Genomic DNA, 57,671 nt, shown 5'->3' with positions numbered 1-57,671 from the left:
CCAGTACCTTCAAGGAGCCCCTCGCCATGCACGCCATCAGCTTTATCCAGGACTTGGCCGTGATCATGCTGGTGGCAGGGGTTGTCACCATCCTGTTTCACCGCCTCAAGCAACCGGTGGTGTTGGGGTATATCGTCGCCGGGTTCATCATCGGCCCTCACACGCCACCGTTCGGCCTGATCCACGATGAAGACACCATCAAGACCCTCGCCGAGCTGGGGGTGATCTTCCTGATGTTTTGCCTGGGCCTGGAGTTCAGCCTGCGCAAACTGTTCAAGGTCGGCGCCACGGCGTTTATCGCCGCATTCCTCGAGATCATCCTGATGATCTGGATCGGCTACGAAATCGGCCGCTGGTTCGATTGGAACACCATGGACTCGCTGTTCCTCGGCGCGATCCTGGCGATCTCCTCAACCACCATCATCGTCAAGGCGCTCAACGACCTGAAGATGAAAAACCAGCGCTTTGCCCAGCTGATTTTCGGCGTGCTGATCGTAGAAGACATCCTCGGTATCGGCATCATCGCCTTGCTGTCGAGCATCGCCGTCAGCGGCACGGTCAGCTCCGGCGAGGTGTTTTCCACCGTCGGCAAACTCTCGCTGTTCATGATCGTCGCACTGGTGATCGGCATTCTGCTGGTGCCGCGCCTGCTGGCCTATGTGGCCAAGTTCGACAGTAACGAGATGCTGCTGATCACTGTGCTCGGCCTGTGTTTCGGCTTCTGCCTGCTGGTGGTGAAGCTCGAATACAGCATGGTGCTGGGGGCATTCCTGATCGGCGCGATCATGGCCGAGTCCCGTCAGTTGATTAAGATCGAACGCCTGATCGAGCCGGTTCGCGACATGTTCAGCGCGATCTTCTTTGTCGCGATTGGCTTGATGATCGACCCACAGATCCTGCTGCAATACGCCTGGCCCATCGCGGTCATCACCGTGGCGGTGGTGCTGGGCAAAATGTTGTCTTGTGGCCTGGGGGCGTTTATCGCTGGCAACGACGGCCGCACCTCACTGCGCGTAGGCATGGGGCTGTCACAGATTGGAGAGTTTTCCTTCATCATCGCCGCATTGGGGATGACCTTGCAGGTGACCAGCGACTTCCTCTACCCGGTGGCCGTGGCGGTGTCGGCGATCACCACGCTGCTCACGCCGTACCTGATTCGCGGTGCCGACCCGTTGTCGTTGAAGATTGCGGCAGTGATGCCCAAGCGCATGAGCCGGGTGTTCGGTATGTATGGCGAATGGTTGCGCAGCATCCAGCCTCAGGGCGAGGGCGCAATGCTGGCGTCGATGATTCGCAAGATCATCCTGCAAGTGGGAGTAAACCTGGCGCTGGTGGTGGCGATCTTTTTTGCCGGCAGCTTTTTTGCGGCGCGCATCGGCGGGTATCTGGAGGGCTGGATCAGTGACCCAAGCTGGCAGAAGGCATTGATCTGGGGCGGGGCGTTGCTGTTGTCGCTGCCGTTTTTGATTGCGGCGTATCGCAAGCTCAAGGCGCTGTCGATGTTGCTGGCAGAGATGAGCGTCAAGCCGGAAATGGCCGGAAGGCATACCCAGCGCGTACGACGAGTGATCGCCGAACTGATCCCCATCCTGTCGCTGCTGGTGATTTTCCTGCTGCTGGCAGCCTTGTCGGCCAGTATTTTGCCAACCAACAAGTTGCTGGTGCTGATCGCCGTTGTGGCAGCAGCGGTGGCGGCGGTGCTCTGGCGGTGGTTCATCCGCGTGCATACTCGGATGCAGGTTGCCTTGCTGGAGACCCTGGATAACCACAAAGACACGCCGGAGCACTAAGCCGAGCGGCGCATTCTTGTGGCGAGCGAGCTTGCTCGCGTTGGGCTGCGCAGCAGCCCTAAAACCGCCACATTGCAACATCTGAAAGAACGCGTCGCCCTGGTTGGGGCCGCTTCGCAGCCCAGCGCGAGCAAGCGCCCTTGCCACAGAAGCTTTGCGGAATCAGCTTTCCAGCCAGACGTCCCGCGCCCAGTGCCACACCGATTCCCAGGTTTCTTCGGTAACCAGTTCTTCTTCGCCGGACCACAGCACCACGGTGCCGTCTTCTTCGACGCAGTAGTAGTCGTCACCGTCCTGGCAGATCGGGATCATGCTGCGGTCAACACCGGCATCCCAGGCGTTGGCGGCAACGTCCGGCAGGTAGGTGTGGGACTGCGGGTCGGTAACCGTCACCGGCTCCAGGCTGCCATACACCACGTCGCTAACGGTGAGCAGGAATTCGCGGAAGACAAACGGGATGTCGATGAACAGTTGTTCTTCGATTTCCACAATTTGGTCTTCGTCAGGCAGTTCCAGAGGAACCGGGACCGGTTCGTTGGCTTCACGCAATTGTTCGATGATTTCTTCCACGGCCGGGATCCTCTTGCTAGTTGGCGCGGTTAATAGGGCGTTTTATACAGTAGCTCGCTATAAGTGCAACCGCGAAATAGAAAACCCCGGAACATGTCCGGGGTTTTTATTACCAAGTGCTCAAGCGTGCGGTTATCAGCCGTTCTGGCGGATACCGGCGACCAGCCAAGGCTGGTTGTCGCCCTGGGCGCGTTCCATGTTCCAGCTTTCGCTGAACACTTCGCCCTGGTCGAAACGCGAGGTCTTCGACACGCCGCTGAAGGTCAGGGTGGCGATGGTCTTGTCGGCGCGATCATCCACACCTTCCAGTTGTACGCGCAGGTCGTCGATGTAGGTCGACTGGAAACCGTCGCCCAGGTCGGCACGTTCGCGCTTGAGGAATTCAAGCAGTTGTGGGGTCACGAACTCGGAGATCTTGTCCATTTCGTTGGCGTCCCAGTGCTGTTGCAGGGACTGGAAGTGGCTGCGGGCCGCTTCGACGAAACGCTCTTCGTTGAACCAGGCCGGTGCATTGATTACCGGACGGGCGGCAGCAGGTGCACCCGAACCACCAAAGATCGAACCCATGGCTGGTTTTTGCTCGAATACTTCACGCTGCATCGGCGCGCCGGCTGGAGCCATGTGCTCCTGCTGCTTGCGGCGACGGGCGGCGATGAAGCGGAAGATCAGGAAGGCGATGACCGCCATGATCAGGATGTCGAAGATCTGCATGCCCTGGAAGCCGCCGCCCATGAACATGGACGCAAGCAGGCCACCGGCGGCGATACCGGCCAGAGGGCCTAACCAGCGCGAAGCACCGCCGGCCTTGGCAGCCGCGCCAGCGGCACCGGCTGCACCTGCAGTTGCCGCAGCACCGCCGGCACCGGCGGAAGGAGCCATTTGGCTGGTCTGGTGAGTCGGTGCCGAGCCCATGCTTTTGCCGCCACCGAAGCGCTTGGCGTTGGCGTCGAGGCTCATCGTCAGGCCGATGCACAACGCCATGGCGATGCTAAGAAAACGTTTCATAAAGGGAATTCCCATTTGTGGATTGCACGCGCGCCATGTTGCACAGGTGTCGTGACAGTGGCTAGCGGCATAATGTTTCGGGCTTTTACGTAAGACCAATTCCGAAGGGTCTGTAGGACTAGTTACAGATATTGGCCCGAGCGGGCGAAAAACAAGGGAGGGGCACGATTCTTCACATTGCAGGCGCCCGGCTAGCCGGGCGCCTGACAGTGAGCATGCAGTGTTTCAGATCGCTTCGAGCTTGGCGTAACCCATCATCAGCCACTTGCTGCCTTCGGCGAAATTCACCTGCACCCGCGCCTGGGCACCCGCGCCTTCGAAGTTGAGGATCACGCCTTCGCCGAACACCGAATGCCTGACCTGCTGACCAAGGCTGAACTGGGTTTCCGGAATCTCGGAGCCGGCAAACAGGGTGCTGGAATTTTGCTGCTGGCCGCCGCCGAACGGGCGGCTGACGCTGTTGGACAGGCGCACTTCCTGGATCAGTCCCTTCGGCACTTCACGCACGAAGCGCGACACCTTGTTGTAGGTCTCGCTGCCGTACAGGCGTCGGGTTTCGGCGTAGGTCATCACCAGGTTCTGCATGGCACGGGTGATGCCCACGTAAGCCAGGCGGCGCTCTTCCTCAAGGCGGCCGGGCTCTTCCAGGCTCATCTTGTGCGGGAACAGGCCTTCTTCCATGCCCACCAGGAACACATACGGGAACTCCAGGCCCTTGGCACTGTGCAAGGTCATCAGCTGGATGCTGTCTTCATGCTCATCGGCCTGGGTATCACCGGCTTCCAGCGACGCATGCCCGAGGAAGGCGGCAAGCGGCGTCAGCTCTTCATCGTCATCGGTGTTTTCGAACGCGCGGGCGGCGCTGACCAGTTCTTCAAGGTTTTCTACCCGCGCCTGGCCCTTCTCGCCTTTTTCCGCTTCGTGATAGGCGATCAGGCCCGATTGCTCAATCACGGTCTGGGTCATCAAATGCAGCGGCATTTCCGCGCATTTGGCGGCCAGGTTCTCGATCAGCTCGACGAACACACCCAAGGCACCGGCAGCGCGGCCGGTCAGGCCTTTATTGGCGATCAGCAAGCGCATGGCTTCCCACATCGACACATCGGCGTGGCGTGCGTGGTCGCGGATGGCCTCGACGGTTTTCTCGCCGATGCCACGCGCCGGAACATTGATCACCCGCTCCAGCGCCGCATCGTTGCCACGGCCTTCCAGCAAGCGCAGGTACGCCATGGCGTTCTTGATTTCCGCACGCTCGAAGAAGCGTTGGCCGCCATAGATGCGGTACGGAATACGTTCGCGCAGCAGGGCTTCTTCCAATACCCGCGATTGGGCGTTGGAGCGGTACAAGATGGCGATATCGTTACGCGCCAGCCCGGTTTTCAGCGCGCTTTCGATGGTTTCCACCACATAACGCGCTTCATCGTGCTCGTTGAACGCGGCGTACAGGTTGATCGCTTCGCCTTCGCCGCCGTCGGTCCACAGCTCTTTGCCCATGCGCCCGGTGTTATTGGCGATCAGTGCGTTGGCAGCCTTGAGGATGCCGGCGGTGGAGCGGTAATTCTGCTCCAGACGGATAGTGATCGCGTCCGGAAAGTCGTCGGAATACTGGTAGATGTTCTCGATTTTCGCGCCACGCCAGCCGTAGATCGACTGGTCGTCATCGCCCACCACCATCAGGCTGTCGCCGCCTTTGGCCAGCAAGCGCAACCAGGCGTACTGCACGGCGTTGGTGTCCTGGAACTCGTCCACCAAGATATGCCGGAAGCGCTTCTGGTAATGCGCCAGCAAGCCTGGGTTGTCGCGCCACAGGTCGAGGGCGCGCAGCAGCAGCTCGGAGAAGTCGATCACGCCGGCACGCACGCAGGCGGCCTCGTAGGCTTCATAAATGCTGCGCATGGTGGCCAGGAACAAATCGCCACTGGCCTGGATATGTTGCGGGCGCAGGCCTTCGTCTTTCTGGCCGTTGATAAACCATTGCGCCTGACGCGCGGGCCAGCGCTGTTCGTCCAGGCCCAGCTCGCGGATCACGCGCTTGACCAGGCGTTGCTGGTCATCGCTGTCGAGGATCTGGAAGGTCTGGCTCAGCCCCGCTTCCTGCCAATGCGCCCGCAACAAGCGGTGCGCCAGGCCGTGGAAGGTGCCCACCCACATGCCGGCCGGGCTGATACCCATCAACTGCTCGATGCGGTGGCGCATCTCGGCAGCCGCCTTGTTGGTGAAGGTCACCGACAGGATGGAATGCGGGGACGCGTTTTCAACCTGGATCAACCAGGCGATACGGTGCACCAGCACTCGGGTTTTACCGGAGCCAGCACCGGCCAGGACCAACTGACGGCCAACGGGGGCTGCTACGGCCTGGCGTTGGGCATCGTTGAGGGAGTTCAGCAAAAGGGAGAGATCATCGCGCATCGGCGCATTCTAGGGTGCCCGCGGGAGTGGGGCAAATCCCAATGCCGGGTGGTCACTCGAAAACGTCGGGCGTGTTTGGAGCCGGACAAACATTCTGGCGGGGCTGATGACCGGTCGGTCATAGGCCACAGCCCGCGCAGCACCTCGCTCAAGCTGTCTGGCTCCGAGTTTTGCGGCGGATTATCGCGCGGTTTTTATGACTTGGAGCAGTTTGGCCCAAGCGTTTGCTTGTGTATGCTCCGTGCACGTTTCGGGCTCACCATTATAAGAACACTGCCTATGACTCTCAGTCCTGACCTGTTCGGCCCCTCGGCGGCGCCTGCGCAGATCATTCGTAAACGTTACGCAACCGAGATGGCGGTCGAACGCACTCGCCTGCTGTACCAGGGCTCATTGCTGCCGACTTTATTGATGTTGGTGAACGGCCTGGTCTGCGCCTGGTTGCTGTGGAACCCCAAGCAATATCTGTTGGACAGCGTGTGGCTGGTCTGGCTGCTCGCCCTGGTGGCCTTGCGCGTGATCCAAGTCGCCGCGTTTGATTCGGCCATGCCCAGCCGCCAGGCCCAACCGATCTGGCGGCGCATGTTCATGCTCGGCTCGGCGGTCAGTGGCCTGACGTTAGCCACCGCCGCCATTGCGCTGGTGCCGGCGGACAGCTTCATGCAGCAGGCCTGGGTGTTCGGCCTGATCGGTGCGGCAACGCTGTCGGCCAGCGTCGCTTACGCGGTGAGCCTGCCCGCATTCCTGTCCTTTGCCGTGCCGTGTCTGGTACCGGCCATCCTCTATCTGTTTTGGAACGGCACGGCGCAGCAGCAAGGTTGGGGCGTGCTTGGTCTGATCCTGCTGGGTTCTCTGAGCCTGGTGGCGTGGCAGGTCAACCGCCTGATCCAGCGTGGCCTGCTGCGACGCTTTCAGAACCAGGCGCTGATCGAGCATTTACAGCAGGCGCAGCAGCGCAGCGAGCAGTTGAATCAGGAGCTGGTGCGCGAAGTCGAGCAGCGCCGCCAGGTCGAACAGGACCTGCGCGAGGCCCAGATCGGTCTGCAAGACCGCGTGGCGCAACGCAACCAGGAACTGGACGCCGCCAGCCTGGCCCTGAATAAAAGTGAAGCGCGCCTGGCCATGGCGCTGCAGGCCAGCGAACTGGGGCTGTGGGACTGGAACCTGCAAACCGACGAAGTCCATCACACTCAGCTCAAAGAGTTGTTCGGCCTGGAACCTGAATACGTCACAGCAATGCTCAGCCACCTCAAGCCGCGGCTGCACCCCGACGACTTGCCGCTGCTCAAGCGCGCACTGGTGGAGCATCTCAAAGGCCGTACCGAGGACTATCAGGTTGAATACCGCGTGCGCCACGGCGACGGTCACTGGGTCTGGATCGAAGACCGCGGCCGCGCCGTGGAGCGCTCGCCCAGTGGGCGGGTAACGCGCATGCTCGGCACCCGCCGCGACATCAGCGCCGGCAAGGCCCTGGAAGAACAGCAGCGGCTGGCCTCGACCGTGTTCGAGGCGGCCAGCGAAGGCATCGTGATTCTTGACCCGAACTATGCGCTGATCGCCGTCAACCAGGCTTTCAGCCGTGTCACCGGCTTTGAAATCGACGACATGCTCGGCCGCAACGTCGTGGAACTGCCCAGCAGCCGCGACGCCCGCCGTCATTTTCCGGTGATCCGCCAGGCTCTGCTCAGCCACGGTACCTGGCAGGGCGAGCTGGTCGAAACACGCAAGAATGGCGAACTGTATCCCCAATGGCTGCAACTGAACGTGGTGCGCGATGTTCGCGGAAATGTCAGCCACATTGTGGGCTTCTTCGCCGATCTGTCGGCGCGGCGTGAGTCTGAGGAGCGCATGCGCTACCTCACGCACTATGACGAGTTGACGGGCCTGGCCAACCGTTCGCTGTTCCGCGAGCGACTGCGCGAAGCCCATGCGCGTGTGCGGCAGGGCGGGCGTAGCCTGGCGTTGCTGCATATCAACCTGGACCGCTTCAAGTTGCTGAACGACAGCCTGGGCCATGAAGTCGCCGACCAGCTGTTACAGAAAATGGCGCGTCGCCTGATCAACGCGTTGCCCGAGGCTGACACCATTGCGCGCCTGTCCGGCGATGAGTTCGCCGTGCTGTTCGACGCCTACGGCAACCTGTCGAGCCTGGCGCGAGTGGCCACGCGGCTGCTGGCAAAGCTGCGGGTGCCGGTGACGGTAGACGGGCATGAGTTGGTGGTCAGCGCCTCAATGGGTGTCAGCTTGCTGCCGGACAATGCGCGGGAAATTTCCGCGTTGGTCAGTCAGTCGAACATGGCCATGCAACATGCCAAGCACTTGGGCGGCAATAACTTCCAGTTCTACACCGACAGCCTGCAAGCCAGCACGCTTGAGCGTTTGCAGCTGGAGAACCACTTGCGCAAGGCCATCGACGAACGCCAGCTCACGGTGTTCTATCAGCCGAAACTGTGCCTGGCCACGGGCAAGCTGAACGCCGCCGAGGCGCTGATTCGCTGGGAGCATCCGCAGTGGGGCATGGTGCCGCCGGGGGATTTTATTGGCCTGGCCGAAGAAACAGGCCTGATCGTGCCGCTGGGCGAGTTTGTCCTACGCCAAGCCTGTTGGCAGGCGTGTGAATGGCAGCGCCAGGGGTTGGCGCCGATTCGGGTGTCGGTGAACCTTTCCGTGCACCAGTTGCGCCAGGGCAAGTTGGTCAGCCTGGTGCGCCAGGTGCTCGAAGAAACCGGCCTTGACCCGCAATACCTCGAATTGGAGCTGACCGAGAGCCAGTTGCTCGACAGCGTCGAGCACATCATTGCCACCTTCCAGCAACTGCGCGACCTGGGCGTGAAGCTGGCCATTGACGACTTTGGCACCGGCTACTCGTCCCTCAGCTACCTCAAGCGCATTCCCGTGGATTACGTGAAGATCGATCAGACGTTCATTCGCGGCCTGGGCCAAGGCCGTGAGGACGCTGCGATTACGCGTGCAATCATCGCCATGGCCCATGGGCTGGCGCTCAAGGTGGTGGCCGAAGGCGTGGAAGATCAGCAGCAGCTGGATTTCCTGCGAGGGGAGCGCTGTGACGAGGTGCAGGGCTATCTGATCAGTCGGCCGGTGGAGGCCGAGGGGCTGGCAGATTTGTTACGCAAAAATGCAGACTTTCCTTAAAGACGGCCAGCCCGCCTGTGTGGCTACACGGCGGCTGCCCGCTGATTCAAAGGGCATCAGGGCGATTTAGTGATGCATCGGACGGGCAAAACGGCAATTCTTGTAGTATAACTACAAGCTTGCTACATCCCTGGCGCCTGCCAATAACAAGAGTCCTGCCCTTTGAACCTGTTGCAACATATCGCCCAGTCGCGCCACCTGTTACGCAAATCGGAACTCAAGGTTGCCGATCACGTGCTGCTTGACCCTGCGGCCGTGATGCACAGTTCCATGGCCGACCTGGCCCACAGCGTGGGCATCAGTGAGCCGACCATCGTGCGTTTTTGCCGCGCCATCGGTTGCTCCGGGTTTCAGGACTTGAAACTCAAGCTGGCCCAGAGCCTGGCGGCGGGTGCGAGCTTTGGGCAATTTGCGATTCATGAAGACGATTCCGTCGCCGACTACAGCCTGAAAATCTTCGACACCACCTTGCACACCCTGATGGAAGTGCGAGAAAAGCTCGACCCGGTGGAGTTGCAGAAGGCCGTGACCGCAATGTCCCAGGCCCAGCGCGTCGAATTTTACGGCTTCGGTGCGTCGGGCGCCGTTGCTGCGGACGCCCAGCACAAATTCTTCCGCCTGCTGCTCACCGCAGCGGCTTACAGCGATCCGCACATGCAGGCGATGTCGGCGGTCACGCTGAAGCCGACGGATGTGGCGATCTGCATCTCCCAGTCCGGTCGCTCCAAAGACTTGCTGATCACCGCCAACCTGGTGCGTGAAAGCGGCGCGACGCTGATCACGCTGTGCCCAAGCCAGACGCCATTGGCAGAGCTGTCGACGGTCAACCTGGCGATCGACGTGCACGAAGACACCGAAATCTATACCCCGCTGACCTCGCGCATCGCCCACCTGGTGGTGATCGACGTGCTGGCGATGGGCGTGGCCATGGCGCGCGGCCCGAGCCTGGTCAACCACCTCAAGAGCGTGAAGCGCAGCTTGCGCAGCCTGCGTCTCTCGCCAAAATCGGTCAAAGCCCTCGACGACTGATTCAGGATCGCACCCGGTCCAAATGTGGGAGCTGGCTTGCCTGCGATAGCGTCATCTCGGTTTAACTGAAAAACCGCAGTGCCTGCATCGCAGGCACGCCAGCTCCCACAGGGAATCTCCTTCAATTTCGGAATATTCATCGTCCTGTAACCCCCACGCCGCCAAACCGTCATCCGCCGCGCCCATCCTGAACTCCCCGTACTCGCATTGGGAGACTCAACATGGCCCGGCAATACGAAGACAGCAGCACCGTCAAAACCCGTCGTCAGCAAGAAGACCAGCGCCGCATGGCGTTTCGTCGCGCAATCGAAGACCGTTGCGAAGAGCGCCAATTGCTCCAGAGCATCACGGACTACCCTGAACTCCACTGGCAGGCACCCGCGGCTGCCCAGCGAAACGCTCAGCCAACGCGCTGATCTGCACCCGCTCGCTGCGGATAAAGCCCAGGAACGCATGGGCCACCGGTGACAGGCGCTTGGCCTTGGCCTGCACCAGGCACCAACTGCGGTACAGCGGCAGTTCTTCCACCGGCAGCTCCTTGAGCCCGCCGGTGGCCAGTTCCAGGTTGATCGCGTGGCGCGTCAGCAGCGCCACGCCCAACCCCGCGCTCACGCATTCACGCTGCGCCTCGGCCGAGGCCACTTCCACTGTTTGGGTGAAATGCACGCGCTTTTCCTTGAAGTACTCCTCGCAGGCCAATCGCGTGCCGGAACCCGGCTCGCGCACCAGCAGCGTGTAAGGTTCCAGGTCCTGCAGGCGCAGCGGACCTTGAAGGCTCAAGGGGTGGTCGAGCGGCGCCACGGCGACAATCGGGTTGTTCAGGAACGGCAGAAATTCCAGGCCCATGTCCTGCGGCACCATGGACATGATCACCAAGTCATCACGGTTGTCTGAAAGCCTTCGAATCACCTGGGCACGATTGACGACTGTCAGGTGCAACTGCACCTCGGGGTGCTGGCGCTTGAAGGCGGCAAACAGGTGCGGCACGAAGTATTTGGCACTGGATTCGATCGCCAGCTTCAGCTGGCCCTGCAGCGAGCCCTGCATGTCCGACAGCTGCATATCGAGGTTTTCCAGGCGCCCGAAAATATCCCGGCTGGCGCGTTGCAAGGCTTCGGCGGCCTCGGTCATGTAGAGCTTTTTGCCGACGTAATCGAACAACGGCTGGCCGATCAGCTCTTCCAGCTGACGAATTTGTAGGCTTACGGCCGGTTGTGTGAGGGACATTTCCTCGGCGGCACGGCTGTAGGAGCGCAAATCACAGACTTCGTTGAAAATCTGCAACTGGCGTAATGTCATACGCATCAATGACTTACGCATTATTTGAGTCCTCTCGCCCCAGGCCGTTCGGCCAACTATAAGTGTTTACTTATACACAACCCAATAATTATTGATTTTTGTTAATCCTCCGTTGCGCCTAGTGTGTGTCTCGCGACTGTCATGAAACATTTGGTCACGCGCCGACTCGGAGCCAACCGGTCGAAGACGCAGCAAACGGCTCAAGGGAATTTCCAAGTGATAAAAAAGATCCTGATCGCCAACCGTGGTGAGATTGCCGTACGAATCGTGCGTGCCTGCGCCGAGATGGGCATTCGCTCGGTCGCGGTGTACTCGGACGCCGACCGCCACGCGTTGCACGTCAAACGTGCCGACGAAGCCCACAGCATTGGTGCCGAACCTCTGGCCGGCTACCTGAACCCGCGCAAGCTGGTGAACCTGGCCGTGGAAACCGGCTGTGATGCGCTGCACCCCGGCTACGGTTTCCTGTCGGAAAACGCCGAACTGGCAGACATCTGCGCCGAACGCGGGATCAAATTCATCGGCCCGTCCGCTGAAGTGATTCGCCGCATGGGCGACAAGACCGAAGCGCGCCGCAGCATGATCAAGGCCGGTGTGCCGGTTACCCCAGGCACCGAAGGCAACGTTGCCGACATCGCCGAAGCCCTCACCGAAGGCGACCGCATTGGTTACCCGGTGATGCTCAAGGCCACCTCCGGTGGCGGCGGGCGTGGTATTCGTCGTTGCAACAGCCGCGAAGAACTTGAACAAGCCTTCCCTCGCGTCATTTCCGAAGCCACCAAGGCCTTCGGTTCGGCGGAAGTGTTCCTGGAAAAATGCATCGTCAATCCCAAGCACATTGAAGCGCAGATCCTCGGTGACAGCTTTGGCAACGTGGTGCACCTGTTCGAGCGTGATTGCTCGATCCAACGCCGCAACCAGAAGCTCATCGAAATCGCCCCCAGCCCGCAGCTGACCCCTGAACAGCGCGCCTACATCGGCGACCTGTCGGTGCGTGCCGCCAAGGCCGTGGGTTACGAGAACGCCGGCACCGTGGAGTTCCTGCTCGCCGAGGGCGAGGTGTACTTCATGGAGATGAACACCCGCGTGCAGGTGGAACACACCATCACCGAGGAAATCACCGGCATCGACATCGTGCGTGAGCAGATCCGCATCGCCTCGGGCCTGCCGCTGTCGGTAAAACAGGAAGACATCCAGCACCGTGGTTTCGCGTTGCAGTTCCGCATCAACGCCGAAGACCCGAAAAACAACTTCCTGCCCAGCTTCGGCAAGATCACCCGTTACTACGCGCCCGGCGGCCCCGGCGTGCGTACCGACACGGCGATCTACACCGGCTACACCATCCCGCCGTTCTACGACTCCATGTGCCTGAAGCTGGTGGTGTGGGCGTTGACCTGGGAAGAAGCCATGGACCGCGGCCTGCGTGCCCTGGACGACATGCGCCTGCAAGGCGTGAAGACCACCGCCGCTTATTACCAGGAAATCCTGCGTAACCCGGAATTCCGCAGCGGCCAGTTCAACACCAGTTTTGTGGAAAGCCATCCTGAGCTGACCAACTACTCGATCAAGCGCAAACCCGAAGAGCTGGCCCTGGCCATCGCCGCCGCCATCGCCGCCCACGCAGGCCTGTGAGGAATATTCCAATGACTAAAAAGATCTTCGTAACCGACACCATCCTGCGCGACGCCCACCAATCGTTGCTGGCGACTCGTATGCGCACTGACGACATGCTGCCGATCTGCGACAAGCTCGACAAAGTCGGCTACTGGTCGCTGGAAGTCTGGGGCGGCGCGACCTTCGACGCCTGTGTACGTTTCCTCAAAGAAGACCCGTGGGAGCGCCTGCGCAAACTGCGCGCCGCATTGCCCAACACGCGCCTGCAAATGCTGTTGCGCGGCCAGAACCTGCTGGGCTACCGCCACTACAGCGACGACGTGGTCAAAGCCTTCGTCGCCAAGGCGGCCGTGAATGGCATCGACGTGTTCCGCATCTTCGACGCCATGAACGACGTGCGTAACCTGCGCGTGGCCATCGAAGCGGTGAAAGCCGCCGGCAAGCATGCCCAAGGCACCATCGCCTACACCACCAGCCCGGTGCACACCATCGACGCGTTTGTGGCCCAGGCCAAGCAAATGGAAGCCATGGGCTGCGACTCGGTCGCCATCAAAGACATGGCCGGCCTGCTGACGCCGTACGCCACGGGCGAGTTGGTCAAGGCGCTCAAAGCCGAGCAGAGCCTGCCGATCTTTATCCACTCTCACGACACGGCGGGTTTGGCCGCGATGTGCCAACTCAAGGCCATCGAAAACGGTGCCGACCACATCGACACCGCCATCTCCAGCTTCGCCTGGGGCACCAGCCACCCAGGTACCGAGTCGATGGTTGCCGCCCTCAAAGGCAGCGAATTCGACACCGGCCTCGACCTGGAGCTGCTGCAGGAAATCGGTCTGTATTTCTACGCCGTGCGTAAGAAATACCACCAGTTCGAAAGCGAATTCACCGCCGTCGACACCCGCGTGCAAGTCAACCAGGTGCCGGGCGGGATGATTTCCAACCTGGCCAACCAGTTGAAAGAGCAGGGCGCGCTGAACCGCATGAGCGAAGTGCTGGCCGAAATCCCGCGCGTGCGTGAAGACCTCGGTTTCCCGCCGCTGGTTACCCCGACCTCGCAGATCGTCGGCACCCAGGCGTTCTTCAACGTGCTGGCCGGCGAGCGCTACAAAACCATCACCAATGAAGTGAAGCTCTACCTGCAAGGCGGCTACGGCAAGGCGCCGGGCACGGTGAATGAAAAACTGCGCCGCCAGGCCATCGGCAGCGAAGAGGTGATCGACCACCGCCCGGCTGACCTGCTCAAGCCGGAAATGACCAAGCTGCGCGGCGAAATCGGCACGTTGGCCAAGTCCGAAGAAGACGTGCTGACCTATGCGATGTTCCCGGACATCGGGCGCAAGTTCCTTGAGGAGCGTGACGCCGGCACCTTGAGCCCGGAAGTGCTGTTGCCGATTCCTGAGGCCGGCGGCGTAGCGCGCGCCGGTGGCGAAGGCGTGCCGACCGAGTTCGTGATCGACGTGCACGGTGAAAGCTACCGCGTCGACATCACCGGGGTTGGCGTCAAGGCCGAAGGCAAGCGCCACTTCTACCTGTCCATCGACGGCATGCCCGAAGAAGTGGTGTTCGAACCGCTCAACGAGTTCGTCAGCAGCGGCGGCAGCAAGCGCAAGCACGCGACCGAGCCGGGCCATGTCAGCACGGCAATGCCGGGCAATATCGTCGACGTGCTGGTCAAGGAAGGCGACGTGGTCAAGGCTGGCCAGGCCGTGCTGATTACCGAAGCCATGAAGATGGAAACCGAAGTGCAGGCCGCGATTGCCGGCAAAGTTTCTGCCGTTCATGTGGCCAAGGGCGACCGGGTCAACCCTGGCGAAATCCTGATTGAAATCGAAGGCTGAATAACAGCCTTCAAGACGACCGCTTAATCCTCGGGGGGGCAGGTGCCCCCCTTTTTTTTCGCCTGAAATAAAGCGTGGGTCAAAAGCCCATGGCCCATTGGCCCATCAACCCCTGATTGCGGCTGTTGCTGCCAACGTCAGCGGTGTAGGTCAGGCCCAACGTGTGTTGGGCCGACAGTGCAAGGTCGAGACCGGCGCGCAGGCCCAGGCTGTTGCGATCCAGGGCGGTGCCTTTGAGGGTGAAGCCGCTGTCGAAATCATCGCGTTTATCCCATGCCGAAGATTGGCGAACCGTGCTGCTGACGTCGCCATAGAGGTGCTGCCAGCGTGTACTCAAGTGGGGCGTGAGGCTCATCTGATTGCCCAGGGCATACAGGCTCGACAGGCGCAGGCCGAAGGTGCTGCCCAGGTTCTGTTGGGTTTGTGCGCCGACGTTCAGGGCTGTCACGCCACCTTTTTCCGTGAAGCTGTCGCGGTGATAGCGCTGCCAACCGAGACCGGCAAAGGGTTCGATGCTGATTGCGGCACCGCCCAGCTGATAACCCAACTCGACGAATGCGTTCTGGCTCTGAGCGCTGTACTTGCCCTTGAGTTGGTCGCGCAAGTTGAGGAAATCGACGTCGACGCTGCGTTTATTTCGCCCGTCGTGGTGGCTGTAAATCGCCCCCAGGCGCAGTGCCAGCGGGCCGTCCTGGCGCAAGGCATAGACGCCCAGGTGCCAGCTTTCCAGTTCGGCCTTGAAACGTTTGGCGTTCAGGTTGCTGCCTGACTTGGCCCCCATGACGCCGACGCGCCAGGCGGGGTTCACCGACCAGTCGGCGCCGACCATCAGGCCTTGTGTGCGCTGTTGTAAACCGGCGCTGCCGCGCTGGTCGTCGAGCTTGCCGCTGTTGCCCAGGCCGTTGAGCCACACCCGAGCGCCTTCGCGTGTCTGGCCGCTCAGCTCGCGGATCGCCGACAGCAGGTTGGCGTTCAGCTGTTTCAGGCTGTCTTGGGTGGCGGTGCCCAGGTTGGCATGCTGGCTGCCCGCCAATTGCTCAAGCACCGCGCCGACGTTGCCTGGCGCCAGGCTGCCCAGGTAACTGCCCAGGTGCTCAAGTGCATCCTGTTCCCGCTTGCCCAGCGCGCCAGACTCCAACAGTTGATCAATGGCGTAATCGAGCATGATCGCCGCCTGTTTACCGTTATGGGTGGTGGCATGCTCGACGAAGTAGAACTCATCGCCAGGCGCGGGAGGCGCGCGGTCGTGCACGGCGGGCAGGTCGCCCAGAGAGATCTCGTTAAGCCAGTCGCTGTCGTGCTCCATGTCCCTCTGCGCTTGTGCAAACGGAGCAGCAGTGACCACCAGCATGAGGGTAAGGGCTTTAGCGAACTGTTTTTGTGCAAGTGACATGTAAATCCAGCCTCATGGAATAAGAGGCCGGGAATTTAGCGAGATGACGGGGCGATAACTGTCAGGCTACCGACCCCTGATTCGCGGGAGTTGTCTTTAGTGCTGAGCGATTAAAAACTCATCTGCCATTGGCCGACCAACGCGTGATTGCGGCTGTTGCTGCCCAGCTCGCCGGTGTAGCCCAGGCCCAGGCTGTGGCGCGCCGGGGAGATGACAGCGGCGGGCCCGCTGCAGATCAACTGTGGGAGCGAGCAAGCTCGCTCCCACAGTGGTTTTGTGTTGTGGCTGAGAATCAGGCCCGGCACTCGGCCAGTGTTTTCAGTTGGCCAGAACCATGCTGGTTCGCCTCGGACAGCCACGCTTCAAACCCCGCTCCAAGGGTTGGCCATTCCGAATCCAGGATCGAATACCACGCCGTATCGCGGTTCTGTCCCTTGACCACCATGTGCTGGCGGAACACGCCTTCAAAGCTGAAGCCCAAGCGCTGCGCCGCGTATTTGGAACGGGCATTGCCGTTGTTGCACTTCCATTCCAGGCGACGGTAGCCCTGCTCGAAAGCGTGATTGGCCAGCAGGTACACCGCCTCGGTGCTTTTGGGCGAGCGTTGCATCGACGCGCCGAAGGTCACGTGGCCGATTTCGATGCGGCCCTGGGCCGGGACGATGGACATCAGGCTGAGGATGCCTTGCACCTCGCCGCTCTGGCGATCGATCACGCTGAAGAAATACGGGTCGCTGTGCTGGGCATGGTTGTTGAGCCAGGCATCAAACGCGGCGCGCTCGGGGAAGGGGCCATAAGGCAAGTAGTCCCAGAGCTTCGGATCGGCGCCCGGGCCTTCAAGGGCCCGAAACAGGCCATTGCCATGGCGCGCGGGGTCGAGTTTTTCCAGGCGGATAAAACGCCCTTCGAGCACTTGAACGGTGGGCGCGGGAACGCCTTTCCAGTCGGCGGGTGAGATAGGCATGCGGGGCTCCTTAAAGACCTTTGCGAAATTGGATAAAGCCAGGACGTTCGGCAATGCGTTCGTAGAGTTGAATCGCGGTGGCGTTGGTCTCGTGGGTCAACCAGTGGACCTTGCAGCAACCGTCAGCCTTGGCGGTGGCATAGACAAACTCGATCAGCTTGCGACCCACGCCGCTGCCGCGTTGGGCCGGCTCCACCAGCAGGTCCTGCAGGTAGCAGGAATTTTCAATGCTCCAGTTGGAGCGGTGGTAGATGAAGTTGACCATGCCCACCGCCTTGCCGTCCTGCCAGGCCAGGGCGGAATGGGTCGGCTCACTGGCATCGATCAAGCGCTGCCAGGTGCTTTGGCTGACGGCGTCGGGCAATTGGGTTTCGTAGAACCTCAAGTACGCCTGCCACAGCGGTAGCCAGGCGGCATGGTCGGCGGCGGTGACGGGGCGGATATCGATCTGGCTCATTCTGTGCCTCCTTGAGGGATAAAGCGCGCGAGCGTCTGATCGCGCACATCAATGCTGGCGGCCAAGCCCTCGCGCACGCCGTTGATATCGGCCTGGCTGCGGTTCTGGCTGAGTTTGCGTTTGCCGATCAGGCGCTCGATGGGCAGGGCGAAGCCGACGATGGTCTTGAGCATGCCGTCAATGTAGTCGGCGGGGGCATCGCTGACGCTCCAGGGCTGGGCGCGGTTGCCTTCGTGGCGGTCGGTCAGCGCCGTGACCACCGCCAGCAAGCGCTCGGCATCGGCAAATACCTCGGCTTTGCCGTACGCATGCACGGCGATGTAATTCCAGGTGGGCACCACTTTGCCGTGCTCGGCCTTGGCCGGGTAAAACGCCGGGCTGATGTAGGCGTCGGCGCCGGCAAAGATCACCAGGGCTTCGCTGCCATTTTGCAGGTCGCGCCATTGGGGGTTGGCCTTGGCCATGTGCCCGTAAAGCGTACCGTTCGGGCCTTGATCGGGGTTGAGCAGCAGCGGCAGGTGGCTGGCCTGCAGGCCCTGCTCGCCAAAGGTCACCAACTGCGCCAGGCGAGTGTGCTGGATCAGTTGCTGCAGTTCGGGCAAATCGTCGAGGGCAAAGGCGCGGGGTGTGTACATGGAAATAATCCTTGGCGAATGCCTGCATCCTAGGCAGGCTATTGGTCTGTTGTAAGAGCCAACTGGCACCAATTTCATAGGTCCAATATGTCGCCTATCACACCGCCGCTGTCATTCAACCCCGCTGGGATTGAGCTGGATCGCCGCTTGGGTTTGACGCGCCAGCTGTATGACGCCCTGCGCCAGCGCGTGTTGGACGGGCGGCTGGTCAGCGGCACGCGGTTGCCCGCCACCCGTGATCTGGCGGCGGCGTTGTCGATTTCCCGCAACAGTGTGGTGCGCGCCTATGACCAGCTGTATGCAGAGGGATTTATCGAGAGCCGCGTTGGCGACGGCACCTACGTTGCCCAGTTGCCCACGCCGAAAAAACTATCCACAAAAGTATCCACAGGGTTTTCAACAGGCTTATCCCCAGCCTTATCCACAAAATGCGCGGATTTGCCGGAAGATCTGGACCATGAAGTTATCCACAGCACCAGCCTGGCGCGGGTAAAAACCAACCATCTGTCCCAGCCTCCGTCGGGGCCGCCACGGGCATTTCGCGTGGGTGTGCCTGCCTTTGATCTGTTTCCGTTTGAGGTCTGGGCCAAGCTGAATGGGGCTTTTTGGCGCAAACCGGACCTTGAGCAGCTGTGCTACGGCGACCCGGCGGGTGACGCGCGCCTGCGTGGTCTGATTGCCGCTTATTTGCGCAGTTCCAGGGGCATGCAATGTGCGGCTGAGCAAATTGTGATCACCTGCGGCGCGCAACAGGCAATCAGCCTTTGTGCACAGTTGCTGGTAGAGCCGGGCGATGGCGTGGCGGTAGAAAATCCGGGCTACCGCGCCGCCGGTCACGCGTTTGCCCTGGCCGGTGGGCGCCTGCACGGCGTACCCGTGGACGGCGAGGGCATTGACTGCCAGGTGCTCAATACCCTGAGCGATTGTCGCGTGGCGTATGTCACCCCCTCCCACCAGTACCCGTTGGGCGTGGTCATGAGCCTGGCCCGCCGCCTTGAACTGCTGGCCTGGGCCGAGCGCACGGGCGGTTGGATCATCGAGGATGACTACGACGGCGAGTACCGTTACAGCGGCGCACCCTTGTCGCCCTTGGCCGCGCTGGATCGCAAGGGGCGGGTGCTGTACGTGGGCACATTCGGCAAAGTGGCGTTTCCCGCGTTGCGTCTGGGTTACCTGGTGTTGCCGCCGGCCCTGGTGGATGCGTTTGCGCGGCGCCGTGCGGTCGACATGCGCCACTCGGAGGTCAGTACCCAGGCGGTGATGGCGGAGTTCATGGCGGCGGGGCACTTTCAGCGGCATATCCGGCGTATGCGACGCGCTGCGCTGAGCCGGCGTGACGCGCTGTTGAGCGGCTGGCCCGGTGAGCTGCCGGGCGTGAGCAGCCTGCCCACTGTCGCGGCAGGCTTGCACCTCACGGTGCGAGTGGACAGCCTCGCCCGCGAACAGCAACTGGTGGCGCAGGCCCACGCCGTGGGGGTCGAGGTCAATGGCTTGAGCGCCTATTGGCTGCCGGACTCCAGCACACCTCCCGACCAGCGCGCCGGGTTGGTCTTGGGGTTTGCCGCCGTGCCGCCGGCGAGCATCGCGCAGGCGCTTGGACGGTTGTACCGCGCCTGGGGTTGTCAGCCGCCACCTTCAGCGCCGGGGCACCGGCAAGGCGGCAGTCTTGAAGAACAGTGATCGCGCCAGCAACGGCCCGATCTCACTGCGGTACACCGCGATATTGTCGCGGTCATCGGCCTTGGCCGGCGCTTCATACTTGCCGCCCAGACGCCGCTGCGATTGGGTCTTGAGGTGCGCGGCGGTGTAGGCCTCCTCGGGACTGACCAGGTCCTTGTAGTGAAAGTGGGCGTACCACAGCGCATTCGAGTGTTTGGCGTCGAGGATTTCGTACTCCTTCAAATAGCCCTTGTGGCGGCCGGAAAGCTTGCTGCGTGGGCCTGGCAGCGGTTTGATGATGATCTCGTTTTCACGGTACAGCAGTTCGACATGCGCGGCCGTCGGTGGGCGCTGCTTGAGCATGTCGAGCCGGGTGCGCAGGCCCTCGGCGTAGAGGCGTTTGATCGCGGCATCGAGGCTGCGGTTGATCAAGGCGGCCGACGGTGAGCCGCTTTCGGTCATATTGCTGGCGGTCAATGCCTCCTCAATGTCCTCGCCAGCCTGGGCCAGCTGCGCGGCGCGGCGGTGGAAACGCTCTTCAATCTCCACGGGCAGGCGTCTTGCCTCGCCGGCCAGGCGCTGGGTGCGCGTGATGAACTGTTCGACATCGTCGAGCAGCGCCTGAGCACTGGCGATACCGGCGGCCACGTTTCGCGACTGCGCCCGCGCAGTGGGCCGCGCCCCCGTACGCTCACGCTCAACCCATACCCCGTCCTTTTTATGAAACAGAGCAATCACCTTGCCGGTCAGTGCTTGCTTGACCTCCACCAGCGGGGTCGGTTCTCCCCGTTGTGGCGGGCGTTCTTCGCCGACCACGATGCCCTGGAAGCGGGTCTTGATCACCTTTTTCTGCGGTCTGGGTACAGGCGCGGAGGGGCCGGCAATCGCCGACTCCAGGGCCTTGCGCTCGCGCAGCAGCGTGGTCATTTGCTTGACCGCCCGTTGGGCAAATTCTTCGGTGAGCTGCTGCAAGGTCTCCAGGGCCGGGCGATGCACGTCCAGTGGAAAATCGGCCGGCAAATCGGCCAGGCTTTGATCCAGGCCAGTGAACTGGTCTACCAGGCTGTCGAGGACCTCGATCTGTTCATCCAGCGTGGCCAGATTGTCTGGCTGCAAGGCTTCGCACAGGCTCTGTACCGCCAGTTCCGCCCGGTCGACCATCTGGGCGATCACCGAACGGGCAGTGTCTTTGCTGGCCGAGGCGGCTTCATTCACGCAGAGGAAGCGTGACAGGGTGATCCGGAACGCCTTGAGGTCATCCAGCGTTATCTTGGGCAGCACCTGTTCGTGGCGCAGCAACAGTTCCACGCCTTTGACCCCCAGGGCGCGGGCCTCCTTGAACCGTGATTGCAGGTAACTGATGCGCTCGACCATGGCCTGGGTCGACGCGTCGACGGCACGGCAGTCTTCCAGGGCCATCGGAGTGTCTGGCAAGTCCTCGTTGTCCAGGTATTCAGACACGGTGTGCAGGCCGTCTCGAAAGCGGATCATCTGTTCGGCGGTGGCACTTCGCGCCAGGATCATCTGGTCTTGCAGGTAGCTGAGCATGGCTTCCTGATACGTCGGCACGGTGTCGAGGATGTTCAGCGATTTGAGCTGGGCAATCGGTACGTCCAATTCTTCCAGGCGCCTGCTGACGTGCGTCAGGTAGGTGGTGCGGGCCTCTGCGCGATCGGCCGGTGGCGCGTGATCGATGGCCTGCTGCAAACCCATCATGTCCTGGCGCCGTTGTTCGACCTGTGTGTCGAAGGCTGCCAGTTGCTCACGCAGTTCGCGGATTTTCGGCGGCCTCAGGCGCTGGCCTTTCTGTCGCCGGCTGCGCATTCCGCCGCCGCGCAGGCGCAACCGGGTGTCGACAAACCATTGGCCGAGACGGTTGCCAATCAAGGCCGGGCCTTCGCGGTTCGGGTCTTTGGGGTCGATGATCAGTACGGTGTCGTTTTCATCGAGCGTCACTTCGAACCAGCGCTGCGCCACCGGGACGTACCACGCCTGGCCCTTGGGGTAGAGGTGCAGATGAGGGCCGGGCTGGGTGATTATGTCGCCCAGCCCTGCGGGTTTGGCCAGGCTGAAACTGTCCAGTGTCGCGTCCAGGCTGCTGCGGTTACGCGTGAGGGCGCCGCGGGTGTGGAGGTTGATGTCATGGTCAGTCGGCAGGTGCGCGGTGTCGAGCGTGGGGTGCTGGATGATCGACGGTTTGGCCGGTAACGACGCTGCCGGCGGCGGGCGTTTTTCAGGCGCACGCGCCGGCGCGCGCTGCAGGCTGATGTGCAGCGCCAGGGCCATGCCCAGGGTCAGAAAAAAGTCCACGGCAGCACTCACGCCCGCCGTTTGATCGCCGCTTTGCCGGGCCTCGATAACCTGCTGCAGGTCATCCATGAGTTGCCAGATCCAGGCTGCGGCGCCCGCTGTGCGGCCCATGAACGGCAGCGCCGCATTCAGAACAATCCAGCCTGCATGCTTGAAGCTTTCCCAGCGAGCCTCGGCATTGGACACCGATTGACGGTCGGCCAGTGTCACCAGGGCGCGGGCGTTGGCGTTGTACAGCACCGCGAGGCAGTCCGCGCCCAGCGCCTGGGTGCCGAACTCAATCGGGCCGCTCATCACCATCGAACTCACCGGCTCGCTGAGCAGCGTCGGCAGGACCCAGGGTGAAGGCACGCTTCCGGGGAAGACAAACTGGGCGTAATCCTGGCGCACAGCGTCGGGCAACCAGGCCAGTACCGACTGGCGTAACGGCGTGTCCTGCTTGATGGCGTAAAGCAGGTTGGCCTGTGAGGGAAACTGCACCAAGGGTTCGTTGGACAATGGTCGATACAACAGGCAAGGGCCACTCGCAGGGTCCTGTGGCCCAATGAGAAACATGTTATCGACGCTGTCGGTGGCGCCGCTCACGCGCCACCGGGGGCGCAGTGCCAGCGGCCGGATTACCACGGTGACGCCATCCACTCGGCGGTGTTGCGCGCTGCTGGCCATGACCGCGTGCACGTAGCGATAACCCTGTTCGTCAACGTCGAACAGGCCTCGAATCTTGTACTGCAGCGCCAGCAAGGGCAGTTGCAGGCTCAGTTGTCCGGCGTACAGCTGTTGGCGCCGCAAGGCTTGCTCGGGATTGGCCAGCAGCAGTGTCTTGACCCGCTGGGGGTAGTGCTTGCCGATGTCTGCCTGGGTGACCAGTTGCTCCAGGTAGTCTGCGGTCATCCACGCGGGTGTCGGGCTGCCGTCCTGGTAACTCACAGTCTTGTTGCCCAGCGGCAGCGCGACGAGGTTTTGCAAGGCCAGCTCGACCAGGCTCAAGGTCAGGGTTTGCGTCTGGCCAGGCAGCGCGACGGTCCCCCACACGACTTGGCTGGTGACCGTTATTGTCACGCGGTCCAGATCCAGTGATGAGGCCTGCGGATGGTCCTTGATGAGCGCTGTGCGCAAGGCCGTGCGGGTGAAGTCGGTGAGGGTTGGCAGTTCGTCCATGAAGGTCTTGCCGTCGCTTTGAAGGCTCAGCGCGGCCAGGTCCATCATGTAGCGCCCGTAGGCTGATTGATCGGTTTCCGAGGCCTGCAGCAGCCAGGCCGGCAATGCCCGTCGCGTGGTGCCAATACGCGACTGATCGAGACGCGCCAGCTCGGCCCCTTGCATGCCGATAGCGCGGGCGGGCAACAGCGATTTGGGGGCCGCATCGGCCAGGTCGAGATCGCCCATTGCTTCGATTTGCAAGCTGATCAGGCTGCAGGCCTGGTGTTCGAAAAAGTTGCCGTCCGGTTCCAGCAAGCGCCAGTTCAGGGTTTTGCCGGGCAAGTCGGCGATATAGGGCAGCAGTGCCTGGCCGAAGGCCTCCAGGCTGGCAAATTTTGCATAGCCGGTATCGATCGAGTAGCTGAGGATGATGGTCTGTTCACCGTGATGCGCGATCAGTACGGCCATGGCCGTAACGCTGATGTGCTGGGCGCCGCTGGCGTCCTGCGCATCGATGTCCACCAGGTAGGCGCGTGTCGCGTACGGGTCGTGGGGCTGGCGCTTGATGAACTCGGGACAGTGGAACACCGCCCGTGCCACGGCGCAGTCGTCGGCGTTCCAGCCATGAACCTCCTGCACGTTCCACACATCGCGCAGCGACTGGGCAAATAGCTGCCAGCGTGGGCCGGTGGTGCCTGCGCTCTGGTTCCAGAAATCTATCTGTTGCTCCTGGAAGGCCACGAACAGCAGCGGCGCCAGCTCATTGATCAGTCGGCCTATCGCGTCGATCCTGACGGGCAGGTGCACGTCAGGGCCATTGCCTGAGGGGTACGCCAGGTAGTGTTCGCGATCAAGGTAAGTCACGGGCACGCGGGAGATTGCACTGCGTGTCAGGGCGCCGGTGAGGGTGTCCGTTGCCGGCTTGGCGGGGATGATGTCGCCGCCCAGTTCGAGCCATTGCGGGGCGTTGACGATGGCCAGGTCCGGGTTGATATCCAGCTCCGGATACAGCTCGCGCAGCGCCGCACGCAAGGTGGTGCAAGCCACTTCACGCAGGGACGGGCCGGTGGCCAGCTGCGCTAGTAATCCGCTGTTTTCGGTTGGAACGAGGTCTTTCATGGGCACTCCTTGGCCTTGAGAAATACGCGAGGTCGCCCGTGGGCCTCAGCGCGCAGACCCTGGCTGTAACGGTTCCTGGCTGATCTTGCGGCGACAATCGCGCTCACGTTCGGCGCGATGAGGAGGGGGCGGGCATTACTTAGTTAGCGGCGGCGGTGAGTGTGCGTTGCCGGTGGCCGACGGGCCCAGCGACCAGGCAGGTTTGCAGCGCTGCTCGGGTGGCAGGTTCTTTTGTGAGCCGCTGGGTGGCGGACAGTCAGTCTCAGGGTCACTGACTGTCCGTTGGCGGTGGGGTGTCAGGTGCCCGACTTGATCTTGGTCCAGGCCCGCGTGCGAGCGCGCTCGGCGTCGCGCCCCAGTGGTTTCAAGGTGTAGAGCGTGGCCATGGCCGCCTCGGTCGGGTACAGGTTGGGGTTGTTGCGAATCGACGGGTCCACCTGCTCGGTCGCGTCTTTGTTGGGGTTGGGGTAGCCGACAAAATCGCTGATCGGCGCGATCACCTGCGGTTGCAGCAGGTAGTTGATAAAGGTGTAGGCGTCCTGCGGGTTCTTGGCGCCTTTGGGGATGGCGAGCATGTCGAACCAGATCGGCGCACCTTCCTTGGGCAGGCGCATGTCCACGGTCACGCCGTTCTTCGCCTCTTTGGCGCGGTTGGCGGCCTGGGAGAAGCTGCCGGAATAGCCAACGGCCACACAGATATCACCGTTGGCGATATCGGCCATGTACTTGGAGGAGTGAAAGTACGTGATGTAGGGGCGGATTTTCATCAGCAGCGCTTCGGCTTTTTCATAGTCCTTGGGGTTGCTGCTGTTGGGGTCAAGGCCCAGGTGTTGCAGGGCCAGCGGCAGAATCTCCGAAGGCGAGTCCAGCAGCGCGACGCCGCACTGCTTGAGCTTGCTGATGTTTTCTTCCTTGAAGATCAGGTCCCAGCTGTCCAGTGGTGCGTTGTCACCCAGCGCGGCCTTGACCTTGGCCGGGTTGAAGCCGATGAGGATGGTGCCGTACATATAGGGCACGGCGAATTTATTGCCCGGGTCGTTGGCTTCGATCAGCTTCATCAGCTTGGGATCGAGGTGGTTCCAGTTCGGCAGCTGGCTGCGGTCCAGCGGCTGGAATACGCCGGCTTCGATCTGTTTGGCCAGAAACACGTTGGACGGCACCACCACGTCATAGCCGGAGTTGCCGGTCAGCAGCTTGGCTTCCAGCGCCTCGTTGGTGTCGAAAATGTCGTACACCAGCTTGACGTCGGAGTGCTGTGCCTTGAAGTCATCCAGCGCTTTGGGCGTGATGTAGTCGAACCAGTTGTAGACCCGCAGGGTTTTCTCTTCGGCATGCGCCGCGCCACTGATAACGGCGGCGCAGAGCACGAGTGACTTGAGCATGTTCATTGGGCTGCCCCTTCAAAACCTTCGAGAACGTTGACGGCGTTGATGCCGATTTCTTCCACCGCATAACCGCCTTCCATCACGAACAGCGTGGGTTTGCCCAGCCGGGCGATACGCGCGCCCATGGCCAGGTAATCCGGGCTGTCGAGCTTGAACTGCGAGATCGGATCGTCCTTGAAGGTGTCGACACCCAGGGACACGACGATGATGTCGGCGCCGTAGCGCGTAATTTCCTGGCAGGCCTGCTCCAGCGCGGCGCTCCAGGCGTCCCAGCCGGAGCCGGCGGGCAGTGGATAGTTGAAGTTGAAACCTTCACCCGCGCCGTCGCCCAGCTCATCGGCATAACCCAGAAAAAACGGAAACTCCGCTTCTGGATGGCCGTGGATCGAGGTGAACAGCACATCGCTGCGCTCATAGAAAATCGACTGGGTGCCGTTGCCGTGGTGGTAATCCACATCGAGAATCGCGACTTTTTTGTGGCCCTGATCGAGAAAGGCCTGGGCGGCGATGGCGGCGTTATTGAGGTAGCAATAACCGCCCATCAAGTCGCTGGCGGCGTGGTGCCCCGGCGGGCGGCACAGGGCGAAGGCGCTATGGGCGCCCTGTTGGATGGCGGCCTGGGCGGTGAGGGCGGCTTGCGCCGCGCTGTAGGCCGCTTGCCAGGTGCCGGCGGTAATCGGCGCGCCGCCGTCGAAGCTGTAGTAACCGAGCTGCCCGTGCAGGCTGGTGGGCAACACGCGGCGCAAGGTGCGGGCGGGCCAGGTGTAGGGCAGCAGGTCGCCGTCCTGGCCAAATTCGGTCCAGCGCTCCCAGGCACCTTTGAAGAAATCCAGGTAGTCACGGCTGTGAATGCGTTGCAGCGGTGCCAGGCCAAAGTCCTGTGGCGCGTTGACCGGCCCCAGTTCACGGTCCTTGACCCGTTGCAGCACGTGGTCGGCACGCGAGGGCATCTCAAAGCACGGCATCAGTTGCCCGTCCATCAGTTCGCAACGGCCGTGGTGCAGGTGGTGATCGTCCGAGTAGATCGTCAGCATTTGTTGTTCTCCGCAGGCTGTATCGGTGGATGCAGTCTTGCGGCGGACGCGGTTTATGAGAATGGCAGGAGCGGCCAAAAGGGGATGAATATGGCCAAATTGTCTGTCCGAAATTCGCCCCTCAATGGGGCGTCACGGTCGAAATTGGCTCGGCGCCACGCCGCTCCAGCGGACAAACGCATGCCTGAAACTCGCGGTTTCGCTGAAGCCCAACGCCTCGGCAATCCGATAGATCGGCCATTGGTCTTCGGCCAGCAGTTGCTTGGCGCGCTCAAAGCGCAGCTCGTCGAGCAGTTCCTGATAGCTGCAGCCCAAGTCGTGCAGATGCCGACGCAGGGTGCGCGCCGAACAGTTCATCTGCTCGGCCAGGCCTTCCAGGCCAGGTGCTGCGTTGAGTTGGGCGGTGAGCAGCTGGCGAATCCTGCCCAGCCAGGCCTGGCGCCCGGTGAACTCCAGGTTCTGTTTGCGGCAGCGCTCGGCCATGGCCTGGTGGGTAATTGCGTCAGCCAGCGGCAGCGGCCGTTCGAGCCAGTGCTTGTCGAAGGCAAAGGCGTTGGCGGTGGCCTGAAACTGCAACGGGCAAGGGAAGCGCTCGGCGTAACGCGTGCGGTAGTCCGGGGCGTCATGTTCAAAGCGTGCGGCGAGCAGCGGCAGGGGCTGGCCGAGCAGGTCGTCGCAGATCACCTTGAGCGAGGCCAGGCACAGTTCGACATTGAACATTTCCAGCGCAGGGTTTTCGCGGTAGTCGCTGGCGGTGAACCAGATGCGATCGCCATCCTCTTCAAGGCTCAGCTCGAAAAGTGTTCCCAACAGCGCTGGATAACGCAGGGCCAGGCGCAAAGCGTCACCGAAGGTGGCACTGGTGAGCAGGGCGTAACCGAGCATGCCGTAGGCTGAAACATGCATTTGGCGCCCCAGCTCCAGACCGACATCCTGGCGCAGGGCCACGGCATTGGCACACACACGCATCTCCTGATTGGTGGTGATGCGCGTGTCGGAGCGGCTCAGGTCCGCCGCGCAGATACCACTGCCGGCCAGCAGCGCCTCAAACGGCAAACCTTCGGCCTTGAAGGTGTTGAGCACCAAAGAGACGGCATTGAGGGTGGTGAGGTGGGAGTGCAGCATGGGAACTTCCAGCCAGGGGATGGCTGGAAGGGGAGCAAGTTACATGCCGGTCAGCTCAGTTCGCCGCACAGGTCCAGTTCTACCAGGCGGCGGACCTCGCTGATTTCGAGGCCGGCGCCGAGCAAGGCGTTGAGCTTGCCGAACACCGCTTCGCGGGTCATGCCGCCACCGGAAAGCACGCCCACGCCGCGCAGACGGCTGCCAGCTTCGTACACGTCCAGTTCCACGCCGCCCTCATGGCATTGGGTGATTGCGACGACGACCACACCCAGGTCCTGCGCACGCTTGAGGCTGGCGAGGAAGGCTGGGTTGTCACTCGGCCCGGTGCCGCTGCCGAAGCATTCGAGCACCAGCGCCTGAATGCCGCTGTCGATCAGCGCATCCAGCTGCCCGGCGGCGATACCCGGCACCAGCGGCAGCACGCCGACGTTGGCCAACGCTTTGGGCTGACGGTAATGCAGGGCGGCCGGGATCATTTCGGCCTGGGCGACACCCCCGTTGCGTTGCAGGGCAGCAAACGGGTGACGACCGAAACTACGGATTTTCGCGCAACGGGTCGGCGCCATCAGCGCGCCATGGAAATACAGCTGAACGCCCGGCGACAAGCCTTCGCCCAACGCGTGCAGGGCGCCACTGACGTTTTCCCAGGCGTCGCTGTCGGGCACGCCGGCGGGCAGCATGGAACCGGTGAACACCACCGGCGCCGGCAGGCCGAGCAACTGGAAGCTCATGGCCGCCGCGCTGTAAGCCAGGGTGTCGGTGCCGTGCAGGATCAGTACTGCGTCGCAGCCCTCGTCCACGGCTTCAATCACCGCGACGCGCAGGCGCTGCCAATAGGCCGGGGTCATGTTGGCGCTGTCGATCAGGGGCGCCATTTCCCGGAAGCGCCAGGCAGGCAGTGGCAGGGTGGCAAGCTGTTCGCGCATGCGCGCTTCAAAACCGGATGCCGGGGCCAGGCCGTTGGCGCTGGCTTGCATGCCGATGGTGCCGCCGGTGTAGAGCACCATGATGGTGTTAGCTGTGGTCATCGAGACTTCTCCTGAACGAAAAACGCCGCCGGGCCCAGAGCATGCCCAAGGCCGGGCGGCGTGTCATCTATCTAGGCTTGCTGCGCTCAGCGTGGCGCTTGAGCGTTCAGTTCAGCCGAGGCTTGAGCGCCAGGCTCAGGCTTCACCGGGTTCGCAGGCCAGGCCTTGCGGTCCAGGTCCAGGTCAGGGAACTGGCTGGAGTCGAACACCGGCGTCTTGATGCCTGCCGCGCGCTGGCCGTCGTAGTCGTTCAGGATGCGCATGGCGATCTTGAACAGGAACGCCAGGGCGAACAGGTTGACGAACGCCAGCAGGGTCATGGTGATGTCGGCGAAGGCGAACACGGTGCCGAGGTTCTCGATGGAACCCCAGAAAATCAGCACCAGCACCAGCGCGCGGTAGCCCATCAGCACTTTGCGGTTGTCGCCCACGATGAAGCGCAGGTTGCTCTCGCCGAGGTAGTAGTTGTACATGATCGAGGTGAACACGAACAACGCCAGGGCCACCGAAATGAACATCCGGCCCCAGTCGCCGACGACCGCCGCCAGGGAGTTCTGGGTCAGGGCAATGCCGTCGCCTTCAAAGCCCGGGGTGTAGAAACCGGAGAGCAGGATCAGCAACGCGGTGCAGGTGCAGATCACGAAGGTGTCCAGGAACACGCTGAACGCTTGCACCACACCTTGGGCGATCGGGTGTTCTACCGAGGCCACTGCCGCCACGTTAGGCGCACTGCCCAAACCGGCTTCGTTGGCGAACACGCCGCGCTTCACACCCATGATGATCGCGCTGCCCACCAGGCCACCGAAGGCCTGGTCGAGGCCGAAGGCGCTCTTGACGATGGTCGCGAGCATGGCCGGCACGTGGTCGAATTGCAGCACGATCACGTACAGGGTCACGGCGATGTAGACCAGCGTCTTGACCGGCACCAGCAGGTCGGCGATCGAGGCGATACGCTTGATCCCGCCAATGAACACCAGGCCCAGCAATACCGCCAGCGCCAGGCCTGTGTAGGTGGTGTCCAGGCCGAACGCGTTGTTCAGCGAGTGGGTCACAGCGTGGGCTTGCAGGCCGTTGAAGGCGAAACCGAAGGTCACCAGCAACAGGAACGCCATGACCATACCCAGCCAGCGCTTCTGCAGGCCGTGCTGAATGTAGTAGGCCGGGCCGCCACGGTAGGTGCCTTCAGCGTCGGTGCGCTTGTACAGCTGGCCGAGGGAGCATTCGATAAAGCTCGAGGACATGCCCACCAGCGCGGTGACCCACATCCAGAACACGGCACCGGGGCCGCCCAGCGTCACGGCGATACCGACGCCTGCGATGTTACCGGCACCCACACGGCCGGCCAGGCTGAGCATCAGCGCCTGGAACGAGCTGAGCTGGCCGGAGCTGCTCTTCAGGCTGTCTTTGAACACCGAGAACATGTGGAAAAAGTGGCGCAACTGAACGAAACGCGAGCGAATCGTGAAATAGCCGCCGAGCCCGACAATGAGCACGATCAGTACTTTCCCTGAGAGGAAGTCGTTGATGACTTCGAGCATGGAGTGTTCCTCGCTGATTTTTCTAATGGCAAAAACGCAGGACGGTGCGACGCATCGCTCGGCACCAGGCAGTGCACGACGCATCGACCCCAATCCTTTTGCGGGTGTTGTTATTCATGCGGTTTCGCGCTGTCCAGGACCTCGTTACCGACGATCTCTGACGCGAAGAGGGGCGGCACTATACCTAGGAGAGCGTGATCCGTCTGCACGGGGCGATTAAAGGTTTCAGCCAAGCTGTTGCAGGCAAGGAGGGTTTGCAGGGCGATATTGGATTTTTTATGGGCGTCATTTCACAACCTTGAGGCAAAAAAAAGGGCCTGAAGAACGAGCCTTCAGGCCCTCAAAAGGTGAGAGGTGTCTAGTCCCTCAACCTGGTGAGCAGTGCAACAACCGTCAGGCCTTCAGCGGGACCAGACGTGGGGCAATCATGTTTTCGGGGCGCAGGATGTCGTCGAGCATGGCATCGTCGAGCAAGCCTTCTTCGCGCACCAGTTCCAGCACGCCGCGGCCGCTTTCAAGGGCGATACGCGCAATGCGGGTGGCGTTTTCATAGCCGATGTACGGGTTCAGCGCGGTCACCAGGCCGATGGAGTGCTCCACCAGTTCGCGGCAACGCGCTTCGTTGGCGGTGATGCCGACGATGCAGTGTTCGCGCAGCATGTCCATGGCGCGTTGCAGCAGGCGGATCGAGTCGAAGATCTTGAAGGCGATCAGCGGCTCCATCACGTTCAACTGCAGTTGGCCGCCTTCGGCTGCCATGGTCAGGGCCAAATCGTTGCCGATTACCTGGAACGCAACCTGGTTCACGGCTTCCGGGATAACCGGGTTGACCTTGCCGGGCATGATCGAGCTGCCTGGCTGACGTGCCGGCAAGTTGATCTCGTTGATGCCGGTGCGTGGGCCGCTGGACAGCAGGCGCAGGTCGTTGCAGATCTTCGACAGCTTCACCGCGGTACGCTTGAGCATGCCGGAGAACAGCACGAAGGCGCCCATGTCAGAGGTGGCTTCGATCAAGTCGGCAGCCGGGACCACTGGCTGGCCGCTGATAACGGCCAGGCGTTGTACGGCCAGGGCCTGGTAACGCGGGTCGGCGTTGATGCCGGTGCCGATGGCGGTGCCGCCCAGGTTCACTTCGGTCAACAGCTCTGGCGCCAGGGTTTTCAGGCGGGCCAGGTCTTCACCCAGGGTGGTGGCGAAGGCACGGAATTCCTGGCCGAGGGTCATCGGCACGGCGTCTTGCAGTTGGGTGCGGCCCATTTTCAGCACGTGGCTGAATTCGACGCCTTTGGCGGCGAACGCCTGGATCAGGCTGTCGAGGCTGGCCAGCAGTGCGTCGTGGCCCAGTAGCAGACCCAGGCGGATCGCGGTCGGGTAGGCGTCGTTGGTCGACTGCGCCATGTTCACGTCGTTGTTAGGGTGCAGGTACTGATATTCGCCCTTGTTGTGGCCCATGGCCTCCAACGCGATGTTGGCGATGACTTCGTTGGCATTCATGTTGGTTGAAGTGCCGGCGCCGCCTTGAATCATGTCCACCACGAACTCTTCGTGGAAATCGCCGCGGATCAGACGGGCACAGGCTTCGCTGATGGCAGCGTGCTTGGCTTCGCTGAGCTGGCCCAACTCGCGGTTGGCGTCAGCGGCTGCTTGCTTGACCATTGCCAGGCCGACCACCAATTTCGGGTAATGCGAAATCGGAACGCCCGAGAGGCGGAAGTTGTTCACCGCTCGCAGGGTCTGGATGCCGTAATACGCTTGAGCAGGTACTTCGAGTACGCCAAGCAGGTCTTTTTCTGTGCGGAATGATGCAGCGGAGGACATGACGGAAATCATCTCGATATGGACCCGGAACTGGCCGGAACGCTGCGAATGCTAGGCTTGTGGGAGTTTTTGGGCCAATGCTGTTAAACACTGGCCTATGCACAAACGGCATAATGTCGGTGTGACCCGGTTATCATGGCGGGCGTGTGTGCCAAAATGGTGCGTACCCGTGGGAGGAAGTGATGAACCTTGAGAGCAAATGGCTGGAAGACTTCAGCGCCTTGGCGGCGACCCGCAGCTTTTCCCAGGCGGCGGAACGGCGCTTTGTCACCCAGCCGGCCTTCAGCCGGCGTATTCGCAGCCTGGAAGCCGCGCTGGGCCTGACCCTGGTCAACCGCTCGCGCACGCCCGTCGAACTGACGGCGGCGGGGCAGCTGTTTCTGGTCACCGCGCGTACGGTGGTCGAGCAGCTCGGCGAAGTGCTGCGCCATTTGCATCATTTGGAAGGCGGGCAGGGCGAGGTCATGCAAGTGGCGGCAGCGCATTCCCTGGCGCTGGGCTTCTTCCCGCGCTGGATCGCGCAACTGCGCAATGAAGGCCTGAACATTGCCACGCGGCTGGTTGCCACCAACGTCGGCGACGCGGTGCATGCGCTGCGCGAAGGCGGTTGCGATTTGATGCTGGCGTTCTACGACCCGGACGCGGCCATGCAAATGGACCCGGAAATCTTCCCGTCGCTGCACCTGGGCAACACCGAAATGCTCCCGGTGTGCGCCGCCGATGCCGACGGCAAGCCGCTGTTTGACCTGGAAGGCGAGGGCAGCGTGCCGTTACTGGCCTACAGCGCCGGAGCATTCCTGGGGCGCTCGGTAAACCTGCTGCTGCGCCAGCGCTCCCTGCGCTTTACCACCATCTACGAAACCGCCATGGCCGATAGCCTCAAAAGCATGGCGCTGGAAGGGCTGGGCATTGCCTGGGTGCCGCAACTGAGTGTGCGTGCCGAACTGGCGCGGGGCGAACTGGTGGTGTGCGGCGGGCCGCAATGGCATGTGCCGTTGGAGATTCGTTTGTATCGCTGCGCGTTGGTGCGCAAGGCCAACGTACGGTTGTTGTGGCGCAAGTTGGAAGGTGGGGCGGCGCAGTCCCCTCCAGTTGAACGCGGTTAGTGTGGGAGCTGGCTTGTCGGATCGCCGCACCGCTGCGATGCAGACGCCTCGGTACATCAGGCATATTCAGGTGATGCTGTCGCAGGCAAGCCAGCTCCCACATTGATCCAGTTTCCATGGTTTATCGGTAGTGTTTTCGCTGACCTGAAAGTCAATAAAACCGCTGGTTTGCGCCACTGGACAGATGGTCATTCCAGGGGCTGTTTATCTGGATTATTACGGTATACTGCGCGGCCTTCGGCCGGTCCAACCGGCCAAATTTCGTACAACAAGCCACGCCGGATTTCCTGCGTGGCTTGTTGTTTTTTGACGCGCCTGCGGGCGCCCAGAGAGAAGAGGCACGACGATGAGTGCATTGGTTGGCGTGATCATGGGCTCCAAGTCCGATTGGTCCACCCTTAGCCACACCGCCGATATGCTGGAAAAACTCGGCATTCCGTATGAAGTGAAAGTGGTCTCTGCCCACCGCACCCCGGATTTGCTGTTCCAGTATGCCGATGAAGCAGAATCCCGTGGCATCGAGGTGATCATCGCCGGTGCCGGCGGTGCGGCGCACCTGCCAGGCATGTGTGCGGCCAAGACCCACCTGCCGGTGCTCGGTGTGCCGGTGCAGTCGTCGATGCTCTCGGGCGTGGATTCGCTGTTGTCCATCGTGCAGATGCCCGCCGGTATCCCGGTGGCCACCCTGGCGATCGGCAAGGCCGGCGCGATCAACGCCGCTTTGCTGTCTGCCAGCATCCTGGGCGCCAAGCACCCGCAGTTTCATGCGGTGCTGAAAAAATTCCGTGCTGAGCAGACAGACAGCGTGCTGGACAATCCAGACCCACGCATCGCCTGAGGTTATTGATTGATGAAAATCGGTGTAATCGGTGGCGGCCAACTGGGCCGCATGCTGGCCTTGGCGGGAACCCCGCTGGGGATGAACTTCGCTTTCCTGGACCCGGCGCCGGACGCTTGCGCGGCGGCCCTCGGTGAACACCTGCGGGCTGACTACAGCGACCCGGATCACCTGCGCCAACTGGCCGATGAAGTCGACCTGGTGACCTTCGAATTCGAAAGCGTCCCGGCTGAAACCGTGGCCTTCCTGTCGCAGTTCGTGCCGGTGTACCCGAGCGCCGAAGCCTTGCGCATCGCTCGCGACCGCTGGTTCGAAAAGAGCATGTTCAAGGACTTGGGCATTCCGACGCCGGCCTTCGCCGACATCCAGTCCCAGGCAGACCTGGACGCTGCCGTTGCCAGCATCGGCCTGCCGGCTGTGCTGAAAACCCGCACCCTGGGTTATGACGGCAAGGGCCAGAAAGTGCTGCGTACCGCCGCCGATGTGGTTGGCACCTTCGCCGAGCTGGGCAGCGTCGCCTGCCTGCTGGAAGGCTTCGTGCCCTTCACCGGCGAAGTCTCGCTGATCGCCGTGCGTGCCCGTGATGGCGAAACCCGCTTCTACCCGTTGGTGCACAACACCCACGACAGCGGCATCCTCAAGCTGTCCGTGGCCAGCACCGATCACCCGTTGCAGGCCCTGGCCGAAGACTATTCCAGCCGTGTGCTCAAGCAGCTGGATTATGTCGGTGTGATGGCGTTCGAGTTCTTTGAAGTCGACGGTGGCCTCAAGGCCAACGAAATCGCGCCGCGTGTGCACAACTCCGGGCACTGGACCACCGAAGGCGCCGAGTGCAGCCAGTTCGAAAACCACCTGCGGGCGGTGGCGGGCTTGCCGCTGGGCTCCACGGCCAAGGTCGGCGAAAGCGCCATGCTCAACTTCATCGGCGTTGTGCCGCCGGTTGAGCGCGTGATCGCGATCGATGATTGCCATCTGCACCACTACGGCAAGGCCTTCAAGGCCGGACGCAAGGTCGGCCACGCCAACCTGCGCTGCAAGGACCGTGCGACGCTGCAAGCCCAGATCCTCAAGGTCGAAGCGCTGATCGCCGAGCAATAACCTGAGGATCGGCGGGAACCATTGGTCACCGCCGTCTCTCTGATTGCAGGATGGCAAAGCCTGACTAGGCTTTGGCATGACTCACATTCAATCAGAGGGAAATGCCATGGGTATCATCGGAACCATCTTTATCGGCTTGATCGTCGGCCTGCTGGCGCGTTTCCTCAAGCCAGGCGACGACAGCATGGGCTGGATCATGACCATCCTGCTGGGTATCGCAGGTTCTCTGGTCGCCACCTACGGTGGTCAGGCCCTGGGCATCTACCAGGCAGGTCAAGGCGCAGGCTTTATCGGTGCGCTGATCGGCGCCATCGTGCTGCTGGTGATCTACGGTCTGCTGCGTAAAAAGTAATTAAGCGACAAAGCCCTCTGCGCTGCGCAGGCGCAGAGGGCTAGAATGCTCGCCACCTGTATTTGCCGAGCCTCACCATGCGCCGTCTTCTGTTGACTCTCCTCTTGCTGGGCTCTGGCCTGGCGCACGCTGGCGAACTGCCGGAAACCGACTGGCTCGACCTGATGCCGCTGTCGGACCAGAAAGCCCTCGAAGCCATGCCCGAGATCGACCACAACTCCCCCGAAGCCCAAGGCACGTTCACCGACAAAGGTGGCCTCAAGCAAAGCAAAGGCTTGCCGGCGGTGATGTATTCGACCAAGACCGTGGCCGCCATGAATGGCAAGAACATCCGCATCGGCGGCTACCCGGTGCCGTTGGAAACCGACGCCAAGGGCCGCAGTACGCTGTTCTTTTTGGTGCCGTACCCAGGCGCTTGCATCCACGTGCCGCCTCCGCCGCCCAACCAGTTGGTGCTGGTGCGTTATCCCAAGGGGTTGAAGCTGGATGACATCTACACGCCGTTGTGGGTTACCGGCACGCTGAAGGTGGAGAAGGTCAATAACGATTTGGCGGATGCGGCGTATGCGCTGGATGCGGGGAAGGTGCGGGCAGTGAAGGAATCCGACCTCTAAGCCACAACGCAAATCAGTGTGGGAGCTGGCTTGCCTGCGATGCGGCCACCTTGGTGTGACTGATACACCGCGGTGATGCTATCGCAGGCAAGCCAGCTCCCACATTTTGCTCGTTATTTACAAGGCGAGACTTGTGATGCTCACGCCCAGTGTGTGGCGTTCACCCGGCGCCAGTGCCACCACATCATCCAGCACATTCGCCGTTTCGATGCACAGCATGCCCTGCCAGCCGTCATCGGCCATGTCGTCGAACGCCTTGGCGCGTTCGGTCCAGGGGTTCCAGATCACGGTCGAGTTCGAGCCTTGGCTGGTGAGCTGGAGGCGACGCTGCCAGTCTTTATCGACAATGCTCAACTGCGCCGGCGTGTCCAGGTAGATGCGGTCGGTCTCCGCGCTGAAGTGCAGCAGGCCCGACTGGGTCTTTTCGCTCCAGCCGTCGGCGGTGTCGATATAGGCCAGCCCGTCCAGGCCTTCGACCTGCACGTTGCGTACGTCGCTCACGGCAAAATAGGTGTGCAGCGCCTGGCTGAGGGTCACGGTGTCGCTGCCACGGTTGTGGCTGGTCAGGCGGATACGCAGTTGATCGTCCAGCAGCAGGCTCAGCTTCAGGTCGACCTGATGCGGCCAGCCGGGGAAGCCGCCCGCCGGCACCGGCAATACCAGGTCGACGCGCAATGCCTGGCCTTCAAGTTCGGTCGCGGCCATTTCCCACAGTGCCGTGCGCACAAAACCATGGGCCCCCGCGGGTTGGTCACTTTTGCGCATAGCCTTCACGCTTTGCGGGTTACGGTCGAATACGCCAAACCATGGCCAGCAGACCGGCACGCCGGTACGGATGCCTTTGCCCTGCTTAAACACCGCCTCAGGGTTCGGCCAGATCACTGGCTGCTCGCCCTGGCGCTGGTAACTGAAGATGTGCGCGCCCTGTTGGGCCACCATCACTTCGGCGCCGTTGTGGCGGACGCGCCAGCAGTCCAGCTCGTCGATTTTCACGGTTTCAACGTGGGGCGTAGGCATAGCAGTGCTCTCTCATGGCAGGCAATGGGGCAATTGACCGTCAAAACCCGGCGATGTTTAACGCGCGCGCGATGGCACCGAGCGGGTACGGCCGCTGCCGTCGATGGCGACAAACACAAATACCGCCTCGGTCACCTTGCGCCATTCGCTGGACAGCGGATCGTCGCTCCACACCTCGACCATCATCTGGATCGAACTGCGGCCGATTTCCAGGGCCTGGGTATAGAAGGACAATTGCGCGCCGACCGCCACCGGCACCAGGAACGCCATGCGATCGATCGCCACCGTGGCGACACGTCCGCCGGCCACTTTGCTGGCCATGGCGGTGCCGGCCAGGTCCATCTGCGCGACCAGCCAGCCGCCGAAGATATCGCCAAAACCGTTGGTTTCACGCGGGAGTGCGGTGATTTGCAGGGCGAGATCGCCTTGCGGGATAGGATCTTCTTGTTCGAGTTCGATCATGCCGAGGGTGCCTCTGACCCGTGACGCTTCATGGGTATTTCAAGTGGATAGCCGTCTCTGGAAAAACGTTTCAGCACCAACATACACCGCTCGATGCGTTTCTCGTAAGGCGTACTAAAGGGAAACTCTGCCAAATCGGCTGGATGGCACCCAACGACGTTTTGGCACAGCAGCCCCTCAAGACTGGGGTTCTTGCGCTTGCAGGGGCCGAGTATATCGAGACGCTGGCGCCACGACGACCTCCCGGCGCTCATTTGGTCGGCAAATCCTGGCTGTAATGCGGCTTTTTCCCGCAACTGTGCTTCTGATGGCTAATAAAGGGAAGAAACGGGGAATAACGCGCGCCTGCAAAGTGTTATTCGGTGGGCGCTGTGCTTTTTCAAGCGATTTGCTATCTTGCCAGACCCGCCGCAAGTCCCGGGCTTGCCGTCATTACTATAAGAGAAGCCTTGCCATGTCCTCCGTGCCCGCAAGCAGCGCGCAACCGTCGCGCCCGCTGACCCGCAACGACTACAAAACCCTGTCGCTGTCTGCCTTGGGCGGGGCGCTGGAATTTTACGACTTCATCATTTTCGTGTTTTTCGCCACCGTGGTCGGGAAACTGTTCTTCCCCGTCGATATGCCGGAATGGCTGCGCATGATGCAGACCTTCGGCATCTTCGCCGCCGGCTACCTGGCTCGTCCGTTGGGCGGCATCATCATGGCGCACTTTGGCGACCTGCTCGGCCGCAAGAAGATGTTCACGTTGAGCATCTTCATGATGGCCGTGCCGACCCTGATCATGGGCCTGCTGCCGACCTACGCGCAGATCGGCCTGTGGGCGCCGCTTCTGCTGCTGTTGATGCGCGTCATCCAGGGCGCGGCCATCGGCGGCGAAGTACCGGGCGCCTGGGTGTTTGTCTCTGAACACGTACCGCCGCGCCATATCGGCTATGCCTGCGGCACCCTGACCAGCGGCCTCACCGCCGGCATCCTGTTGGGGTCGCTGGTGGCCACCGCCATCAACACGCTCTACAGCCCGGAACAAGTGTCCGATTACGCCTGGCGTATCCCGTTCCTGCTGGGCGGCGTGTTTGGCCTGCTCTCGGTGTACCTGCGCCGCTGGCTGCATGAGACGCCCATCTTCGCCGAGATGCAGCAACGCAAAACCTTGGCCGCCGAGCTGCCATTGCGCGCGGTATTGCGCGACCACCGTGGCGCCATCGTGTTGTCGATGCTGTTGACCTGGTTGCTGTCGGCCGGTGTTGTCGTGGTCATCCTGATGACCCCGACCGTGCTGCAAACCGTCTACCACTTCGGCCCGACCATCGCACTGCAAGCCAACAGCCTGGCCATCGTGACCCTGAGCCTGGGCTGCATCGCTTCCGGCGCCCTGGCTGATCGTTTTGGCGCTGGCCGCGTGCTGGTCATCGGTTGCCTGTTGCTGTTGGCAACGTCGTGGACGCTGTACCACAGCCTGATCGATCACCCCAACTGGCTTTTCCCGCTGTACACCCTGACCGGCCTGTTTGTCGGGGTGATCGGCGTGGTGCCTTACGTGATGGTGAAAGCCTTCCCGCCGGTGGTGCGTTTCAGCGGGTTGTCGTTCTCCTACAACGTCGCCTACGCCGTGTTTGGTGGTTTGACGCCGCTGGCGGTGTCGCTGCTGATGAAGGAAAGCCCGATGGGCCCGGCCTACTATGTCGCCGTGCTGTGTGTGATGGGGATGCTGGTGGGTGGCTACCTGTGGAAGCGCGGGCGCTAAAACCCTGCGATGACGCTGTGGCGAGGGCATTCGCTCGCCACAGGGTTTATGGTTGGCCAACGATTACAGAGTATTTCTGAAACACCGCTTCATGCGCTTCAACCTCCTCGCAAGTCCCGGATTTACTGATCTTTCCCCTTCCTGTCAGGTTTTTCACAAATGCTGGCCTTTCATCTAATTGTCACATTGCGGACATAGAGTGTTCACACGGCCTACCGATACTTGGCCCCGATCCAACTATCCCTATCTGCTAGGAGCAAGGCATGAAACTGAAACGTTTGATGGCGGCAATGACTTTTGTCGCTGCTGGCGTTGCGACCGCTAACGCGGTAGCCGCTGGTGTTGACCCGGCAATTCCGGCTTACGCCAAGACCACCGGTGTATCGGGCAACCTGTCCAGCGTTGGTTCCGACACCCTGGCTAACCTGATGACCCTGTGGGCTGAGTCCTATAAAAAGGAATACCCGAACGTCAACATCCAGATTCAGGCTGCCGGCTCCGCCACTGCACCGCCTGCGCTGACTGAAGGCACCTCCAACCTGGGCCCGATGAGCCGCAAGATGAAGGACACCGAACTGGCGGCCTTCGAGCAGAAGTACGGCTATAAGCCAACCGCTATCCCGGTGGCCGTGGATGCCCTGGCCGTGTTCGTGCATAAGGACAACCCGATCCAGCACCTGACCATGGAACAGGTCGATGCGATCTTCTCCTCGACGCGTCTGTGCGGCGCCAAAGCTGATGTCAAAACCTGGGGCGACCTGGGCGTGACCGGCGACCTGGCCAACAAGCCAGTGCAACTGTTCGGTCGTAACTCGGTATCCGGCACCTACGGCTACTTCAAGGAAGAAGCCCTGTGCAAAGGTGACTACAAGCCTAACGTGAACGAACAACCAGGTTCGGCGTCGGTTGTGCAGTCGATCAGCTCCTCGCTGAACGGCATCGGTTACTCGGGCATCGGTTACAAAACCGCCAGCGTGAAGACCGTGGCGCTGGCCAAGAAAGGCAGCACTGACTTCATCGAAGACAGCGAAGAAAACGCCCTGAACGGCAAATACCCGCTGTCGCGCTTCCTCTACGTGTACGTCAACAAAGCCCCGAACAAGCCTCTGGCTCCGCTGGAAGCTGAGTTCGTGAAGCTGGTTCTGTCCAAACAGGGCCAGGAAGTGGTCGTCAAAGACGGCTACATCCCGCTGCCAGCCAAAGTGGCCGCCAAGGCCCTGGCTGACCTGGGTTTGAAAGAAGGCAACTAAGCCTGCAATACCTGGTGTAGACGCATGTTTTTCTGTGTGAGCGGGCTTGCCCGCGATGCTGGCGACGCGGTGTAGCGTTGAAACCGCATTGATGCCATCGCGGGCAAGCCCGCTCTCACATTAAACCGTCTACACCCCTAATTTTTTAGTCCGCTGCCAGCTCTGCTCCGCGGCGGATTTCTTGCGTCACTGCATTGTCATCTTTCTGTCATACAGGATCGCTAGGGTGTGCGCATGAATGATCTGGCCAATTCCACCATGACGACGACTTCTCCCCCCAAGCGCATTGATTTCAATACGCCTGAGCTGCAACGCAAGCGCCGCATTCGCGCGCTCAAGGATCGCCTGACCCGTTGGTACGTGTTGATCGGCGGCCTCGCCGTCCTCGGTGCCATCACCCTGATTTTCTTCTTTCTTGCCTACGTCGTTGCGCCACTGTTCCAGGGCGCCTCGCTGACCAAGGAAGATGCGCTGACGCCCGCCTGGATGCAGGACGCCGGCAAGCCGTTGATGATCTCCCTCGAAGAACAGAACCAGGTTGCCATGCGGGTTTCCGACAAGGGCCAGGCGCTGTTCTTTGATGTGGACACGGGCGCTGAACTCAAGCGTGTCGATTTACCGCTGCCGGCAGGCGCCAGCGTTGCGTCCATTGGTGAAGACCAGCCGGGCAGCCCGCTGGTGATCCTGGGTTTGTCCAATGGCCAGTCCCTGGTGTTCCGCCACACCTATAAGGTGTCCTACCCGGACGGCAAGAAAACCATCACCCCGGCGATTGAATACCCTTACGGCGAAACGCCGATCGTGCTCGACGAGCAGGGTCGCCCGCTGGAGCACGTCGCGCTTAACGCCACCGATTCCTCGCTGGTCGTTGCCGGTTCCGCAGGTTCCTACTTGAACGTGCTGAGCCTGAGCCGCGAAGAAAACATGATGACTGGCGAAGTCACCAGCGAGCAGAAGCGCATCGAGCTGCCGCAAATGACCGAGCCGGTAAAGGCGATCTTCATCGACCCACGCCAGCAGTGGTTGTACGTGATCAACGGTCGTGCCCTGGCTGACGTCTTCAGCCTGCGCGACAAGAGCCTCAATGGTCGCTACAAACTGCTCGAAGACGGCAACGCCGAGATCACCGCCAGCACTCAGCTGGTGGGCGGTATCTCGCTGATCGTGGGTAACTCCAAAGGCGGCCTGGCCCAGTGGTTCATGGCCCGCGACCCGGACGGCGAGCAACGCCTGAAGCAGATCCGTACCTTCCAGATGGGCACCGCGCCTATTGTTGAAATCACCGCTGAAGAACGTCGCAAAGGCTTCACCGCCCTCGACGCATCCGGCAAGTTCGGCGTGTTCCACAGCACCGCGCACCGCACGCTGCTGGTCGACCCGGTGGTCGATGGCCAAGGCGTGTTCGGCCTGTCGCCACGCGCCAACCGCGTCATCGTCGAAGCCGGCGGCAAGCTGCAACCGCTGCTGCTGGACAACCCGCACCCGGAAGTGTCCTGGAGCGCGTTGTGGAGCAAGGTCTGGTACGAAAACTACGACGAGCCTAAATACGTCTGGCAATCGACCGCCGCCAACACTGATTTCGAACCCAAGATGAGCCTGGCGCCGCTGACCTTCGGCACATTGAAGGCCGCGTTCTACGCCATGCTGCTGGCCGCACCACTGGCAGTGGCCGCTGCGATCTACACCGCCTACTTCATGGCCCCGAGCCTGCGCCGCAAGGTCAAGCCGGTGATCGAACTGATGGAAGCGATGCCGACGGTGATCCTCGGCTTCTTCGCCGGCCTGTTCCTGGCGCCGTATGTCGAAGGGCATTTGCCGGGGATTTTCAGCCTGCTGATGCTGTTGCCGATTGGCATTCTGGTGGCCGGCTTCGTGTTCAGCCGCTTGCCTGAGTCGATCCGCCTGCGCGTTCCCGATGGCTGGGAAAGCGCGATCCTGATCCCGGTGATCCTGTTTGTGGGCTGGCTCTCGCTGTACATGAGCCCGTACCTGGAAACCTGGTTCTTTGGCGGCGACATGCGCATGTGGATCTCCCACGACCTGGGCATCACCTACGACCAGCGCAACGCCCTGGTAGTCGGCCTGGCCATGGGTTTTGCGGTGATCCCCAACATCTACTCCATCGCCGAAGACGCCGTGTTCAGCGTGCCGCGCGGCCTGACCCTGGGCTCGTTGGCCCTGGGCGCCACGCCATGGCAGACCATGACCCGCGTCGTCATCCTGACCGCCAGCCCGGGGATTTTCTCGGCGCTGATGATCGGCATGGGCCGTGCGGTCGGTGAAACCATGATCGTGTTGATGGCCACCGGTAACACCCCGGTGATGGAGATGAACCTGTTCGAAGGCCTGCGCACCCTGGCGGCTAACGTCGCGGTGGAAATGCCCGAGTCGGAAGTCGGCGGCAGCCACTACCGCGTGCTGTTCCTCTCGGCGCTGGTGCTGCTGTTGTTCACCTTCATCATGAACACCCTCGCCGAGCTGATTCGTCAGCGTCTGCGCAAGAAATACTCGTCGCTTTAAGAAAGGTAGAAGTCTGTGAAACAGAACTCCCTGAATGGATGGTTCAAGAGCGGCGCCCCGGGCGTCTGGATCAGCGGTGGCGCGGTGTCCATCGCGGTCATCATGACTATTGGTTTGCTGGCCGTGATTGCCGTGCGTGGCCTGGGCCACTTCTGGCCGGCCGACCTGATCCAGGCCAACTACAACGTGCCGGGCCAGGAAAACCATATCGTCATCGGCGAAGTGGTGCAGAAGGAAGAAGTGCCACGCGAGCGCCTGAAAAGCGCTGGCCTGCCGGTGCCCGACCAGGGCCCGGAGTTCATGACCCGCGAGCTGATCAAGGTCGGCAACCGCGACCTGAACGGCAACGACTTCACCTGGATCGTCGGCGAGTGGCTCAAGGACCAGACCAAGCCGGCCAACCTGATGGCCATCGAGCGGCGTGAGTGGGGCAACTTCTACGGCACCCTGGTCAACGTCAAACAGGACGGCAAGGTCATCGCCGAAGGCGAAGCCGCGTGGCCGGAGCTGCAGGCCCGCGTTGACCGCGTGAACAAGCTGGCTGCGCAACTCAAGAGTCTGGAAAAAACCGACATCGGCGCGATCAACGCCGGGCTGGAGCGTATCCGCCTGCACGGTCGCAAGCTGGAGCTGGAAGACAAGCTCGACGCTACCGCCCAAGCGGATATGGACTCGGACCGCGCAGAACTGAACAACCGCTACAAGGACATCGAAGCGCGCCTGGCGGACCTGCACACCCAGTTCAACCGCGACAGCCTGACGGCGCGCGACGCTAACGGCAAAGAAGTGGAAATCGGCATCGGCAAAGTGGTGCACGCCTACCAGCCGAACGCCATGGGCACGATGACCAAGGTCGGCTTCTACTTCAGCAAGGTCTGGGAATTCCTCAGCGACGACCCACGGGAAGCCAACACCGAAGGCGGGATCTTCCCGGCGATTTTCGGCACCGTGATGATGACCCTGATCATGGCGATGATCGTGACGCCGTTCGGTGTACTGGCGGCGGTGTACCTGCGTGAATACGCCAAGCAGAACACCCTGACGCGGATTATCCGCATTGCGGTGAACAACCTGGCGGGCGTACCGGCCATTGTCTACGGCGTGTTCGGCCTGGGCTTCTTCGTGTATGTGCTGGGTGGCTCGGTTGACCGTCTGTTCTTCGCCGAAGCCCTGCCGGCACCCACGTTCGGCACGCCGGGCCTGCTGTGGGCCTCGCTGACCCTGGCGCTGCTGGCGGTGCCGGTGGTGATTGTGGCCACCGAAGAAGGCCTGGCGCGGATTCCCCGCACCGTGCGCGAGGGCTCCCTGGCACTGGGCGCGACCAAGGCGGAAACGCTGTGGAAGATCGTGCTGCCAATGGCCAGCCCGGCGATGATGACCGGCATGATCCTCGCCGTGGCCCGCGCCGCCGGTGAAGTGGCGCCGCTGATGCTGGTGGGTGTAGTGAAACTGGCGCCGTCGCTGCCGCTGGACGGCAACTACCCGTACCTGCACCTGGACCAGAAAATCATGCACCTGGGCTTCCATATTTATGACGTCGGCTTCCAGAGCCCCAACGTCGAAGCTGCGCGGCCACTGGTGTACGCCACCGCCTTGCTGCTGGTGCTGGTGATCGCCACGCTCAACTTGTCGGCGGTGTGGATTCGTAACCACCTGCGCGAAAAATACAAGGCGCTGGACAGTTAATTGAAGTGAACGCGGACTAAATGTGGGAGCGGGCTTGCTCGCGAATGCGGTGTATCAGTCATACATGGGTCAACTGACCTGACGCCTTCGCGAGCAAGCCCGCTCCCACAAAACGAATTGGTAGCACAGGGAGCATCCCATGCAACATGAAACCCATTCCCACGGCATCAACATGTCAGCCCTGGGTCGCGACAAGCAGAGCCTGAGCCTGGCCCAGGAAACCGTGGCCATCGAAGTGCCGGGCCTGAGCCTGTACTACGGTGAAAAGCAGGCGCTGTTCGACGTCAGCATGAACATCCCCAAGCAGCGCGTGACCGCCTTCATCGGCCCGTCCGGCTGCGGCAAGTCGACGTTGCTGCGCACCTTCAACCGCATGAACGACCTGGTCGACGGTTGCCGTGTAGAAGGCGCGATCAACCTCTACGGCACCAACATCTACCGCAAGGGCGAGGACGTGGCCGAGCTGCGCCGCCGGGTGGGCATGGTGTTCCAGAAGCCCAACCCGTTCCCCAAGACCATCTACGAAAACGTGGTCTACGGCCTGCGCATCCAGGGCATCAACAAGAAACGCATCCTCGACGAGGCCGTTGAATGGGCGCTCAAAGGCGCGGCACTGTGGGATGAGGTCAAGGACCGCCTGCACGAGTCGGCCCTCGGTTTGTCCGGCGGCCAGCAGCAACGTCTGGTGATCGCCCGCACCATCGCCGTGGAGCCGGAAGTACTGCTGCTCGACGAACCGTGCTCGGCACTCGACCCGATCTCCACATTGAAAGTCGAAGAGCTGATCTACGAACTCAAATCCAAGTTCACCATCGTCATCGTGACCCACAACATGCAACAGGCGGCGCGGGTTTCCGACTACACCGCGTTCATGTACATGGGCAAGCTGGTGGAATTTGGCGACACCGATACCCTGTTCACCAACCCGGCGAAGAAGCAGACCGAAGACTACATCACCGGTCGCTATGGCTAGCCCCAGCTGCACGCCGCACGTTTCAAGCGGCAAGTAAAAGCAGTTTGATCAACGACACACATCAGCTTGCAGCTTGTAGCCTGCGGCTTACAGCTTTTGCGGAGCAAACCCATGATTAGCAAAGAAGGCCTTACCCATCACATCTCCGCGCAGTTCAACGCCGAGCTTGAGGAAGTGCGCAGCCACCTCCTGGCGATGGGCGGGCTGGTGGAGAAGCAAGTCAACGACGCCGTCACCGCGCTGATCGAGGCCGACTCGGGCCTGGCCCAGCAAGTGCGTGAGATCGATGACCAGATCAACCAGATGGAACGCAACATCGACGAAGAATGCCTGCGCATTCTGGCGCGTCGTCAGCCGGCGGCGTCCGACCTGCGGTTGATCATCAGCATCTCCAAGTCGGTGATCGACCTGGAGCGCATCGGTGACGAAGCCACCAAGATCGCCCGTCGCGCCATCCAGTTGTGCGAAGAAGGCGAAGCGCCGCGCGGCTACGTGGAAGTGCGCCACATCGGCGACCAGGTGCGCAACATGGTGCGCGATGCCCTCGACGCTTTTGCCCGCTTCGACGCCGAGCTGGCATTGTCGGTAGCGCAGTACGACAAGACCATCGACCGCGAATACAAGACCGCACTGCGCGAGCTGGCCACCTACATGATGGAAGACCCGCGCTCTATCTCGCGGGTCTTGAACATCATCTGGGTGCTGCGTTCGCTGGAGCGTATCGGCGACCACGCGCGCAATATCTCGGAACTGGTCATTTACCTGGTACGCGGTACCGACGTGCGGCACATGGGCCTCAAGCGCATGAAAGCCGAAGTTGAAGGCACGGCCGATCAAATCCCTAATGTTCCGGGCGAATCTGACGATAAGTAAGGTTGCCCGAGAAATTAACGCCCGGCCTTTGGTCGGGCGTTTTCGTTTGCGGCATCTGAATTTTTTGCGCGGCAGGAACAATAAAGTCCTTCTGTGAATCGCGAGTTTTGGCAAAATGCCATCAGTCAGGCGTTTTGCGTGCCGAAGTTTTTATAGGATGAAGGGTCGATGAGTAAAGTCAGTGTATTGGTGGTGGACGACGCCTCGTTTATCCGCGACCTGGTGAAGAAGTGCCTGCGCAACTACTTTCCGGGGATCAAGATCGAAGATGCGGTGAACGGCAAAAAGGCGCAATCCATCCTGATGCGCGAGACCTTCGACCTGGTGCTGTGCGACTGGGAAATGCCCGAGATGTCGGGCCTGGAGTTGCTGACCTGGTGCCGCGAGCAGGCCCATCTCAAAGCCATGCCGTTTGTGATGGTGACCAGCCGTGGCGACAAGGAAAATGTGGTGCAGGCCATTCAGGCCGGCGTCTCCGGCTACGTCAGCAAGCCGTTCACCAACGAGCAATTGCTGAACAAGGTCAAGCAGGCCCTGCACAAGATCGGCCGCCTCGACGCGCTGATCGCCAGTGCGCCGACCAAAATGAATTCGGCCTTCGGCAACGACTCCCTGAGTGCCCTGACCGGCGGCAAGCCTGAAGCCGTCAAACCGGCGCCGGTGGCTGCGCCAAGCAAAGGCCTGCTCAACAGCCCGCCGGTGCAAACGCCAGGGGCAGCGCCGGCCGGCGGCCGTGGCCAGGGCCAGCTGCGCCTTTCCAGCGGCACCCAGCAATGCGTGATCAAGGCGCTGAGCATCAAGGAAGCGCTGCTGGTGGTGCGTCGCGGTGAAGTCCTGCCGCAGGTACTGGAAAGCGCGGTGCTCGACCTTGAGCAAGGCGACAACGCCGAAGTGGCACGCCTCAACGGCTACCTGCACGCCGTCGTCGCCTACGAGCCCAAGCCCGACAGCGACTGGCTGCAACTGACCTTCCGGTTTATCGACCAGGACGCGCAGAAACTCGACTATATTTCCCGCCTGATCGCACGCGGCACGGCGCAGAAGCACTTTGTGCCGGGTGCGTGATTGCCTGCATAACGGGAATCAACCGACCGTCTGATTCCCCGTGCTTGGCTTGATTTATATCTGTTTCGATATAGGCTCTCGATAACGCATCAGTGTTATCGAGCTTTTGCTATGCCTTGAAACAAAGCTCCACCGCCATGGCCTGAATCGTCTATTACGCTTTTTCTTTCCAGCAAAGGAGAAGCCAATGCGCAGGCACAAGGATGTGGTGTTTCTAGGAAGCTCACTCAAGGACCTCAAGGAATTTCCTCTCGACGCCCGAAGGGCAGCCGGTTTTCAGTTGGATCTTCTGCAACAGGGCGAACAGCCTTTTGATTGCAAGCCCATGAGAACTATCGGACGGGGCGTCAGTGAGATTCGGATCACTGAGCAATCAGGCGCGTTTCGAGTGTTCTATGTGGTCAATCGCCCAGAGGCTGTCTATGTGTTGCACGCGCTGCGCAAAACCACCCAGAAAACCGAAGGGTGCGATATCGAACTGGCGCGTGCCAGATTGCAGGAGTTAGGTTAAGCCTATGACAGACCCAAAAATTCACACCGAACGCTTCAGCAACGTCTGGGATGCTCTGGAGGACACTCCCCAGCAAGCCGCCAATATGCGCCTGCGCTCAAAGTTGCTGCTGGCGTTGTGCAACACCATCCGCAGTTGGGAGCTCTCTCAGAAAGCGGCCGCTGAGCGGCTCAATATCAGCCAGCCTCGGCTCAATGACGTCCTCAATGGCAAGATCGACAAGTTCTCGCTGGACGCGTTGGTCAATTTGTCTGCCGCAGCGCAGTTGGAAGTCGATATCTGCTTCTCCCCGCTGCCGGCCTGATCATCGACGCGGGGGCGAGTTGCTCACCCCCCGCGCTCTATCTGATCAATCCAGCAACAGCACCTTGGCCAGCACGATCTTCGGCCCTTTCATCTTCTTGATGATGATTCGCAAGCCTTCAACCTCCAGCACTTCTTCCTCTTCCGGCACGCGCTTGAGGGTGTCGTAGATCAGCCCGGCGAGGGTTTCGGCTTCGATGTGGTCCAGGTCGACGCCCAGCAGGCGTTCTACCTTGAACAGCGGCGTGTCGCCACGCACCAGCAGTTTGCCCGGCTGGTAGGCGAGGATGCCGCGCTCGGCCTTGCGGTGTTCGTCCTGGATATCGCCGACCAGCACTTCCAGCACGTCTTCCATGGTCAGGTAGCCGATGATCTTGCCGTCGGCTTCCTCTACCAGAGCAAAGTGCGCGCCGCCTTTGCGGAACTGCTCCAGCAACTGCGACAACGGCATATGGCGCGATACGCGCTCCAGCGGGCGGGTCAGCTCGGCCAGGTTGAACGACTCGGGAATGTGGTCCAGTGCCGCCAGTTCCAGCAGCAAATCCTTGATGTGCAGCAGGCCGACAAACTCATTGCGCACCGCGTCATACACCGGGTAGCGGCTGAATTTGTGGCGGCGGAACAGCGCGAGGATTTCCTTGAGCGGGGCGTTGAAGTCCAGGGTGACCAGGTCTTCGCGAGAGTTGGCCCAGTCCACCACTTCCAGTTCGCCCATTTCCACGGCGGAGGCGAGTACACGCATGCCTTGGTCGCTCGGGTCCTGGCCACGGCTGGAGTGCAGGATCAGCTTGAGTTCTTCACGGCTGTAATGGTGCTCATGGTGCGGGCCAGGCTCGCCTTGGCCGGCAATACGCAAAATCGCGTTTGCGCTGGCGTTGAGCAGGTAAATCGCCGGGTACATCGCCCAGTAGAACAGATACAACGGCACTGCGGTCCACAGCGACAGCAACTCGGGTTTGCGGATGGCCCAGGATTTAGGGGCCAATTCACCCACCACGATGTGCAGGTAGGAGATCACAAAGAAGGCGGCAAAGAACGACACGCCCTTGATCACTTCCGGCGACTCTACGCCCACCGCGCCCAGCAACGGCTCGAGGATATGCGCAAAAGCCGGCTCACCGACCCAGCCCAGGCCCAGGGAGGCGAGGGTGATACCCAACTGGCAGGCCGACAGGTAGGCGTCGAGCTGGCTGTGCACGGTGCGCAGGATCTGCCCGCGCCAGCCGTTCTTGTGGGCGATGGCCTCGACCCGGGTGGCGCGCAGTTTGACCATGGCGAATTCCGCCGCAACGAAGAAACCGTTGAGCAGTACCAGGATCAGTGCAAAAAGAATCATGCCGAAGTCGGCGAAGAGTGTAGCGAGGGTGATGCCAGGGGAAGGGTCCATGATGGGGTTTTGCAGGTTCCGTGTGTTCAATAAGGAGTGACAGAAGTGCCTGAAAGGCAGGCGCAAGTCGGCCAATGTAGCGGCTGACGGGGCGCTTGCCTAGTGCCCGCTGCCGGGCGGGGCCTGCAGAAACGATCCAAATCCAATGTGGGAGCTGGCTTGCCTGCGATAGCGGACTGTCAGTTGGGGGTATGTTCAGCTGACCCACCGCCATCGCAGGCAAGCCAGCTCCCACACTTAGCTCGGCATCGTTCTCAGGTTATTCATCATTCCCGACCAGCCGCGAACGGGTCACCTGCGTCGGCGGAAAGTGGCAGGTAAATGTGCTGCCATGCCCCAGCACGCTGCTGATTTCCAACCGTGCGCGATGGCGCAACAGCACATGCTTGACGATGGCCAGGCCCAGTCCGGTGCCGCCGGTGTTGGAGTTACGGCTGGAGTCCACACGGTAGAAACGCTCGGTCAGGCGCGGCAAGTGTTTGGCGTCGATGCCGATGCCGGAGTCCTGCACGCTCAGGTGTGCGCCGTGGTCATCGGCCCACCAGCGAATGCGGATATTGCCCTTGTCCTGGGTGTACTTCACGGCGTTGAACACCAGGTTGGAAAACGCGCTGCGCAATTCGCCCTCGCTGCCTTTGAGCAGCACCAACGGGTCGGCCTCCAGGGTGATCTGCTGCCCGCGCTCGCCGGAAAGCGCCTGGGCGTCATTCTTGATGGTCTGCAACAGGCTCTGCACGGCGACGGGATGGTTGTCCGACGGGTAATCGGTGGCCTCAAGCTTGGCCAGCAACAGCAGGTCGTTGAGCAGCGTCTGCATGCGCGAGCCTTGCTGCTGCATTTGCTGCAGGGCGCGGCTCCAGCGCGGGTTGATCTCGTCGACGTTGTCCAGCAGCGTCTCCAGGTAGCCGCAGATCACCGTCAATGGCGTGCGCAGCTCGTGGGAGACGTTGGCAACGAAGTCTTTGCGCATCTGTTCCAGCTGGTGGATGCGGGTCACATCGCGCACCAGCATCAGGTGCTCGTTGTTGCCGTAGCGCGTGAGGTACAGCTGGATGCGCACGCGGTCATTGGTGGGCGAGGGGATTTCCAGGGCTTCTTCGTAATTGTCCTGCTCGAAGTACTCCTTGAAGCGCGGGTGACGCACCAGGTTGGTCACCGGCTGGCCGCTGTCCTGGGGCGTCTTGAGGCCCAGCAGGGTTTCGGCGGCGCGGTTCCACCATTCCAGGTTGCCATCGCTGTCGAGCATGATCACCGCGTCCTTGAGCGCGGCGGTGGACTCCTGCACCCGGTCGATCACCGCCTGCAGGCGCCCGCGAACGCGTTGGTCGCGACGTTGCAAGTGGTAGATGCTGTCGAACACCTCGCCCCACAGGCCGTAGCCGTCGGGTGGTGCTTCGTCGGGTTTGTGCTGGCGCAGCCATTCATGCAGGCGCAGCAGCTGTTTGAGGGTCCAGCCCAGGTACAGACCGATGCCGACGGCCAGGCTCCAGCCGTATTGGCCGCTGACCAGGCCGACCACCAGGCAGCCGGTGATCAATAACAGCATGTGGCGGATCAGGGTGCCATGCCAGTTCTGGTTCACTTAAACATGCGTCCTTGTCAGCTGTTAAGGAAAGGAAAGGGAAGGGCTGGCTCAGCCTTTGGTGGAAAAGCGGTAGCCGGTGCCGCGCACGGTTTGTACCAGATTCTCGTAAGCGTCGCCCAAGGCTTTGCGCAGGCGGCGGATATGCACGTCGACGGTGCGCTCTTCCACGTACACGTTGCCGCCCCACACCTGGTCCAGCAGTTGGCCACGGGTGTAGGCGCGTTCCTGGTGGGTCATGAAAAATTGCAGCAGACGGTATTCGGTCGGGCCCATCTCGGCTGGCTTGCCATCGATGGTCACGCGGTGGCTGATCGGGTCCAGAATCAGGCCGTCGACTTCGATCGGCGCTTCGCCATCGGTAGGGCCAGCACGGCGCAGCACGGCCTTCAGGCGGGCAACCAGCTCGCGTGGCGAAAACGGCTTGGTGATGTAGTCATCGGCGCCGACTTCCAGGCCCTGGATCTTGTTGTCCTCTTCGCCTTTGGCGGTGAGCATGATGATCGGGATGTCCCCGGTCAGCTCGTCACGCTTGAGGCGGCGGGCCAGCTCGATGCCGGAGGTGCCGGGCAGCATCCAGTCCAGCAGGATCAGGTCCGGCTTGCGGTCGACGATAATGGCATGGGCCTGCTGGGAGTTCTCCGCCTCCAGGCAGTCATAGCCGGCCATTTCCAACGCAACGGCGATCATCTCGCGAATGGGCGCTTCGTCGTCAACGATCAGAATGCTCCTGCCAACCATGCCTAAATCCTCTTGTCATTTAACTGTCTTGCGCCGCATTAGATAACGGAATTATTGCAGTCGTGTGACAGTAATTTAGTCGCTTGGGCAATTCTCGGCACTCTGGACTACCCTTTGGGTCCGAATCCTGACAACCACAAAAGGAAGGTTCCGATGACTCAAACTACTTTTTCTTGGAAAGCCCTGCTGGTAACGGCCGCGTTGACGCTGCCGACACTGGCATTCGCGGCAGACCCTGCGATGACCAAAGACGGCATGTTGGTGGACCACAAGGGCATGACGCTCTACACCTTTGCCAAAGACGCCGATGGCAAGTCCATGTGCAACGACAAGTGCGCCACCAACTGGCCGCCGTTGATGGCCGAATCCACCGACAAGCCAATGGGCCAGTGGACCGTGATCACCCGTGATGACCAAAAAAGCCAGTGGGCCTACAGCGGCAAGCCGCTTTACACCTTCGTGATGGACAAAAAGGCCGGTGACATGACCGGTGAAGGCAAAATGGACGGTGCCTGGAAGGTCGCCAAGCCCTGATCGCTTAGCGGCCAGTGAGCTAATTGTGGCGAGCAGGCCTGTTAGGGCTAACAGGCTTGTTATGGTTTGAGGGCTTGTTGTGGCGAGCGGGCTTGCCCCGCGTTGGGCTGCGAAGCAGCCCCAAAACCTGACGCCTCGGTCTTTCTGACGAAACACAGTGGCCCTGAGAGGGGCCGCTGCGCGCCCCAACGCGGCGCAAGCCCGCTCGCCACGACAAGCCCGTTCGCCACAGCAAGCCCGCTTGTCACAGGGTCAACGGAACGCGTAGTCCGCCACAATCCCGACAAAAATCGCCAACCCGGCCCAGTGGTTGTGCAAAAACGCCTTGAAGCATTTCATGCGGTCCCTGTCGCGGGTGTACCAGAACTCCCAGGCAAAGCAGCCTGCCGCCGTCAGCAACCCCAGGTGGAACCAGCCGCCCAGCTCGAACCGCATACCCGCCAGCACCAGGCAGACCAGCGACAGGCCTTGCAAGGTGAGGATGATCACGCGGTCGGCATCGCCGAACAGAATGGCAGTGGATTTCACGCCGATCTTCAAGTCGTCGTCGCGGTCGGTCATCGCGTAATACGTGTCATAGCCCACCGTCCACAACAGGTTGGCGATGTACAGCAGCCACGCTGTGGCAGGCAGGTGACCGGTCTCAGCGGTGAACGCCATCGGCATGCCCCACGAAAATGCCGCGCCCAATACCACCTGCGGGTAGTAGGTATAACGCTTCATGAACGGGTAGCTCGCCGCCAACGCCAGGCCGCCGAGTGACAGCAGGATGGTGGTGGCGTTGGTCAGCACCACCAACAGGAAGCTGATGCCCATCAGCACCGCAAAAAACACCAGCGCCTCTTTGGAACTGATCTTGCCGCTCACCAGTGGGCGTTGTTCGGTGCGTTTCACGTGACCGTCGACCTTGCGGTCGGCCCAGTCATTGATCACACAGCCGCCGGCGCGGGTCAGCACCACGCCGAGCACGAAAATCACGATATTGAGCAAGGACGGCGAGCCCTTGCCGGCAATCCACAGTGCCCACAGCGTCGGCCACAACAGCAGGTAGATGCCGATGGGCTTGTCCATGCGGGTCAATTGAATGAAATCCCAGGCCCTGGGGTTCAGGTGGTTCAGGGACTTGAGCAGACGTTGATACATCAGCAGTTCTCCGCACGGTCATGCAACGCCTGCCAGAAGCGTGGCAGGAAAATTTCCGCCACCAGCACGCTCAGCGACCCGCGATCAAAGCGCGAGCGGCGTCCCCACAACCCGTCGGCCTGGTCCGCGGTCGGCAGCCATTGCCGTGGGTAGTGGCACACCTCGATGGCCTGGCGGGTGAAGGCGTGGTCGCAAAACAGCAACTCGCCCAGCGAACGGCTGCCCAGTTCGTCCATGTGCAACCCGTCGCCTTGCAAGGCACTGCGCGCCGCCACGCTGCGCGCGAACACCCACGGCTGACCATGGCCGCGCAGATACACCTCGCGCACCCAACCGACAGTGGCCGGGGCCAGGCTCAGCGCCGCGCATTCATCGTCGCGCAACGGCTGCCAGCCTTCGAACAGCGGCGTCACGCTGAAGCCATCGTCGGACAGCCCCGTCAGCCGCCGCGTCAGCGAGCCTTCGTCGAACAGCCAGTCAAGGGTCAAGGGCGCGGGCAGTGGGCTCAGGAGGCTCTGGGTCAGCCATTGGCAAGCATCGGGAGGGGCGATTGAGTGCGGCACGGTGAGTCAGTATTGGCAGCAAAAGAGGCGGCGAGCTTACCATGGCATCCTGAGCTTTTGCCGGGCTGAACCGGCCGTTTGCGCCGAACATGCTTGCATCTGCCGGCTCCGATCAGTACAAAACGCCCTGAGCCGCACGGCAACGTTGGTCTATCGACCGTCGGCCAAGATGCCTGGACCCTGAGGAAGCAAGTAATGAAGAAGTGGCAATGTGTAGTCTGCGGCCTGATTTATGACGAAAAAGACGGCTGGCCGGATGACGGTATCGCACCGGGCACCCTGTGGCAGGACGTTCCGGAAGACTGGCTGTGCCCGGACTGCGGCGTGGGCAAAATGGATTTCGAAATGATCGAAATCGGTTAATCATCGATTTTTGAAACGTACTTCAAGGAGAAAGGAATGAACGCACCTGTCGTGATCATCGGCACAGGATTGGCCGGTTACAACGTGGCCCGGGAGTTTCGCAAGCTCGACAGCGAGACCCCGTTGCTGCTGATCACCGCAGATGACGGGCGCTCCTACTCCAAGCCCATGCTCTCCACCGGCTTTGGCAAGAACAAGGAAGCCGACGGCCTGAGCATGGCCGAACCGGGCGCCATGGCCGAGCAACTCAAGGCCGAAGTGCGCACCCACACCCGCATCAGCGGCATCGACCCGGGCCACAAACGCCTGTGGATCGGCGAGGAAGCGGTGATCTACCGCGACCTGATCCTGGCCTGGGGCGCAGAAACCGTGCGTGTCCCGGTTGAAGGCGACGCGGCTGAGCTGATTTTCCCCATCAACGACCTCGAAGATTACGCGCGCTTTCGCGCCGCCGCCGCCGGCAAACGCCGCGTGCTGCTGCTGGGCGCCGGCCTGATTGGCTGTGAGTTCGCCAACGACCTGATTCTCGGCGGCTACGAAATCGACCTGGTGGCGCCGTGCGAGCAGGTCATGCCGACCCTGCTGCACCCGGCGGCAGCCGCCGCCGTGCAAGCCGGGCTGGAAGGCCTCGGCGCGCGTTTCCACCTGGGCCCGGTGCTCAATCGCCTGCAGCGCACGGCTGATGGCCTGGAAGCGCACCTGTCCGACGGTGAAGTGATTCACTGCGACCTGGTGGTTTCGGCCATCGGCCTGCGCCCGCGCGTGGACCTCGCCGCCGCCGCAGGCCTGCAGATCAACCGTGGAATCATGGTCGACCGCCACCTCAAGACTTCCCACGCCAACATCTACGCGCTGGGCGACTGCGCCGAGGTCGATGGTCTGAACCTGCTCTATGTGATGCCGCTGATGAGCTGCGCCCGCGCCCTGGCCCAGACCCTGGCCGGCAACGCCACGGCCGTGAGCTACGGGCCGATGCCGATCACCGTGAAAACCCCGATCTGCCCGCTGGTGGTTTCCCCACCGCCACGCGGCACCGAAGGCGTGTGGAGCGTCGAAGGGCAGGGCGCCGACATCAAGGCCTTGTGCCGCGACGCCAGCGGCCGCCTGCTCGGCTACGCGCTGACCGGCAGCGCCGTGATGGAAAAACTGGCCCTGAACAAAGAACTTCCGCCGTTACTGGCGTAAATACCGGTCGTTCTGTCGGAATCAGCACGTTCTTACCTCTATAAAGGTCGCTGCGAGACTGGCGGAGCGTGCGAGGGCATGCCATCCTCACTCCCGTCTGCCGCAGAGTAGAGCCTGCGGCGCCTTGGGCGCTGCTCCACAAGAGAGCAGCACGGACATAACAACAAAAAACCGTCAAAGAGGCTTCACTTATGCGTAAACCAGAACTCGCAGCCGCCATCGCTGAAAAAGCGGATCTCACCAAAGAACAGGCCAACCGCGTACTCAACGCCGTTCTCGAAGAAATCACCGGCGCCCTGCATCGCAAGGACAGCGTCACCCTGGTTGGCTTCGGCACCTTCCTGCAACGCCACCGCGGCGCCCGCACCGGCAAAAATCCGCAAACCGGTGAGCCAGTGAAAATCAAGGCGAGCAACACCGTTGCGTTCAAGCCGGGCAAGTCGCTCAAAGACAGCGTCAACCCGTAATCGCGGGACCGTCTGAAGGGAGGCGGGTTGGAAAAAAATGGGCACGCCGACTGGGTTGGGTGCCCATTTTTTGTGGGGGCGAGCAATCAATGCTTCTTTTTCTTTTCATCCAGATAGAAATTCAAATATTTCTTTGGTCTTTCTTGAAAGGCGCGTGCCTTACCGAATTTATAAGCTTCATCAAAGTATTTATACGCCTCGGCACTTCTTCCCAGTGCGAGAGATACCATCCCCACATTAATTAATGGACCAGTATCTATATCCGACTCTCGGCCCTCAAGAGTCTTTTGAGCCCATGGCTCGGCTGCGTTGAACTCGCCATTTTCGAAGTGAAGGTTGAAGAGGGAGCCAGTGACCCAAGACGATAAGGGGGTCCACTCAAGCTTTGGTTCCGGCAGTAAACTCCATGCCTTTTGGTATAGGGTGTGCGCTTCAGTTTTACGGTTTTGTTCATCGAGATCGTTGCCTGCCGCCATAGTGGCCATGATCTCATCTGCCAGTGTTGGATTCTCGTCCGCCAAATCTTTCATACAATAATCCTTAATAATATTTAGGCTTTTCTGCGGGGCCGATAAAGTCACCGGGGTCTTTGTACCTGTCAGTCAGCAGCGCGCCTTTGGATCGGTTGTGGGAATAATATTCCAGCTCGTAGTTATCAGGGTCACGCATCCAACCCCGTACTTCTTTTGTTTTAGCTCCGTGATAACCGCCTTTGCTGTTCCAATACTTAACGGCGTCGGTTTTATGAGCCATATCCGCGTCTTTGATCGAATACCATTTTTTATCAGTACCCTGGAGCCGCATGTTTTTTCCGGAGCCAATTATTTTGCCTTCAGCTCTCATCCTAGCAATTACGGCTTTTCCTGTGCGGCTGCCTTTACCTGGTGTTCTACCCACTGAGTTCAGGCGGCAGGACAACCCTAGTGGGTCGTTCCAACCGAACGGGTTGAGCGCGTACGCGTAGAAATTCAATCCTCCGTTT

General features: G+C 61.4%; 50 protein-coding genes. 25 read left to right on the top strand and 25 right to left on the bottom strand.

Annotated features, from left to right (window positions below; translation table 11 throughout):
• The first annotated feature begins 26 nt into the window (after positions 1-26).
• Positions 27-1,790, top strand: a complete 1,764-nt coding sequence (locus L8K08_RS26980; protein ID WP_145158302.1) for a cation:proton antiporter — start codon at positions 27-29, stop codon at positions 1,788-1,790.
• A 162-nt stretch (positions 1,791-1,952) separates the two neighbouring features.
• Here the strand turns inward: L8K08_RS26980 and L8K08_RS26975 are convergent, their stop codons facing one another.
• The 3 genes from L8K08_RS26975 to uvrD all read right to left on the bottom strand — a co-directional run bounded on the left by L8K08_RS26975 (position 1,953) and on the right by uvrD (position 5,774).
• Positions 1,953-2,360, bottom strand: a complete 408-nt coding sequence (locus L8K08_RS26975; RefSeq protein ID WP_017135771.1) for an SMI1/KNR4 family protein — start codon at positions 2,358-2,360, stop codon at positions 1,953-1,955.
• Positions 2,361-2,495: 135 nt separating this feature from the next.
• Positions 2,496-3,365: a Tim44 domain-containing protein gene (locus L8K08_RS26970; RefSeq protein ID WP_242201229.1), complete on the bottom strand. Its 870-nt coding sequence runs from the start codon at positions 3,363-3,365 to the stop codon at positions 2,496-2,498.
• Between the two features lie 225 nt (positions 3,366-3,590).
• Complete coding sequence (gene uvrD, locus L8K08_RS26965; protein ID WP_242201227.1) at positions 3,591-5,774, bottom strand: DNA helicase II; 2,184 nt, start codon at positions 5,772-5,774, stop codon at positions 3,591-3,593.
• A 279-nt stretch (positions 5,775-6,053) separates the two neighbouring features.
• Here uvrD and L8K08_RS26960 point away from each other — a divergent pair, with 279 nt between their 5' ends.
• The 3 genes from L8K08_RS26960 to L8K08_RS26950 all read left to right on the top strand — a co-directional run bounded on the left by L8K08_RS26960 (position 6,054) and on the right by L8K08_RS26950 (position 10,372).
• Positions 6,054-8,927: a GGDEF domain-containing phosphodiesterase gene (locus L8K08_RS26960; RefSeq protein WP_242201224.1), complete on the top strand. Its 2,874-nt coding sequence runs from the start codon at positions 6,054-6,056 to the stop codon at positions 8,925-8,927.
• 162 nt (positions 8,928-9,089) lie between these two features.
• Positions 9,090-9,956: a transcriptional regulator HexR gene (gene hexR / locus L8K08_RS26955; protein WP_010168370.1), complete on the top strand. Its 867-nt coding sequence runs from the start codon at positions 9,090-9,092 to the stop codon at positions 9,954-9,956.
• A 221-nt stretch (positions 9,957-10,177) separates the two neighbouring features.
• Positions 10,178-10,372: a hypothetical protein gene (locus L8K08_RS26950; protein WP_145158291.1), complete on the top strand. Its 195-nt coding sequence runs from the start codon at positions 10,178-10,180 to the stop codon at positions 10,370-10,372.
• Here the strand turns inward: L8K08_RS26950 and L8K08_RS26945 are convergent.
• Positions 10,302-11,276, bottom strand: a complete 975-nt coding sequence (locus tag L8K08_RS26945; RefSeq protein WP_145158288.1) for a LysR family transcriptional regulator — start codon at positions 11,274-11,276, stop codon at positions 10,302-10,304. The two genes, L8K08_RS26950 and L8K08_RS26945, sit on opposite strands and share 71 nt — an antisense overlap.
• Positions 11,277-11,471: 195 nt before the next feature.
• Here L8K08_RS26945 and L8K08_RS26940 point away from each other — a divergent pair, with 195 nt between their 5' ends.
• Both L8K08_RS26940 and oadA read left to right on the top strand, forming a co-directional pair.
• Positions 11,472-12,887, top strand: coding sequence for an acetyl-CoA carboxylase biotin carboxylase subunit (locus L8K08_RS26940; protein ID WP_003213442.1), 1,416 nt, complete (start codon positions 11,472-11,474; stop codon positions 12,885-12,887).
• An 11-nt stretch (positions 12,888-12,898) separates the two neighbouring features.
• Entirely contained in the window at positions 12,899-14,707 is a 1,809-nt protein-coding gene (gene oadA / locus L8K08_RS26935) for a sodium-extruding oxaloacetate decarboxylase subunit alpha (RefSeq protein WP_145158285.1), read from the top strand.
• A 79-nt stretch (positions 14,708-14,786) separates the two neighbouring features.
• Here oadA and L8K08_RS26930 read toward each other — a convergent pair whose 3' ends face one another.
• From L8K08_RS26930 to L8K08_RS26915, 5 genes are all read right to left on the bottom strand, one after another.
• Positions 14,787-16,100, bottom strand: coding sequence for an autotransporter outer membrane beta-barrel domain-containing protein (locus L8K08_RS26930; RefSeq protein WP_242201222.1), 1,314 nt, complete (start codon positions 16,098-16,100; stop codon positions 14,787-14,789).
• Positions 16,101-16,210: 110 nt separating this feature from the next.
• A complete protein-coding gene (locus L8K08_RS30310) occupies positions 16,211-16,339 on the bottom strand; it encodes a hypothetical protein (RefSeq protein ID WP_277933756.1) in 129 nt (42 codons plus the stop codon).
• 53 nt (positions 16,340-16,392) lie between these two features.
• Positions 16,393-17,064, bottom strand: a complete 672-nt coding sequence (locus L8K08_RS26925; protein ID WP_242201220.1) for a GNAT family protein — start codon at positions 17,062-17,064, stop codon at positions 16,393-16,395.
• A gap of 10 nt (positions 17,065-17,074) precedes the next feature.
• Entirely contained in the window at positions 17,075-17,521 is a 447-nt protein-coding gene (locus tag L8K08_RS26920; protein WP_145158276.1) for a GNAT family N-acetyltransferase, read from the bottom strand.
• Complete coding sequence (locus L8K08_RS26915) at positions 17,518-18,156, bottom strand: FMN-binding negative transcriptional regulator (protein WP_242201219.1); 639 nt, start codon at positions 18,154-18,156, stop codon at positions 17,518-17,520. The genes L8K08_RS26920 and L8K08_RS26915 overlap by 4 nt, the downstream gene beginning before the upstream one ends.
• Positions 18,157-18,243: 87 nt before the next feature.
• Between L8K08_RS26915 and L8K08_RS26910 the strand changes: the two genes are divergently transcribed.
• A complete protein-coding gene (locus L8K08_RS26910) occupies positions 18,244-19,836 on the top strand; it encodes a PLP-dependent aminotransferase family protein (protein ID WP_242201217.1) in 1,593 nt (530 codons plus the stop codon).
• Here the strand turns inward: L8K08_RS26910 and L8K08_RS26905 are convergent.
• The 7 genes from L8K08_RS26905 to aspA all read right to left on the bottom strand — a co-directional run bounded on the left by L8K08_RS26905 (position 19,792) and on the right by aspA (position 32,312).
• Positions 19,792-24,384: a DUF6543 domain-containing protein gene (locus L8K08_RS26905; RefSeq protein ID WP_242201214.1), complete on the bottom strand. Its 4,593-nt coding sequence runs from the start codon at positions 24,382-24,384 to the stop codon at positions 19,792-19,794. The two genes, L8K08_RS26910 and L8K08_RS26905, sit on opposite strands and share 45 nt — an antisense overlap.
• A gap of 296 nt (positions 24,385-24,680) precedes the next feature.
• The gene (locus tag L8K08_RS26900) at positions 24,681-25,772 is read right to left on the bottom strand and encodes a polyamine ABC transporter substrate-binding protein (protein ID WP_242201210.1); all 1,092 of its coding nucleotides are present in this window, start codon (positions 25,770-25,772) and stop codon (positions 24,681-24,683) included.
• Positions 25,769-26,803, bottom strand: a complete 1,035-nt coding sequence (locus L8K08_RS26895; protein ID WP_242201208.1) for a histone deacetylase family protein — start codon at positions 26,801-26,803, stop codon at positions 25,769-25,771. The genes L8K08_RS26900 and L8K08_RS26895 overlap by 4 nt, the downstream gene beginning before the upstream one ends.
• A 132-nt stretch (positions 26,804-26,935) precedes the next feature.
• Positions 26,936-27,928 carry an AraC family transcriptional regulator gene (locus L8K08_RS26890; protein ID WP_242201206.1) on the bottom strand — a complete coding sequence of 331 codons (993 nt, stop codon included), beginning with the start codon at positions 27,926-27,928 and terminating at the stop codon, positions 26,936-26,938.
• A 50-nt stretch (positions 27,929-27,978) separates the two neighbouring features.
• Positions 27,979-28,956 (bottom strand): asparaginase, encoded by a 978-nt coding sequence (locus tag L8K08_RS26885; protein ID WP_242201203.1) that lies wholly within the window; start codon positions 28,954-28,956, stop codon positions 27,979-27,981.
• 86 nt (positions 28,957-29,042) lie between these two features.
• Entirely contained in the window at positions 29,043-30,494 is a 1,452-nt protein-coding gene (locus L8K08_RS26880) for an alanine/glycine:cation symporter family protein (RefSeq protein WP_145158252.1), read from the bottom strand.
• A 393-nt stretch (positions 30,495-30,887) separates the two neighbouring features.
• Positions 30,888-32,312 carry an aspartate ammonia-lyase gene (gene aspA / locus L8K08_RS26875; protein ID WP_025854459.1) on the bottom strand — a complete coding sequence of 475 codons (1,425 nt, stop codon included), beginning with the start codon at positions 32,310-32,312 and terminating at the stop codon, positions 30,888-30,890.
• Between the two features lie 182 nt (positions 32,313-32,494).
• Between aspA and L8K08_RS26870 the strand changes: the two genes are divergently transcribed.
• The 5 genes from L8K08_RS26870 (at position 32,495) to L8K08_RS26850 (ending at position 36,320) form a co-directional block, all read left to right on the top strand.
• Positions 32,495-33,418 carry a LysR substrate-binding domain-containing protein gene (locus tag L8K08_RS26870; protein ID WP_106575908.1) on the top strand — a complete coding sequence of 308 codons (924 nt, stop codon included), beginning with the start codon at positions 32,495-32,497 and terminating at the stop codon, positions 33,416-33,418.
• Positions 33,419-33,764: 346 nt separating this feature from the next.
• On the top strand, positions 33,765-34,256 hold the full coding sequence (gene purE, locus L8K08_RS26865; RefSeq protein ID WP_003195648.1) for a 5-(carboxyamino)imidazole ribonucleotide mutase: 492 nt from the start codon (positions 33,765-33,767) through the stop codon (positions 34,254-34,256).
• Positions 34,257-34,268: 12 nt separating this feature from the next.
• Entirely contained in the window at positions 34,269-35,354 is a 1,086-nt protein-coding gene (locus L8K08_RS26860) for a 5-(carboxyamino)imidazole ribonucleotide synthase (RefSeq protein ID WP_083356067.1), read from the top strand.
• Positions 35,355-35,460: 106 nt separating this feature from the next.
• On the top strand, positions 35,461-35,706 hold the full coding sequence (locus tag L8K08_RS26855) for a GlsB/YeaQ/YmgE family stress response membrane protein (protein ID WP_010168336.1): 246 nt from the start codon (positions 35,461-35,463) through the stop codon (positions 35,704-35,706).
• 77 nt (positions 35,707-35,783) lie between these two features.
• A complete protein-coding gene (locus tag L8K08_RS26850; protein ID WP_106575906.1) occupies positions 35,784-36,320 on the top strand; it encodes a DUF3299 domain-containing protein in 537 nt (178 codons plus the stop codon).
• 117 nt (positions 36,321-36,437) lie between these two features.
• On the opposite strand, the gene L8K08_RS26845 is transcribed toward L8K08_RS26850, so the two are convergent.
• Positions 36,438-37,337 (bottom strand): D-hexose-6-phosphate mutarotase, encoded by a 900-nt coding sequence (locus tag L8K08_RS26845; protein WP_242201200.1) that lies wholly within the window; start codon positions 37,335-37,337, stop codon positions 36,438-36,440.
• Between the two features lie 57 nt (positions 37,338-37,394).
• A complete protein-coding gene (locus tag L8K08_RS26840; RefSeq protein ID WP_003176975.1) occupies positions 37,395-37,799 on the bottom strand; it encodes an acyl-CoA thioesterase in 405 nt (134 codons plus the stop codon).
• A 454-nt stretch (positions 37,800-38,253) separates the two neighbouring features.
• Here L8K08_RS26840 and L8K08_RS26835 point away from each other — a divergent pair, with 454 nt between their 5' ends.
• The 9 genes from L8K08_RS26835 to L8K08_RS26795 all read left to right on the top strand — a co-directional run bounded on the left by L8K08_RS26835 (position 38,254) and on the right by L8K08_RS26795 (position 48,725).
• Positions 38,254-39,543 carry an MFS transporter gene (locus L8K08_RS26835; protein WP_242201198.1) on the top strand — a complete coding sequence of 430 codons (1,290 nt, stop codon included), beginning with the start codon at positions 38,254-38,256 and terminating at the stop codon, positions 39,541-39,543.
• Positions 39,544-39,806: 263 nt separating this feature from the next.
• Positions 39,807-40,793, top strand: a complete 987-nt coding sequence (locus L8K08_RS26830) for a phosphate ABC transporter substrate-binding protein PstS (RefSeq protein ID WP_106575903.1) — start codon at positions 39,807-39,809, stop codon at positions 40,791-40,793.
• A gap of 486 nt (positions 40,794-41,279) precedes the next feature.
• Positions 41,280-43,313 carry an ABC transporter permease subunit gene (locus L8K08_RS26825; protein WP_177410060.1) on the top strand — a complete coding sequence of 678 codons (2,034 nt, stop codon included), beginning with the start codon at positions 41,280-41,282 and terminating at the stop codon, positions 43,311-43,313.
• A 15-nt stretch (positions 43,314-43,328) separates the two neighbouring features.
• Positions 43,329-44,999 (top strand): phosphate ABC transporter permease PstA, encoded by a 1,671-nt coding sequence (gene pstA, locus L8K08_RS26820; RefSeq protein ID WP_242201197.1) that lies wholly within the window; start codon positions 43,329-43,331, stop codon positions 44,997-44,999.
• A gap of 139 nt (positions 45,000-45,138) precedes the next feature.
• Entirely contained in the window at positions 45,139-45,972 is an 834-nt protein-coding gene (pstB, locus tag L8K08_RS26815) for a phosphate ABC transporter ATP-binding protein PstB (RefSeq protein ID WP_048723523.1), read from the top strand.
• Between the two features lie 111 nt (positions 45,973-46,083).
• Positions 46,084-46,845, top strand: coding sequence for a phosphate signaling complex protein PhoU (phoU, locus tag L8K08_RS26810; RefSeq protein WP_053258703.1), 762 nt, complete (start codon positions 46,084-46,086; stop codon positions 46,843-46,845).
• Positions 46,846-47,013: 168 nt separating this feature from the next.
• On the top strand, positions 47,014-47,910 hold the full coding sequence (locus tag L8K08_RS26805) for a response regulator (protein WP_242201195.1): 897 nt from the start codon (positions 47,014-47,016) through the stop codon (positions 47,908-47,910).
• A gap of 187 nt (positions 47,911-48,097) precedes the next feature.
• Positions 48,098-48,421 (top strand): type II toxin-antitoxin system RelE/ParE family toxin, encoded by a 324-nt coding sequence (locus L8K08_RS26800; RefSeq protein WP_242201192.1) that lies wholly within the window; start codon positions 48,098-48,100, stop codon positions 48,419-48,421.
• 4 nt (positions 48,422-48,425) lie between these two features.
• Complete coding sequence (locus L8K08_RS26795; RefSeq protein ID WP_242201190.1) at positions 48,426-48,725, top strand: XRE family transcriptional regulator; 300 nt, start codon at positions 48,426-48,428, stop codon at positions 48,723-48,725.
• 45 nt (positions 48,726-48,770) lie between these two features.
• Here the strand turns inward: L8K08_RS26795 and L8K08_RS26790 are convergent, their stop codons facing one another.
• The 3 genes from L8K08_RS26790 to phoB form a co-directional block, all read right to left on the bottom strand.
• Positions 48,771-50,111 carry a hemolysin family protein gene (locus L8K08_RS26790; protein WP_010207573.1) on the bottom strand — a complete coding sequence of 447 codons (1,341 nt, stop codon included), beginning with the start codon at positions 50,109-50,111 and terminating at the stop codon, positions 48,771-48,773.
• A gap of 259 nt (positions 50,112-50,370) precedes the next feature.
• On the bottom strand, positions 50,371-51,657 hold the full coding sequence (gene phoR / locus L8K08_RS26785) for a phosphate regulon sensor histidine kinase PhoR (RefSeq protein ID WP_242201296.1): 1,287 nt from the start codon (positions 51,655-51,657) through the stop codon (positions 50,371-50,373).
• Positions 51,658-51,744: 87 nt separating this feature from the next.
• Positions 51,745-52,434 carry a phosphate regulon transcriptional regulator PhoB gene (phoB, locus tag L8K08_RS26780; RefSeq protein WP_003195617.1) on the bottom strand — a complete coding sequence of 230 codons (690 nt, stop codon included), beginning with the start codon at positions 52,432-52,434 and terminating at the stop codon, positions 51,745-51,747.
• A gap of 153 nt (positions 52,435-52,587) precedes the next feature.
• Between phoB and L8K08_RS26775 the strand changes: the two genes are divergently transcribed.
• On the top strand, positions 52,588-52,968 hold the full coding sequence (locus L8K08_RS26775) for a hypothetical protein (RefSeq protein WP_242201188.1): 381 nt from the start codon (positions 52,588-52,590) through the stop codon (positions 52,966-52,968).
• Positions 52,969-53,220: 252 nt separating this feature from the next.
• Here L8K08_RS26775 and ubiA read toward each other — a convergent pair whose 3' ends face one another.
• Positions 53,221-54,111, bottom strand: coding sequence for a 4-hydroxybenzoate octaprenyltransferase (ubiA, locus tag L8K08_RS26770; RefSeq protein ID WP_242201186.1), 891 nt, complete (start codon positions 54,109-54,111; stop codon positions 53,221-53,223).
• On the bottom strand, positions 54,111-54,674 hold the full coding sequence (locus tag L8K08_RS26765) for a chorismate lyase (protein WP_242201184.1): 564 nt from the start codon (positions 54,672-54,674) through the stop codon (positions 54,111-54,113). Before L8K08_RS26765 ends, ubiA begins: the two co-directional genes overlap by 1 nt.
• Positions 54,675-54,869: 195 nt before the next feature.
• On the opposite strand from L8K08_RS26765, the gene L8K08_RS26760 reads away from it, so the two are divergent.
• From L8K08_RS26760 to L8K08_RS26750, 3 genes are all read left to right on the top strand, one after another.
• Positions 54,870-55,037, top strand: coding sequence for a rubredoxin (locus tag L8K08_RS26760; RefSeq protein WP_003213373.1), 168 nt, complete (start codon positions 54,870-54,872; stop codon positions 55,035-55,037).
• Between the two features lie 36 nt (positions 55,038-55,073).
• Positions 55,074-56,222, top strand: coding sequence for an FAD-dependent oxidoreductase (locus L8K08_RS26755; protein ID WP_106575895.1), 1,149 nt, complete (start codon positions 55,074-55,076; stop codon positions 56,220-56,222).
• Positions 56,223-56,413: 191 nt separating this feature from the next.
• Positions 56,414-56,689: an HU family DNA-binding protein gene (locus L8K08_RS26750; protein ID WP_003213368.1), complete on the top strand. Its 276-nt coding sequence runs from the start codon at positions 56,414-56,416 to the stop codon at positions 56,687-56,689.
• A gap of 86 nt (positions 56,690-56,775) precedes the next feature.
• Here L8K08_RS26750 and L8K08_RS26745 read toward each other — a convergent pair whose 3' ends face one another.
• Positions 56,776-57,219 (bottom strand): hypothetical protein, encoded by a 444-nt coding sequence (locus tag L8K08_RS26745; RefSeq protein WP_242201177.1) that lies wholly within the window; start codon positions 57,217-57,219, stop codon positions 56,776-56,778.
• Positions 57,220-57,229: 10 nt separating this feature from the next.
• A partial coding sequence (locus L8K08_RS26740) for a GH-E family nuclease (protein WP_242201175.1) occupies positions 57,230-57,671 on the bottom strand: 442 nt, incomplete at its 5' end.

Source organism: Pseudomonas sp. TREG-RG-20F-10-E-6-01, from assembly GCF_022662455.1.
Lineage (GTDB): Bacteria > Pseudomonadota > Gammaproteobacteria > Pseudomonadales > Pseudomonadaceae > Aquipseudomonas.
Note: the sequence above shows the minus strand (reverse complement) of the source record. Positions and strands in the feature narration are given on the sequence as shown.

Coding starts and splice junctions, on each gene's coding strand:
- uvrD (WP_242201227.1), bottom strand. CDS start 5,774: ATGCGCGATGATCTCTCCCTTTTGCTGAACTCCCTCAACGATGCCCAA.
- L8K08_RS26755 (WP_106575895.1), top strand. CDS start 55,074: ATGAACGCACCTGTCGTGATCATCGGCACAGGATTGGCCGGTTACAAC.
- L8K08_RS26775 (WP_242201188.1), top strand. CDS start 52,588: ATGACTCAAACTACTTTTTCTTGGAAAGCCCTGCTGGTAACGGCCGCG.
- L8K08_RS26950 (WP_145158291.1), top strand. CDS start 10,178: ATGGCCCGGCAATACGAAGACAGCAGCACCGTCAAAACCCGTCGTCAG.
- L8K08_RS26890 (WP_242201206.1), bottom strand. CDS start 27,928: ATGCTGCACTCCCACCTCACCACCCTCAATGCCGTCTCTTTGGTGCTC.
- L8K08_RS26980 (WP_145158302.1), top strand. CDS start 27: ATGCACGCCATCAGCTTTATCCAGGACTTGGCCGTGATCATGCTGGTG.
- pstB (WP_048723523.1), top strand. CDS start 45,139: ATGCAACATGAAACCCATTCCCACGGCATCAACATGTCAGCCCTGGGT.
- L8K08_RS26945 (WP_145158288.1), bottom strand. CDS start 11,276: ATGCGTAAGTCATTGATGCGTATGACATTACGCCAGTTGCAGATTTTC.
- oadA (WP_145158285.1), top strand. CDS start 12,899: ATGACTAAAAAGATCTTCGTAACCGACACCATCCTGCGCGACGCCCAC.
- phoR (WP_242201296.1), bottom strand. CDS start 51,657: ATGCTGTTATTGATCACCGGCTGCCTGGTGGTCGGCCTGGTCAGCGGC.
- L8K08_RS26925 (WP_242201220.1), bottom strand. CDS start 17,064: ATGCCTATCTCACCCGCCGACTGGAAAGGCGTTCCCGCGCCCACCGTT.
- L8K08_RS26745 (WP_242201177.1), bottom strand. CDS start 57,219: ATGAAAGATTTGGCGGACGAGAATCCAACACTGGCAGATGAGATCATG.
- L8K08_RS26930 (WP_242201222.1), bottom strand. CDS start 16,100: ATGTCACTTGCACAAAAACAGTTCGCTAAAGCCCTTACCCTCATGCTG.
- L8K08_RS26900 (WP_242201210.1), bottom strand. CDS start 25,772: ATGAACATGCTCAAGTCACTCGTGCTCTGCGCCGCCGTTATCAGTGGC.
- L8K08_RS26825 (WP_177410060.1), top strand. CDS start 41,280: ATGCAGGACGCCGGCAAGCCGTTGATGATCTCCCTCGAAGAACAGAAC.
- L8K08_RS26830 (WP_106575903.1), top strand. CDS start 39,807: ATGAAACTGAAACGTTTGATGGCGGCAATGACTTTTGTCGCTGCTGGC.
- L8K08_RS26915 (WP_242201219.1), bottom strand. CDS start 18,156: ATGTACACACCCCGCGCCTTTGCCCTCGACGATTTGCCCGAACTGCAG.
- L8K08_RS26840 (WP_003176975.1), bottom strand. CDS start 37,799: ATGATCGAACTCGAACAAGAAGATCCTATCCCGCAAGGCGATCTCGCC.
- L8K08_RS26910 (WP_242201217.1), top strand. CDS start 18,244: ATGTCGCCTATCACACCGCCGCTGTCATTCAACCCCGCTGGGATTGAG.
- L8K08_RS26800 (WP_242201192.1), top strand. CDS start 48,098: ATGCGCAGGCACAAGGATGTGGTGTTTCTAGGAAGCTCACTCAAGGAC.
- L8K08_RS26885 (WP_242201203.1), bottom strand. CDS start 28,956: ATGACCACAGCTAACACCATCATGGTGCTCTACACCGGCGGCACCATC.
- phoB (WP_003195617.1), bottom strand. CDS start 52,434: ATGGTTGGCAGGAGCATTCTGATCGTTGACGACGAAGCGCCCATTCGC.
- L8K08_RS26845 (WP_242201200.1), bottom strand. CDS start 37,337: ATGCCTACGCCCCACGTTGAAACCGTGAAAATCGACGAGCTGGACTGC.
- L8K08_RS26860 (WP_083356067.1), top strand. CDS start 34,269: ATGAAAATCGGTGTAATCGGTGGCGGCCAACTGGGCCGCATGCTGGCC.
- L8K08_RS26905 (WP_242201214.1), bottom strand. CDS start 24,384: ATGAAAGACCTCGTTCCAACCGAAAACAGCGGATTACTAGCGCAGCTG.
- L8K08_RS26760 (WP_003213373.1), top strand. CDS start 54,870: ATGAAGAAGTGGCAATGTGTAGTCTGCGGCCTGATTTATGACGAAAAA.
- L8K08_RS26835 (WP_242201198.1), top strand. CDS start 38,254: ATGTCCTCCGTGCCCGCAAGCAGCGCGCAACCGTCGCGCCCGCTGACC.
- ubiA (WP_242201186.1), bottom strand. CDS start 54,111: ATGTATCAACGTCTGCTCAAGTCCCTGAACCACCTGAACCCCAGGGCC.
- L8K08_RS26850 (WP_106575906.1), top strand. CDS start 35,784: ATGCGCCGTCTTCTGTTGACTCTCCTCTTGCTGGGCTCTGGCCTGGCG.
- L8K08_RS26795 (WP_242201190.1), top strand. CDS start 48,426: ATGACAGACCCAAAAATTCACACCGAACGCTTCAGCAACGTCTGGGAT.
- phoU (WP_053258703.1), top strand. CDS start 46,084: ATGATTAGCAAAGAAGGCCTTACCCATCACATCTCCGCGCAGTTCAAC.
- L8K08_RS26805 (WP_242201195.1), top strand. CDS start 47,014: ATGAGTAAAGTCAGTGTATTGGTGGTGGACGACGCCTCGTTTATCCGC.
- L8K08_RS26895 (WP_242201208.1), bottom strand. CDS start 26,803: ATGCTGACGATCTACTCGGACGATCACCACCTGCACCACGGCCGTTGC.
- L8K08_RS26870 (WP_106575908.1), top strand. CDS start 32,495: ATGAACCTTGAGAGCAAATGGCTGGAAGACTTCAGCGCCTTGGCGGCG.
- aspA (WP_025854459.1), bottom strand. CDS start 32,312: ATGTCCTCCGCTGCATCATTCCGCACAGAAAAAGACCTGCTTGGCGTA.
- L8K08_RS26920 (WP_145158276.1), bottom strand. CDS start 17,521: ATGAGCCAGATCGATATCCGCCCCGTCACCGCCGCCGACCATGCCGCC.
- L8K08_RS26880 (WP_145158252.1), bottom strand. CDS start 30,494: ATGCTCGAAGTCATCAACGACTTCCTCTCAGGGAAAGTACTGATCGTG.
- L8K08_RS26750 (WP_003213368.1), top strand. CDS start 56,414: ATGCGTAAACCAGAACTCGCAGCCGCCATCGCTGAAAAAGCGGATCTC.
- L8K08_RS26970 (WP_242201229.1), bottom strand. CDS start 3,365: ATGAAACGTTTTCTTAGCATCGCCATGGCGTTGTGCATCGGCCTGACG.
- L8K08_RS26960 (WP_242201224.1), top strand. CDS start 6,054: ATGACTCTCAGTCCTGACCTGTTCGGCCCCTCGGCGGCGCCTGCGCAG.
- purE (WP_003195648.1), top strand. CDS start 33,765: ATGAGTGCATTGGTTGGCGTGATCATGGGCTCCAAGTCCGATTGGTCC.
- L8K08_RS26855 (WP_010168336.1), top strand. CDS start 35,461: ATGGGTATCATCGGAACCATCTTTATCGGCTTGATCGTCGGCCTGCTG.
- L8K08_RS26790 (WP_010207573.1), bottom strand. CDS start 50,111: ATGGACCCTTCCCCTGGCATCACCCTCGCTACACTCTTCGCCGACTTC.